Here is a 56,819-nt window from a genome sequence, read left to right as displayed (position 1 = left end):
CTTGAAGCCGCCGGCGGCCAGTAGAAGGCCAAGCAGGGCAATGATGATGCCCAGCCCGCCCAGGACGAAGGTTGAGGCGCCAGAAGTGCGCGGAGTGTGTGTCATGCCAGGGATCTCAGCAGGTGGAATGCGCCGAGTTTAAACGCTTAGCTTGCTAATTAACAAGTTGGTACAAAATATTCTGAGGCTGATTGTCGCAGGCCTGGAACTTATAAAACGCTGCCAAATACCGGCAAATGGCTCGCAAATACAAGTTAACTTGCGGCTAAAAACGTTATTGAATCCAGGTGTAGACTTTCGTAGAACCCGTTGATAGCTAGGCGCCAAGCGGCAGCAGTAAACCAATCACCACGAACAGCCCACCGCAACAGCGGTTGAACCCGGCGCCGCCCTGGTTCAGCCACGGCCGGATGCGAAACGCCAAGCGGGCCAACAGGTACTCCACCGCAAGCTCGACACTGGCAAAGGTGGCTGCCATCACCGCGAACTGCACGGGCAGGTCGCGCTGCGGGTCGATGAACTGCGGCAAGAAGGCGCCGTAGAACAGCAGTACCTTGGGGTTGGCCAGGGCCGACAGCAGGCCTTGGAGAAACAGGCTGCCATTGCCCTGTACAGCCCCATGCCCGGCTGCTGCGAGGTGAAGCCCCGGGCTGCGCCACAGTTGAATGCCCAGCCACACCAGGTAGGCACCGCCCGCCCATTTCAGCCCGCTCAACGCTGACGGGTATGCCTGCAACAGCGCACCGATGCCGAACATGGCCAAGGCGATCAGCGCAACGAACCCCACCACGCCGCCGAGAATGGTGAACAGGGTGCGACGTGCGCCATAGAGTGCGCCGTGGGTGAGGGCCAGCAGGCTGTTTGGCCCAGGGGTAACGGCCAGCCCAGCACTGGCCAGCAGGTAGATAAGCCAAGTTTCGATTGCCATGCTGCGAGCACCAGTTGCCGGAGAGAGCGTCAGTTTAGGAGGCCTTGTTGACGGGTGCAGGGTAGTATCTGGTCATTCCATGGTCATATCTGGACAGCCTGTATGCACCCCGACATTCGCTTGCTGATCGTACCGATGCCCGATTTTGCCCTGCTGCCTTTCGGTGCTCTGCTCGACAAGCTGCGTTTCAGCGCTGACGACGAGGATTACAGCCGCCAGCGTTATTGCGCCTGGACAGTAGCCGGGCTGACGGCAGAGCCGGTCATCTCCAGCTGCGGTGCGGTGGTGCAGGTGGAGGCTGCAGTCGATCAGCTGGAATTGTCTGGTTTTGACTACTTGGTGCTGCTGGGTGGTCGAGGCGCCATGGCAACGGCGGCCAAGGCGCCAGCCTACGCAGGGCTGCTGAAAAAAGCCGCCAGGGCAGGGGTGAAGTTGGTGGGCGTGGACAACGCAGCTTTTTTGCTGGCAGCGTGCGGCCTTCTGCAAGGGCACAGGGCGGTGATTCACTGGCGCCATCAAGCTGAATTTCGCGCTGCTTTCCCTCACCTGCAGATGCTCCCGGAGCAGCTGTTCTGCATCGATGGCGACCGCATTACCTGCGCGGGGGGGACCGCGGTTGTCGACCTGGTTGTAGCCTTGCTGGCAAAAGCGTGTGGGCGAGCCCGAGCGCTGAAAGGGCTGGCAGACATGCTGATGGATGAACCCCGAGACAGCCACCACGCATTGCGAACGCTGGAGCCTGGGCCCGGCGCAGGTCAGCTGGTGGCACGCGCGCAGGCGCTGATGCGCCACCACCTGGGCACGCCATTGCCTGTGGAGCACCTGGCGGCTGAACTGGGGATCAGCAGGCGGCAACTGGACCGGCAGTTCCAGGCCAGCCAGGGCATGAGTGCCAAGGCCTGGTGGCACGAGATGCGTCTGCAACAGGCGCGCTGGCGCCTGCTTAACTCCAGCCACAGCCTGGCACAGATCGCCTACGAGGTCGGTTTGGGGGATGCCAGCCACTTGGGCAAATGCGTGCGCAAGCGTTTTGCGTGTACGGCGCAGCAGTTGCGCGCAGGGGGCGGGTAGGCCTGACGCCTGTCAGGCCGGCCTGGCCCGATTACTGGGGGGTGCCGAACAGGCCGGTCCAATAAATGCCAGCATCGCTTTTCGGGTCGGTGGCATAGGCGGCGCCCAGGTCACGGAAGTCCGGGTTCATCAGGGTTGCGCAATGCCCAGGGCTGTCGAGCCAGCCTTGAACCACCTTTTGCGCAGTGTCGCGCCCAGCGGTGATGTTCTCACCAATCTGCTGGTACAGATACCCTGCCAGTTCGGCGCGATCACCCGGTGTACGGCCATCCTTGTCGATATGGTCGAAGAAGTTCTGGTTGGCCATGGCCCGCGTATGGTTGGCAGCCACTCCAGCCAGTACGGCGTTCCAGGTAAGTGGCGGCGCGGCGGCGAACGGCTGGCCACCGCACTGGCGCGGTTGCTGGCGTGCTGCATTGATTGCCTGCAGTACCTTCTGCCCTTCGGCCTGCCAGTCGCCAAGGCGACCGCTTAGCAGAGGGCGTGCCAGCACGATCCGCCAGTCTCGCCCTTCCTGGCTGACGCCGATGTCCACGAACTGCGGGTCGAGCACCACCTGGCAAAAGCTTTCTTCGATGGCATGCATGGCCGCACGGGCATCACGCGGGCCAGACAGGCTGATGGCCTGCACGTTGACCATGGGGTAGGCCGCACGGGTCATGGCCTGCTGCAGGTCGCGGGTGCCCTCCGGTGACAACGCCAGGCGTGTATCGCTGTTGAGCGGGGGAAGCTCCAGCGAAGCCTCCGTGCCACAGGACTGTGCCGTGCTGCGGTAGACATTGATCGAGTCGATCAGCTGCGCCTCTTCGCCGGTTACTGCCAGCGCTCCAGTCGAGACAAGCAGGCCCAGCGAAAAGGCAGCAACGGATGGCAGGACGCGCATGTGGATCTCCCTGTAACTGGCAGCGTCGTGGTTCGCGCTGCTCATCCTACACAAGCCCGGTGGTTTACGCCCGAGCCTGTGCAACCCATTGAACGGGTTGGCATGCACCGATGTGCCGTGAGTTTTACCCTAAGCGGCAATGGACCGCAGCCAGAGGCAAAAGTGCGATTGGGTGATCTGAAGGCGGCCGAGCTTGTGCAGCGATTCAGCGTGGCAGCACGTTCCCATAAGCGTCGGCCCAGCGGTTTAGTCGAGCGTCAGCATCAACACCACAGGCAGGGTCGCTGCAGCCGCCACTGTCTGCAGCGCGATGATGGTTGCCATCAGCGGTGCGTTGCCGCCCATCTGCCTGGCCATGACGTAGGAGGACGATGCGGTGGGTAGCGCCTGGAACAGCACCGCGACCACCGCCGCCTGGCCACTGAGGCCAAGCAGCCGGCACAACGCCCACGCCAACGTCGGCATGACCAGAAACTTGAAGCCAGACGCGGCCATCACAGGCCGCACCTGCTGGCCCATGCGCGCGCCGCCCAGCGCCGCGCCCACGCACAACAGCCCGAGTGGCAGCGCGGCCTGGCCCAGCGCCTTGACCGTAGGCTCGATGCCAGCGGGCAGGCCCAGGCCGGTGACCCGCAGTAGCAGCCCGCCAGCGCAGCCGATGATCAGCGGGTTGGCGAAGATCGCCCGTAACACCGTAAGGGGCGAGCTGTGGCGCGCGCTGAAGCGTGCGAACACCAGCACGCAAAGCAGGTTGACCAGGGGCACGATGGCCGCGTTGGCTACCGCCGCCAAGGCAATGCCGGCCGTGCCGTAAATGCCGGCGGCCAGGGTCGCCCCAATGTAGTTGTTGAAGCGCACCCCGCCCTGAAAGACAGACGTGAAGTCAGCGCCGTCGTGCTGGCTGATGCCTTGGTACAGCATCAACAGCCCTGCGCCGGCTACGGTCGAAAGCATCAACACCGCCACCATGCCCAACACCGGCACGCCATCAAGGTTGGCGGTGGCCAGCCCATGTAGAAACAGCGAGGGCAGCAGTACGTAGTAGCTCAGGCGTTCGGCACCCGGCCAGAAACCGTCGGCCAGGAACCCCCTGATGCGCAGAAAGGTGCCCAAGGCGATCAACAGGATGATCGGCAACAGCGTGGTCAGCAGCAAGTGCAGCATGTTCGGTGATCCGTGGCCGGGTACGGCGCATAGCGTACCGGTTGCGCGCAGGCTTTAGAAACGCCGAAAACGCTTTGGTCGCTGCGTCAGCGCCGCCCGCGGCCGTAAGCCTGGCTGATGCGGTCGATCACCATGGCAAGCGCCACAATGGCCAGCCCCGCTTCCATGCCCTGGCCAACGTTCAGCGTCTGGATGCCCGCCAGCACGTCCTCGCCCAGCCCCCGTGCCCCGATCATTGAGGCCACCACCACCATCGACAGGGCCATCATCACCGACTGGTTGAGGCCGGCCATGATGCTCGGCAGTGCCAGCGGCAGTGCGATGCGCCGCAACCGCTGCCAGCGGCTGGCGCCCAGCCCATGTGCGGCTTGCAGCAGCGAAGGGTCGATCTGGGCCAGGCCTAGTTGGGTCAGGCGCACCAGCGGTGGCAGGGCGTAGATCAGGGTGGCGAACACCGCAGGCACTTTGCCCAGGCCGAACAGCATCAGCACGGGGATCAGGTAGACGAACGCCGGCAGTGTCTGCATCACGTCCAGCACCGGCATGATCAGCCGCCGGGCCAGTGGGCGTGCGGCCAGCAGAATACCGAGCGGTACACCGATCAGCACGCACAGGCCGGTGCTCACCAGCACCAGGGCAAGGGTTTGCAGCAGCTTGTCCCACAGCCCGAGCATGCCTATCAGCGCCAGCAACGCCACAAGCACCAGGCTTCGCACACCGCTGCGGGTGGCGTGCCATGCCACCAAGCCCACCAGTGACAGCAGCAGCCACCAGGGCAGCAGGCGCAACAGGTTTTCCAACCCGACCAGCACCTGCAGCAGTTGGTCGGACACCGCGCGCAGGTGGTCGCCATAGTTCAGTACCAGCCAGTCCACCAGCCTGTTGATGCCGTCGGCAAATGAGAACTGCAACGCTTGTGGAAAGCCCTCACTCACAGGCTGGCCTCGACCTTGGCCGCGATGTCTGCAGGCAGCCACGCTTTCCACACTGCCGGGTTGTCGCGCATGAACGCCAGTGCAGCTTCCCGTGGTGGTGTGCGTTTCTCGCTCATGCTTGCCAGGGTGCGGTTAAGCAGGTCAATGGGCAAATCGACCTGCTCGAACACCTTCACCAGGTCGGGGTAGTTGTCACGGAACGCCTTGGACACCCCGATCGACAGCTTGGCCGGCAATGAACTGCTGCCCTTGGGCGCCGGGTTGGCGGCATCGGTGAGCGTTGCCCAGGCCTGGGCGTCGAAGGGCGGTTCCTGTAGCCGAATGAGCTTGTACCGGCCCATCAACGGGGTAGGGTTCCAGTAATAGAACAGCACCGGCTGGCCACGGCGGATCGCCGAGCCGATTTCGGCATCCATCGCTGCGCCCGAGCCGCTGCGGAAATTGCTGTACAGGTCGTTCAGGCCGTAGGCCTTGAGCTTCTGGCTGTTGACGGTTTCAGACGTCCAGCCGCTGGGGCTGTTGAGGAAGCGCCCCTTGCCTGGCGCCTCGGGGTCGCGGAACACCTGAGGGTACTGTTTCAGGTCCTCGACACTGCGCAACTGTGGCGCCAGGGGTTTGATATTGCGTGCGGTGTCACCTTCGACCACATAGGCCGGTACCCACCAGCCTTCCTCGGCATGCTTCACGGTGTCGCCCAGTGCGAACACCTGCCCGGCCTGCTCAGCCTTGACCCAGGCCGGGCTACGGCCAGCCCATTCTTCGGCGATCACTTGCAGGTCGTTGCGCGCCAGGGCCACTTCCATGCTGACGGTACTGCCGGGCAGGGTGTCGGTGGCATGGCCGTAACCACGCTCGGCGATCACGCGAAGCAATTCGGTGGTGAATGCGCCGCTTTCCCAGCCAATGGCGCCGAAGTGGATCGGTGCTTGCGGTGGCGCTGCCGCTGCACTGTCTGCACTGGCCAGCCCTAGCGCCAGCAGCGCCCCCAATAGCAGCGTTGGGCCTTTCTTCATGAACACCTCGTCGTCTACGGCACCTTGGGAATGGGGCAAGTGTAGACGACGAGATGAACAGCCCTGGCAGGCTTAGACGCGGAACTGGTCCATCAGCGCCTGCTGCTGGTTGGCCAGACTGTTGAGCGATTGGCTCACGCGCGCTGATTCGTTGGCCTGGCCAGACAGCGATTCGGTGACGTCGCGAATGGTCGCCACGTTGCTGTTGATTTCCTCGGCCACCGCGCTTTGCTCTTCAGCGGCCGAGGCAATCTGCAGGTTCATGTCGGTAATCACCGTGACCGCCTGGCCAATGCGCTGCAGCGCGGTAACCGCCTGACCCACCTGCTGCACACCGCTTTGGGCCTGGCGATGACTATTGTCCATGGCGCCTACCACCTCACGGGTGCCGTCCTGCAGCGCTTCGATCACCTGGCGGGTTTCCTCCACCGACTGCTGGGTGCGCTGGGCGAGGTTGCGCACTTCGTCGGCGACTACGGCAAAGCCACGCCCGGCCTCGCCGGCGCGGGCGGCTTCAATGGCGGCGTTGAGCGCCAGCAGGTTGGTCTGTTCGGCAATGGAGCGGATCACTTCCAGCACCGAGCCAATCTTCTCGCTGTTCTGCGCCAGGCCTTGCACCTCGGCCATGGCGCCGCTCATGTCCGATGCCAGGGCATCGATGCTGTGGGTGGTGCGCTCGATCACCGCCAGGCCCTCGCGGGTGGCCTGGTCGGCCTCGCGTGCAGCCTGGGCGGCCTGCGCAGCGCTGCGCGCCACATCCTGGGCGGTTGCGCTCATCTCGTGGGAGGCGGTGGCCACCTGATCGACCTGGCGATACTGCTGCTCCATCCCGGCGCTGGTTTCAGTGGCGATGGCCGACGACTGGTCGGCGGTGGAACGGGCAGCATGCACCGACTCCTTCACCTCGGCGATGGTCGGCTGCAACTTGTCCAGGAACCGGTTGAACCAGCCGGCCAGCTCCCCCAGTTCATCCTGCTTCTGGTAGGTCAGGCGGCGGGTCAGGTCACCTTCGCCGCTGGCGATGTCCTTGAGCATCGCGGCCACGCCCAGAATCGGCCGGGTCACCCCGCGTGCCATCAGCCACACCAGCAGCAACCCCAGAATCGCGGCGGCAAGGCCCAGGCCGAGTTCCAGCAGGGTGCCGCTGGTATTCAGCGCATCCAGCTCCTGCTTCAGGGTTTCGGCGGGGCCGGTCAGGGCGTTCTCCGGCACATCCAGCAGCACGCCCCAGGGCTTGGCGTCGGGGATGGGGCGGAAGGCCGCCAGCACCTTGAGGCGCTGGCGGTCGTTAAGAATGACCATCTTGCCATCGGCCAGCTTGCGTACCAGTTCGGCGCCCTTGGCGGTATCAACCTGGTCGAAGCGCTGGGCCAGTTTGCTGGCGTCGGCGCTGTAGCCGGCCAGCAAGCCCACAGGGCTGAGGATGCCCACCGTGGTACGGCCTTCGTAGAGGCTGGCACTGGCTTCCTGGCTCAGCGCCTGCAAACTGTTCAGGTTGATGTCGGCCGAGAGCGTGGCGATGATCTTGCCGTCTACCGTGAGCGGGAACACGATGCTGGTCATCAGCACCTGCTGGCCGTCGATATCGTAGAAGTAGGGCTCTACCACGCAGACCTTGCCGGTGGTGCGCGGGCACACCCACCAGGTATTGGCGGGCTGGCCGCTGGGGCCGATGTCGGTGTCGGCCATGTCGTGCTCCGGGAGCGCCATGGACGTCAGCTGACCGGCGCGCGGCTGCGACCAGTACAGGGCAAAGCGCCCGGTTTCGTTGCTGCCCAGCTCCGGCTTGCCGGCAAACAGGCTGTCCTTGTTGTCCAGCGCATTGGGCTCGAACACCAGTGACAGCCCGAGCAGTTCAGGGTTTGCCTGCAGCGCGGCGCGTACCTGGCGGGTCATGTCTTCACGCAGGTCGAACGCATCAAGGAAGCGTTTTTCCGCCTGCTCGCGCAGGAACAGCACCTGGCGGGCAAACCCGGCACCGTATTGGTAGGCGTCCATAAACTGGCGGCGGATGTTCAGTGCCTGCACTTCACCCTGGGATTCGATGCGCGATTGGGCCGACTCGGTCAGCATCTGCATGCTGCTGGCCTTCACTAGGTCGGAGCTGTGGTCCATGCGGTACAGCGACAGGCCGACGAGCAGGGTGACGATGCCTGCCAGGCACAGGCCGGCAAGCAGGGTGATCTTCCATTGGATGGAAAGTTGTCGCAAAGGCATGGGGCGTGTCCCTTTTCTAAGAGTAAGGGTTATGGCTTCGAAGGGGCGCTTCGCAGCCCCACAGGGCTATCGGCGTCAATAGCGCTTTCTTTATTCAAACGTTCAATTTAACCGAATGGCCGCGGGTAAAACGCCGCAACATGGCGTTTTTGACATCTGCGGCTCACTGCTTCAGAGTGCGCGCTTTTTTTCCGTCGTTATGAGGTAAGCCAACATGAATGCAGTGATCGCCGCGGTCGGCATCATGCTGATACTCAGCCTGTCCCGCGTGCACGTGGTCATCGCCCTGATCATCGGTGCCCTGGTGGGCGGGCTGGTCGGTGGCCTGGGCATCGACGGTACCCTCAAGGCCTTCAACGGTGGCCTGGGAGGAGGGGCTACGGTGGCGCTGTCGTATGCCTTGCTGGGCGCCTTTGCCGTGGCCATTGCCAAATCCGGGCTGGCCCACGCGCTGGCCGACCGGGCACTGGCCATGATCGACCGGCAGGGGCATGCCAATGGCGGCAAGGTAAAGTGGCTGATGATCGGCCTGATGCTGGTGGTTGCCGTGTGTTCGCAGAACATCCTGCCCATTCATATTGCCTTCATCCCCCTGCTGGTGCCGCCGCTGCTGTATGTGCTTACCCGCCTGCGCATCGACCGTCGGCTGATTGCCTGCGTCATCACCTTTGGCCTTATTACCCCTTACATCTTCCTGCCCGTGGGGTTTGGCAACATCTTCCTCAACCAGATTCTGCTGGCCAACGTGGCCCGCGCCGGCGTGGACATCACTGGCCTCGATGTCACCCATGCCATGGCCATCCCAGCGGCAGGCATGCTGGTAGGCCTGTTGACGGCAGTGTTCATCAGCTATCGAAAGAAGCGTGACTACGACCTGGCGCGCATCGAGCAGGTGGAGCAGGTGAGCGTGCAGTACAACCCCATGACGCTGCTGGTCGCCGGGGTGGCGATCGTCGCCGCCTTCATCGTGCAACTGGTGCTGGACTCGATGATCATCGGGGCCATGGCAGGCTTCCTGATTTTCTCGCTGTCAGGCATCGTCAAATGGCGGGATACCGATGACCTGTTCACCGAAGGCATGAAGATGATGGCCATGATTGGTTTCATCATGATTACGGCGTCGGGCTTTGCCGAGGTGATGAAGGCCACCGGGGAAGTGAAGAGCCTGGTGGAAGCGGCGGCGCAGTGGATCGATCACAGCAAGGGTATCGGTGCCCTGCTGATGCTGTTGGTTGGCCTGTTGGTCACCATGGGCATTGGCTCGTCGTTTTCCACCGTGCCGATCCTGGCAGCGATCTTCGTGCCGCTGTGTGTTCAGTTGGGGTTCGACCCACTGGCCACGGTGTGCATCGTGGGCACCGCCGGGGCCTTGGGAGATGCTGGCTCGCCGGCCTCCGACTCAACCCTGGGCCCGACCTCGGGGCTGAATGTGGACGGGCAGCACCATCATATCTGGGACACGGTGGTACCGACCTTCATCCACTACAACTTGCCGCTGCTGGCATTCGGCTGGCTGGCGGCAATGACGTTGTAGGGGAGGGCGTCAGCCCTTGCGCGGGGGTGGCGAAATGCGGTTGAGCACGGTGCTGCCATCCTTGCTGCGGGTCAGGTAAACCGGCAGCACTTTGGGCAGGTTATTGACCAGTTGCCCGACTTCGCGGGTGTTGTACACGCCGCTGATGCGGATGTGCCCCGTACCGGCATCGGCAAGGCGCAACGGTTTGTCCAGGTAGCGGTTGATCATGGGCAGCGCCTGCTCCAGGCTGATGCTGTCCAGTACCAGCTTGCCGCTGCGCCAGGCCAGCGTGTTGGCAAAGTCATCAGGCTGCTCCAGTTGCGGCTCGAAGTCGCCCTGGCGGTAATTGGCCTGCATGCCTGGGCCCAGGCGGTAGCCGCCGCTGCCGTCGCTGGATACCAGCACCGAACCTTCCACCAGGGTCACCTTCACCTGATCCTGATACTTCCATACATTGAATTGAGTGCCGGTGACGCGAGTCTGCCCGTTCCCCGCACGTACGATGAACGGGTGGCTGCTGTCGTGTTGCACGCTGAAGAACGCTTCACCACGCTTGAGGGTGACCTGACGCTGGTCCTTGAAGTTGAGGTAGGTCAGTTCGGTGTTGAGGTTGAGCTGCACCGTGCTGCCGTCGCTCAACTGCACGGTCTGCATGTGATCGCCAGCCTCGAGGTGCTGGTAATGGTTGGGCAGCCAGCCTTGCTCCCAGCCCATCCATCCGGCCAGCGGCAGCGCCGCCAGCGCGATGGCCGCTGCGCAGGCCTGGGTTCGCCAGCGGCGTACCCGTGCTGGCCGGCCTGATCGGTTGGGTGATGCCGCTACATCGTACCTGCGGGGCAGCAGGTCAGCGGTTTCCCAGATCTCCAGCATTGCCTTGTATTCCACAGCGTGCCGTGGGTCTGCCGCCAGCCAGTGGGCGAATGCCTCCCGCTCGGCGGCCTGGCAATCATCGGCATGCAGGCGCATGCACCAGTGCGCCGCAGCATCGGTGATGGCGTCATCAGGGCGTTTATTGGGGAGGTCTTGGTTCATTGCAGCTCCGGGTTTTGCGCATTCTAACCTTGCGCTGGGCTAGACGAGAACCGGAGTAATGGCGAATCAAAATCATTTATTTCGATTTTTCGCCGAATCTGACGATATTTACCGCGTTTGAGAACCCTTCGCGTGGAAAAAGCCCATCGCATGCAGGGGTATAAGACGCTATCCGCGCGTACCCGCAAAAATGAAATTTACGTAGCTCGCTAATCAAGGCTTTGACATTAACTGCCTAGGCAGTAATATTTTCACATAATTGCCTGAGCGAGCACCCATGGCTCATTTTTCACCAGAGAATTTCCAGACCTGTGCCATCGGCATGCTGCTTGGCCGATCGGCCATTCTCAAGGACCGCATCCTCGACTGGCACCTCGAGTCAGAAGGCGTGACGGCTGCACAGTTCAAGGTGCTGATCATCGTGACCCAGTATCAGGTCGATACCCCGGCTGAGTTGTGCCGTTACCTGGGGCTGGACAGCGGGTCGATGACCCGCATGCTCGACCGGCTTGAGCAGAAGGAGCTGCTGATGCGCACGCGCTGCCCGGACGATCGTCGCCAGGTGCGCATCGCCCTGACCGAAGACGGCCAGCGCCTGGCCGACCGCCTGCCGGAGATTGGCGCCGCGGCCATGAACGAGCTGTGCGGCGTGCTGGCGCCCAACGAGCTGAAAACGCTCGAAAGCCTGCTGGCCAAGATTCTGCTGAACGCTGGCGACCCATTGACGGTCCGTCGCTTTGGCGACCGTTGAACCCTGCCACCTCTTCTTCAAGGTACCGTCATGGAAACCTCCACAGACACCCAGAACCCTCCCGAAGCGCCCCAGTCGTCGCGCAAGCGCAAGGTCTGGCTGTTGGGCCTGTTGCTGTTGGTCATACTGGCTGGCCTGGGGACCTGGGCGTGGTACAGCCTGGTTGGCCGCTGGTACGAGAGCACCGATGACGCCTACGTCAACGGCAACGTGGTGGAGATCACGCCACTGGTCACAGGCACTGTCACCAGCATCGGGGCCGATGACGGTGACCTGGTGCACGCCGGCCAGGTGTTGCTGCAGTTCGACCCGTCCGACAGCGAGGTCGCGTTGCAGTCTGCTCAGGCCAACCTGGCGCGCACCGTTCGCCAGGTGCGCGGCCTGTACAGCAACGTCGATTCGCTCAAGGCCCAACTGGACACCCGCCAGGCCGAGCTGCGCAAGGCCCAGCAGGATTTCAACCGGCGCAAGGTACTGGCTGACAGCGGCGCCATCGCCGCTGAAGAGCTGTCCCATGCCCGCGACGACCTGAGCGTGGCCCAGGCCGCGGTCAACAGTGCCCGCCAGCAGCTCAGCACCAGCACGGCGTTGGTTGACGACACCGAGGTGGCTTCGCACCCCGAGGTCATGGCCGCCGCCGCCGACCTGCGCAAGGCCTACCTGGACCATGCCCGTACCACGCTGGTGGCGCCGGTCACCGGCTATGTGGCCAAGCGCACCGTGCAGTTGGGGCAGCGGCTGCAGCCGGGCACCGCCACCATGGCGGTGATACCGCTGGACCAGGTGTGGATCGATGCCAACTTCAAGGAAACCCAGCTGCGCCAGATGCGCATTGGCCAGCCGGTGGAAATCAGCGCCGACCTGTATGGTGGCGCGGTCACCTACACAGGCACTGTGGACAGCCTGGGCGCTGGCACCGGCAGCGCCTTTGCGCTGCTGCCCGCACAAAACGCCACGGGCAACTGGATCAAGATCGTTCAGCGCGTGCCGGTGCGCATTCACATCAACCCCGAACAGCTCAGGGATCACCCGCTGCGCATCGGCCTGTCCACGGTGGCCGAGGTCGACCTGCATGACCAGAGCGGCCCCGCCCTGGCCCAGCAACCGCCGCAGCAGGCCAGCTACACCACGCAAGTCTACGATCGCCAGTTGGGAGAGGCAGACAAGCTGATCGCCCAACTGATCCGTGACAACAGCGCACCTGGCAAGACGGCCCAGCGATGAGCAATAACGCCGCGGCCCAGTTCACCCCGCCCAGCCTGTTGCTGACCACGATCGGGCTGTCGCTGGCAACGTTCATGCAGGTGCTTGACACCACCATCGCCAACGTTGCCTTGCCGACCATTTCCGGCAACCTGGGGGTCAGTTACGAGCAGGGCACCTGGGTCATCACCTCGTTTGCGGTGAGCAATGCGATTGCCCTGCCACTCACCGGCTGGCTGAGCCGCCGGTTCGGCGAGGTGAAGCTGTTCCTGTGGGCGACGCTGCTGTTCGTGCTGGCGTCGTTTCTGTGCGGCATTGCCCAGTCGATGCCTGAACTGGTGGGCTTCCGGGTGCTGCAGGGGGTAGTGGCGGGGCCGTTGTATCCGATGACCCAGACGTTGCTGATTGCAGTGTACCCACCGGCCAAACGGGGGATGGCACTGGCCCTGCTGGCGATGGTCACGGTGGTGGCGCCCATCGCCGGGCCCATACTGGGTGGCTGGATCACCGACAGTTACAGCTGGCCGTGGATCTTTTTCATCAACATACCCATTGGCCTGTTCGCGGCGGCAGTGGTGCGCCAGCAAATGCGCACCCGGCCGGTGGTGACCAGCCGGCAACCGATGGACTATATCGGCCTGCTGACGTTGATCGTAGGTGTCGGGGCGTTGCAGGTGGTGCTGGACAAGGGTAATGACCTGGACTGGTTCGAGTCATCGTTCATCATCATCGGCAGCCTGATTTCGGTGGTGTTCCTGGCGATTTTTGTCATCTGGGAGCTCACTGACCGGCATCCGGTGGTCAACCTGCGCCTGTTTGTGCACCGCAACTTCCGCGTGGGCACTATCGTGCTGGTGGGGGGGTATGCGGGGTTCTTCGGTATCAACCTGATCTTGCCGCAATGGTTGCAGACGCAGATGGGCTACACCGCGACCTGGGCGGGCCTGGCGGTGGCGCCTATTGGCCTGTTGCCGGTGATCATGTCGCCGTTCGTGGGCAAGTATGCGCACCGTTTTGATTTGCGGGTACTGGCGGGGCTGGCGTTTCTAGCCATCGGCGCCAGCTGTTACATGAGGGCGGGGTTCACCAGCGAGGTGGACTTCCAGCACGTGGCGCTGGTGCAGCTGTTCATGGGGATTGGGGTGGCGTTGTTCTTCATGCCGACGTTGAGCATTTTGTTGTCTGACCTGCCGCCGCACCAGATCGCCGATGGGTCGGGCTTGGCGACGTTCCTGCGCACACTGGGGGGGAGCTTCGCGGCGTCGTTGACGACCTGGATATGGATCCGTCGGGCGGACCAGCACCATGCTTATCTGAGCGAGCACATCAGCCAGTTCGACCCGGCCACGCGGCATGCGCTCGAGCGGTTGGGAGGGGCGGATTTGCACAGCTATGCCCAGTTGGAGCAAATGCTCAATGGCCAGGCTTACATGATGTCGACGGTGGATTACTTTACGTTGATGACGTGGGTGTTTGCGGGCCTGATCTTGTTGGTATGGTTCGCCAAACCGCCGTTTACGGCGAAAGCGGGGCCGGGGGCTGGTGGGCATTGATGGTATGCCTCTGGTTGCTCACTTCAATCACCCACATCAAACAAGCTTGAAGCTTGAAGCTTGAAGTACTTTCGTGGACCTCAGTGGCGGCCGCTGATTGGCCTCCGGTCTGCCAGTAGCAGCCTGACCTGTTCGCTAAGCGCCGTCAGGGCGAAAGGTTTGCACAATATGGCGGCGCGCTGCGAAGGCGGAAGGTTGACCTGCTCGCTGGTGTAGCCCGTGATGTACAGCACGGCTGCATCACCGGGCATCGCCATCGCCAGCTGCTTACCGTCTACGCCGCCGGGCAAGCCGATGTCGGTAATCAGCAAGGCTGGCTGCAGCCCACCCTGCAGGGCGGCCAGCGCATCCCGCCCGCTGGAGTAGGTATAGACCGTATGCCCCTGGTGATCGAGCAATTCCTCGATCACCAGGCGCAACGTGTGCTCGTCCTCCACCAACATGATCAGGTGGTTAGGCGCGGGGCAGTGGGATTGCGCAGGTTCCGGCGTAACCGCCATTGCCAGGGTCGCCTCGTTGTCCTTGGGCAGGTAGATGTCGATGCAGGTGCCTGACCCTACCACACTCTTGATGTTCATCTGGCCGCCGGACTGGCGGATGAAGCCATACACCATCGACAGCCCAAGCCCAGAACCCTGGCCCAGCGGCTTGGTGGTGAAAAACGGCTCCATAGCGCGTTCGAGCACTTCATTGGGCATCCCGATACCACTGTCGCTGACCCGTATCTGCACGTAATCGCCGGCGGGTAGGTGCAGGCGTTGGGCTTGCAGTGCATCGACCGCCGTATTGGTGCTGCGGATGGATAACCGGCCACCCAGCGGCATGGCATCGCGGGCGTTGATGCACAGGTTGAGCAATGCGTTTTCCAACTGCGGCGGGTCGATGGAAATCAACCACTGGCCTGGGCAGGTGCTGTCCTCGAAATCGATGTTGGCGTGCAGCGAGCTTTTGATCAGGTCGTGCATGCCAACGACCAGTTGGTGCACGTCCACAGGTTGCGGCATGAGGGTTTGCTGGCGTGCAAAGGTCAGCAGCCGTTGCACAAGGGCCGCGGCGCGTTGGGTGTCCTGCCTGGCCAGGCCGATGAGCCGCGAGGCGTCGGGGTAACGGCCTTCATCCTGACGCTGGGCGGCAATTTCCAGCGCGCCGGTAATACTGCCCAGCAAGTTGTTGAAATCATGGGAAATACCCCCGGTCAACTGGCCGACTGCCTCAAGCTTTTGTGAATGGCGCAGGGTTTCTTCGACCTGGCGCAGGCGCGCCTGCTCGGCAACGCGCTCGGTGATGTCATAGGCAAACAAAAAACCGCCCTGGATGGCGTTGTCGGCGTCACGCAGCGGGTTGTAGCGCACCTCGTAATGGCGCTGGGCATCGGGCTGCCCTATGGCCACCGTGTCGACGAACGATTCGCCGGCGAGAATCCTCGGCCACAACAGTTTCAACCGGCTGATGATGTCAGGCTGATGGGCAAGAAAGCGCGGGATATGTTCACCGACCTTGGGCACCACGCCGCGCCAGCGCATGAAGGTCTCCTGCGCCGTGCGGTTGATGGCCAACAGCCGGAAGGTCCGGTCCGCAGCAAACACGTTGGCGACACTGTGGTCCACCAACTCACCCAGCAATTTGCTGTTGGCCTGCGCCCTGCCGACTTTCTGGGCCAGCTCCTTGTTGAGCGCCTGTAATTGGTCAACCGCCATCTGCTCGCCTGGTGTGCCGGTGAAAATCACCAGCACGCGCTTGCTGCAGGCAGGCTCCAGGCGGTGCACCGACAGGTTGAGCCAGCGGTCCGACACGGCAAGCCGCTCCACGAAGCGCACAGACTGGCCGGACCGGGCCACTTCTGCAAAATGAGGTAGCCAACTGTCCACCTCGTCGGGGATGGTTTCGCGGGCCGTCAGGCCAAGGTGCTTGGGGTGATTGGTGTGGCGCACGCACGCTTCGTTGGCCAGCACGTGCCGGTAGTCGTAGTACTGGCCGCGTTCATCCTCCAGCAGTTCGAGCACACAGAGGCCTTCGTCCATGTTGCCGGCAAGGGCGTCGAAGCTGGCAGCCTTGAGCCTGAGTTGCTCATTTTCGGCCTCCAGTGTGTGCAACCTTGCTTGCAGCTGCTCCATACAGCCCATGGCGTTATCTGCTGGCATGCTAAGTGTCCGGCCGGTTAAGTCAGACAACTATAGCTGGCCGCCACCCCACCATGGGCTGCCTGTATCAAAACGAGGCGATGATGCGGCCCAGGGTGGCCATGGCCTGCTCGGCATCGTCACCCCAGGCGCTGCCGTAGTTCAGGCGTATGCAGTTGCCGAAGCGCCGTGTGGGCGAGAATATCGGCCCTGGCGCAATGCTGATGCCTTGGGCCAGGGCCATGTGGAACAGCTTCAGTGCGTCTATCTGCTCAGGCAGTTCCAGCCACAGGAAATACCCGCCTGCCGGCTGGCTGACCCGCGTCTGGGCTGGGAAGTAGCGCCCAATGGCTGCCAGCATGCTGGCTTGCTGGCCCTCCAGTGCGTAGCGCAGCTTGCGCAGGTGACGGTCGTAGCCGCCATGCTGCAGGTAATCGGCAATCGCCGCCTGGGCGGGCATCGAGGCGCACAGCGAGGTCATCAGTTTCAGCCGCTCGATCTTCTGCGCGAAGCGGCCGGCTGCCACCCAGCCGATGCGGTAGCCCGGGGCCAGGCTTTTGGCGAACGACCCGCAGTGCATGACCAGGCCCTGGGTGTCGAAGGCCTTGGCCGGCTTAGGTGCCTGCTGTGCGTAGTAGAGTTCTGCGTAGACATCGTCCTCGATCAGCGGTACCTGGTGGCGGGTAATCAGTTCCACCAACGCCTGCTTCTTGGCCTCCGGCATGCTGGCACCTACCGGGTTCTGAAAGGTGGTCATGCACCACACCGCCTTGACCGGGTGTTTTTCCAAGGTCTGGGCCAAGATCCCGAGGTCCATGCCCTCACGCGGGTGCACCGGGATTTCCACCGCTTTGAGCTTTAGCCGCTCCAGCACCTGCAAGCAGGCGTAGAAGGCGGGGGCTTCGATGGCGACCAGGTCACCCGGCTGGGTGACTGCCTGCAGGCACAAATTCAGGGCTTCCAGGGCGCCATTGGTGATCAGCAGCTCTTCCATGGGCAGCATCAGGCCGCCGACCATGTAGCGCAGGGCGATCTGCCGGCGCAATTGTGGGTTGCCCGGTGACAGGTCGGTGACCACCATGCGCGGGTCCATGCTGCGGCTGGCGCTGGCCAGTGAGCGTGACAGACGTTGCAGTGGGAACAGTTCGGGGCTTGGGAACGCCGACCCGAACGGCACGGTGTGCGGGTCCTTGATCGAATCGAGGATCGAGAACACCAGCCCACTGACGTCCACGTCGGTGGACTCGCTGGCCGGTTGCAATGCCTGCGGCTCGCTGAACTGTCGCGGGGCGTGGGCGTTGACGAAGTAACCGGAGCGCGGTCGGGCACGGATCAGCCCGCGGCGCTCCAGCAGGTAATACGCCTGGAACACCGTGGAAGGGCTTACCCCGTGGGTCTGGCTGGCATAGCGTACCGAAGGGACGCGCTGGCCGGGGCCCAACACCCCGGAGCGGATCAGTTCGGCAATGTCGTCGGCGAAGCGTTCGTAACGTTTCATTCTGGCCTTCTGTCGAAGCCTGGCAGGCAAGGTGATATCAGTTTAAGGGATCAACGGTTCATAGGGGCGACGAAGCGGCTGTGGGCCACACTGTTGATGGCGGGGTCGTCCTGGTCGCTGATTTCGAACGCCAGCGGCTGCGAGCTACTGACGGGGCGGTCGGCGAGCATTGCTACCGACACCGGCAGCTCGCTCATGTCCCCCGCAGCGACCGTGAACAGGGTCTTGCCCTGCAGGCTGAAACCATCGGCGTCCAGCAACTGCAAGCGGTAGTGCCCGGTGCGTTCGGTCTTGTTGATGATCTTCAACAGGTAGATGTTCTCGATCTGGCCCAGGGCGTTTTCGCGGAACAGGCCACGGTCCTTGATCACATCCAGCGATACCATCGGCCGCAGATACAAGGCCATCCCCAGCGCACCGAACATGACCAGCAGTGCCAGCGCATAACCGGCCAGGCGTGGGCGCAGCCAATGGGTGGTGCCGCCTTGCAGGCTGTGCTCGGACTTGTAGCCGATCAGCCCGCGTTCATAGCCCATCTTGTCCATGACGCCGTCGCAGGCATCAATGCACGCGGCGCAGCCGATGCAGGCCATTTGCAGGCCGTCACGGATATCGATGCCGGTGGGGCACACCTGCACGCACAGGGTGCAATCGATGCAATCACCCAGGCCCTGGGCGTGGGCGTTGCTGCCTTTCTTGCGGGGGCCGCGGCTTTCCCCACGGCGCGGGTCGTAGGCCACCGCCAGCGTGTCCTTGTCGAACATCACGCTCTGGAACCGCGCGTACGGGCACATGTGCAGGCACACCGCCTCGCGCAGAAGGCCGGCATTGATGTAGGTGGCGGCAGTGAAGAACAGCACCCAGAACAGCGCCACGCCGCCCAGTTGCAGGGTCAGCAGCTCTGCCGCCAGTGGGCGTATCGGGGTGAAGTAGCCGACGAAGGTCAGGCCGGTGACCAGGCCGATCGCAAGCCACAGGCTGTGCTTGGCCAACCGGCGTACCAGCTTGTTGGCGCTCCACGGCGCTGCAGCCAGTTTGATGCGCTGGTTACGGTCGCCCTCGGTGACCTTTTCGCACCACATGAACAGCCAGGTCCATGTGCTTTGCGGGCAGCTGTAGCCGCACCACACGCGCCCTGCGTAAACGGTAATGGCAAACAGCCCGAACGCGCAGATGATCAACAACGCGGACAGCAAAATGAAGTCCTGGGGCCAGAACGTGGCACCAAAGATGTGGAACTTGCTGTTGCTCAGGTCCCACAGCACAGCCTGGCGCCCGTTCCACTGGAGCCAGGCTGTACCGAAGAACAGCAGAAACAGCGCCCCGGCAAAGCCGATGCGCAGGTTTCGGAAAACGCCCCTGAAGCTGCGGGTATGGATACCGGCCTCAACGGGCCTTGGTTGTAGCTTGGCTGGAACTACCGCGATCTCTGCATAAGGGATTCTATCGTTCATGGCTCCGTGCTCATCAGGCCTCGATCAGGCATGAGCACTATGGCCCTGAGGCTGTTATCGGCACAGGCTCAGATTTTTAGATAAAAACCATATCAGATACCCGGCCAAAAGCTGCAGGCCTCAGATTATCGAGCCTGGAGCGGTGGTCTTCAGATGCCTGCGGCTATCGACCGCACCTGCAACGGTGAGGGCGTCGGCCTCCGCTTCGGTGATCGGCACCCGGTGATCTGCCAGCGTCGCGACGGACATGCGCAGGCGCTCGTCGGTGATGATTTCAATGTCAGGGCCTTGGGCCTCCAGCCGCACGCCGTCCGAGATGAGCAGGCAGCGCTGAGTTTCGGGGTTGGTTTCAACAGGCATGGGATGTCCTCCTTGGTAGGTGATCGGTGGACCTCCAGCGCAGGCGGGTTACTGCAACTACCCGCCGGCCGGCACTTTGTGCCCCGCTTCACGGTCCACACTGCACTGGCTGGCTCGCGCAGAGGCGGCCGCCGTTCAACAACACACTATCAGTGAGGGAACACGCGACGTGGAGATTATCTGGCAGGCAATCATGATCGAATTTGCCGATGTCACCGACGCGCGTGAGGTGACGCGCATTTTGGTGCGCCTGTTGATGGCCGCGCTGTTGGGCGCCGTGCTGGGGTTCGAGCGTGAGCACAGGGGCAAGTCGGCGGGGGTGCGTACGCACATGCTGGTTTCTCTGGGCGCTGCGTTGTTCGTCCTGGCACCGAGCATGGCGGGCGCTGACGAGCAGGCCATGAGCCGGGTCATCCAGGGGATAGTCGCGGGCATTGGTTTTCTGGGCGCGGGTACCATCCTGAAGGGCAACGGCCGTGACACCAGCCACGTCAAGGGCCTGACCACGGCTGCGGGGCTGTGGATGACAGCGGCCATTGGCACGGCTGCCGGCATGGGGCGGGAGGCCACAGCGCTGATCAGCACGGTGCTGGCATTACTGGTACTGGGGTCGATGCCGGTGCTGGTAGAAAAAGCCGAGGGGCAGGATGAGGAGAAACGCGAGGAGGAGGAGGGCAGGAAGCACTGAGGGGAGCCGAAGCTCCCCTCAAAGCGTTGTTGCCTGCTCTTTGTTTCTTATTATTGGGACCGGCCTGTTGTTGTTTTTGTCAGCCTGCCCTGGTGGAGCGGGTGGCCCCCATCCGGGGCCAAGAGCAAACGTATTTTTTTGAGCGCTGACCTGCTTTCGTCATTGCTGATACGAACCTGGCTGCGGCTACCTGAAGGTAGTTTTATTATTCTGTGCCAGACCGCGGGGCGTGCCCCGAAAAGCCTATCGACTCCAAAAAGATCTGCTTGCTACGCCTCTGCCGTGTTGTTCTTGTTATGTCAGAGCCGTTACCTGTTGTTCTTATTGATCGCTGCTTTGTTGTTCTTGTTGTACGGAAGATATAGCAGGGTGCGTGCCAACTTTTAAAAAGCCTTATAAATCAGTTATTTGAAAAATTTAGGTCTGAGCTTGCAGCACTAAATGCTGTCCAGATGTTTCCCTGATACCCGCTTTTTCACTTCACCTGCACAGGCCGGTAACACTCGACGCACACCTGCGTGACACCTTGATGAATCACTGCGCACGGCGGGCGCTTGCCACCCGCGAGCCATTCTGCCGGCCAAGGATGGCACTGATGCGCTCACCCGCTGCAACCAGGCGGCCCAGATCGATGCCGGTGTCGATACCCAAACCCTGCAGCAGGTAGACCACATCTTCTGTGGCCACATTGCCGGTCGCGCCCTTGGCATAGGGGCAGCCACCCAAGCCCGCTACCGAGCTGTCGAATACGCTGATACCTTCCAGCAGGCTGGCATAGACATTGGCCAGGGCCTGGCCATAGGTGTCGTGGAAATGCCCGGCCAGCTGCTCGCGGGGCACTTGCGCCGACACCACCTCGAACAGCCGCCGGGTATCGCCTGCGGTGCCGGTGCCAATGGTGTCGCCCAGCGAAACCTCGTAACAGCCCATGTCGTACAACGCTTTGGCAACGGGCGCTACCTGCTCGGCCAGGACCTTCCCCTCATAGGGGCAGCCAAGCACACATGAAACATAACCACGCACCCTGATGCCCTGGGCCCGGGCAGCCTCCATGATCGGCTCGAAGCGTTTCAGGCTGTCACTGATGGAGCAGTTGATGTTGCGCTGCGAAAACGCTTCGGAGGCGGCAGCGAACACCGCCACTTCCCTGACACCCGCAGCAACCGCATCTTCGAACCCGCGCAGGTTAGGTGCCAGGGCCGCATAGGTAACACCCGCACGTTGGCCGATCGCGGCAAACACCTCGGCCGAGCCTGCCATCTGGGGTACCCATTTTGGCGACACGAAGCTGCCCACTTCGATGTAGCTCAGGCCCGCAGCGGTGAGGTCGTCCACCAGCCTGACCTTGTCTGCAACGCTAATGGGCTGCGCTTCGTTCTGCAGCCCGTCACGGGGGCCTACTTCAACCAGTCGGGCATATTGGGGCAATGGCATGTCGAGGTTCCTGTGGGTCAATGGCTGGCGTTGTTATCGAGCGTGGTGGCCAGCGCTTGTTCGCAGCGCTCCTGGGCGGTGTCCAGCTCAAGCTGCATTTGATGGATATCGAGCATCTGCTGCTCCAGCTGCGCGCGGCGTTCGGCGATTTTGGCCAGCATGCTGGTGAGCTGCTTGAGGTTACCGCCCGAGGGGTCGTACAGCTCGATCAGTTCACGGCATTCGGCGAGGGAAAACCCGATGCGCTTGCCGCGCAGGATGAGCTTGAGGCTGACCTTGTCACGTGCCGAATAGATGCGTTCAAGGCCCCGTCGCTCCGGGCGCAGCAGGCCCTGTTCCTCATAAAAGCGGATGGCGCGGGTGGTGATATCCAGCTCGCGGGACAGGTCGGAGATGCTGTAGGTCTGGATGCTCATGCGGTGACTCTGGATGGGGTACGGGGTAATCCTGAAGGCAGGTTGACGTTTACGTCAAGTGCAAGCGAAGGGTCTGTCCTTGGCAGGGTTGTGATAGCGGCGGTTTTGTTCGAACTGCGTGAGGACTGTATCCTCTGCGCTTTTGCCACAGGGGGCTTGGCTGGCTTGAGGCCCCGCGCAGGAGGCGACTACATGAAACCTGGAACCCCGTTGATCGGCACGCTGTGTCTGCTCCTGGCGTCTGCATCAACGTACGCCGATCAGGTGCTGCCTGCACCACCGGAACTCAGCTCCGGCTACCGCGGCGGCCTGCAACCGGTCACCGCGAGCAAGCACATGGCGGCGGCTGCCAACCCGCTTGCCAGCGAGGCAGGGCGGGCAATACTGCGTGCAGGTGGCAGCGCCATCGATGCTGCAATTGCCATGCAAATGGTGCTGACACTGGTCGAGCCTCAATCCAGTGGCATTGGCGGTGGCGCGTTCATCCTGTACTGGGATGGCCACCAGGTGCAGGCATTCGACGGGCGCGAAACAGCGCCGGCAGCGGTGAGCGAGACGCTGTTCCTCGGCCCTGATGGCACGCCCATGCCGTTCCGCCAGGCGCAGATCGGTGGCCGTGCCGTCGGCGTGCCGGGTGTGCTGCGGGCCTTGGAACTGGCCCATGCCCAGCATGGCAAGCTGCCTTGGCGCGCGCTGTTCGCGCCAGCCATCACCTTGGCCCGCGACGGTTTCCCGGTATCGGAACGGCTGCACACGCTGTTGGCCGGCGACCCCTATATTGCCCGCTCACCGGCCATGGCCCGCTACTTCCTCGATGAGCATGGGCGGCCGCTGGCGGTCGGGACCCTGCTACGCAACCCTGAGCTGGCGCACACCTTGGAGCAGATCGCCGAGCAAGGGGCCGGTGCGTTCTACCAGGGCGACATTGCCCAAGCCATCGTCACAACCGTGCAGGCACACACCAATGCGGGCTACCTGACACTGCAGGACCTGCAGCACTACCAGGCCAAGCAGCGCGAGCCGGTGTGTGGCCCCTACAAGGCGTGGCGTATCTGCGGCATGCCACCGCCGTCTTCAGGTGGGGTAGCGGTGCTGCAGACGTTGGGCATCCTCGACGCGCTGCAAAAAACATCGTCAGCCAATGACCTGGCCCGCCTGCCACCGCAGCCTGTGCCGTCCGCTGCCCGGTTGGAGGCAGCGCCCCGTGCGGTGCACTTGATCGCCGAAGCTGAGCGCCTGGCCTACGCCGACCGCGCGCAATACCTCGCCGATAGCGATTATGTACCAGTACCGGTGAAGGCCATGACCGACCCTGCCTACCTCAGCCACCGTGCGGCGCTGGTGGGGGAGTACAGCATGAAGCGGGCCCGCCCGGGGCAGCCTCAGGGCGCCACCCTGGCCCTGACGCCTGACCGTTCACCGCTGCGCATCTCCACTTCACACGTCAGCGCTGTCGATGACCGTGGTCAGGCCTTGGCCATGACGACATCGATTGAGGCGGCGTTCGGTTCACACCTGATGGTCAAAGGGTTCTTGCTGAACAATCACCTGACCGACTTTTCATTCATCGCCCAGGAGCAGGGCAGGCCAGTGGCCAACCGTGTGCAACCCGGCAAGCGGCCATTGTCAGCCATGGCGCCGACGCTGGTGTTCGCGCGCGGCAGCGGCGAATGGGTGGCAAGCCTTGGCTCACCTGGCGGTTCGCAGATCATCGGCTATGTGAGCAAGGCCCTGATCGGCCTGCTGGACTGGAAGCTGAACCCGCAACAGGCTGCCGGCCTGCCCAACTTCGGCAGCCGTAATGCGGGCACCGAAGTGGAGGCCGGCCTGACCAGCCCGGCGCTGATACGGCAACTGGCGGCCTGGGGGCACGACGTGACGCCCATGGCGATGACCAGCGGGTTGCAGATCATCCAGCGCAGCGCAGCAGGCTGGGTGGGCGGTGCGGACCCGCGGCGCGAGGGGGTGGCGGTCGGTGACTGAGTGCTTTGCAGGCTTTGGGCGAGCGTGCTAGAACGCAGCCTCTGCATTTGGGAAATGAATATCACCATGACCGCCGGCGCCAAATCGAATACAGCCTTGTTCGACCTCGACCTGCTGCGGGCCATCGTGGTGGTGGCCGACTGCGGCAGTTTCACCACGGCGGCCACACGGCTGCACTCCACCCAGTCGACCATCAGCCAGAAGGTGCGGCGCCTGGAGGATATGGTCGGGCACCGCTTGCTGGTGCGTGGCAACCGCGACGTGCTGCCCACTGACGCCGGGCAGACGCTGCTGGGCTATGCCCGGCACATGTTGGCCCTGAATGACCAGATGCTCGAAGCCCTGGCCGGCGCCCTGGTCGGCACCACGGTGCGCTTGGGCGTGCCCGAGGACTTTGTCGGCGGGCGCACCACCAACGCCTTGTCGGCCTTCAGCCGCCAGCACCCGCAGGTGAAGCTGGAGGTGACCAGCGGCTTGTGCCGCGACCTGAGCCAGGCCTACGACAACGGCGAACTGGACCTGATGCTGCTCAAGCAGCGGCGGGGCACCCGTGAAGGCATCGCCTCCTGGCCAGAACGCCTGCAGTGGATAGACAGCGCACGGCAACCTGCTTTCGAGCTGGACCCGGTGCCACTGGTGACGTTCCCGCCACGCGGCCTGTACCGCGAGGACATGATCAATGCCATCGAGAGCACTGGCAGGCGCTGGCGCATCAGCTTCACCAGCTCAAGCCTCAGTGGTATCCAGGCAGCGGTGGCCGATGGCATGGGCATCAGCCTGCTGCCACCCCGGGCGGCCACGGCTGACCACCAGATTCTCGGCGCCGGGCAAGGGCTGCCAGAGATAGACAGCTATGAAATCGTCATCGTCCACCGGCCGGCAGCGGACGCCATGGTCAAGGCATTGGCCAGTGTGCTGCAGCGGTTGCTGGCAGGCGGCAGCCTCTAACAAGTGTTTCAGGCTGTGGCAGGATGGAATGACTGGCATGGGGCGTAGTCCCATGCTTTACGTGGGTACGACGCCCGCCCTTTTCAGCCAAGGAGAACCCCTATGAAAGCAGCTGTATTCGCCGCATTGCTGGCCACTACCGGCCTTGCCCAGGCCGCGCAGACGGTGGAGCTGAAGCTCGCTGGCCCCGACGGCCCAGGCAAGTCGATCGGCACCATCAGCATCGAGCAGAACAAGTATGGCACCTTGCTCACGCCTGATCTGAAAGACCTTCCGCCTGGCGTGCATGGCTTCCACCTGCATCAAAATGCATCCTGCGCGCCGTCTGAAGACGCCGGCAAGACCGTACCGGCGGGGGCTGCCGGTGGGCACTGGGACCCAGACAAGACCAACGCACACAAAGGCCCGTACGATGACAGCGGCCACCGCGGTGACTTGCCTGCCCTTTATGTAGGTGCAGATGGCAAGGCGACCTACCCGGTACTGGCGCCGCGCCTGAAGGCAGAGGACTTCAAAGGCCATGCCTTGATGGTGCATGCCGGCGGCGACAACCACAGTGACCACCCTGAGAAGCTGGGTGGCGGTGGTGCGCGGATGGCGTGCGGGGTCGTTCAGTAACCCCGCCGCCAAACGGGCGCTTCTCGCGCAGTCGGGGCCGGCAAGCGGCCCCGATGCCTCAGCGCTTGGGGTTCAGCGTCAGGTGGGCGTGGCGGTTCACGTCCTTGTACAGCAGGTAGCTGAAGTTACCTGGGCCACCGGCATAGCAGGCTTGCGGGCAGAAGGCGCGCAGCCACATGAAGTCGCCAGCTTCCACCTCGACCCAGTCCTGGTTCAGGCGGTAAACCGCCTTGCCCTCCAGCACGTACAGGCCATGTTCCATCACATGGGTTTCGGCGAACGGGATCACGCCGCCTGGCTGGAAGGTAACGATGTTCACGTGCATGTCATGGCGCATGTCGGCCATGTCCACAAAGCGCGTGGTGATCCAGCGGCCTTCGGTGCCGGGCATTTCGATGACGGTGGCGTTGTCACGGTGGGTCACGAACGATTCAGGTACGTCCAGGCCTTCCACCTTCTGGTAGTGCTTGCGCAGCCAGTGGAATGTGACATTGGCCTTGCTGTTGTTGCGCAGGCTCCACTCAGCACCCGGGGCCAGGAATGCATACCCGCCCGGCACCAGGGTGTGGTGCTTGCCTTCCACGGTGATGTCCAGTTCACCTTCGACGATGAACACCACGGCTTCTGCGTTGGCGTCCAGTTCAGGCCGCTCGCTGCCGCCTTCCGGTGCGACTTCGACGATGTACTGGGAGAAAGTTTCGGCAAAACCGGTCAAAGGCCTGGCGATGACCCACATGCGCATCTTGTCCCAGAACGGCAGGTGGCTGGTGACGATGTCACGCATCACGCCTTTGGGGATTACAGCATAGGCTTCGGTGAACATGGCACGGTCAGTCAGCAGCTCGGTTTGAGCCGGGTGCCCACCGTGGGGGGCAAAGTAGGTGTGTTTCGACATGGATGATCTCGACTTGTTGTTCTATCCCCATGCCGTGAACCGCACCGGCCGGTGCGGCGCAGGGGACGTGGCGACAGAATAGGGGCGAGCCGGGCGCATCCACAAATTAAATGTTGGAATACCCGGTATTTGCTGGCTGAATACTGACATGCTGCCCCGCGTGCTGGCTGGGCAGCCGGTCACCGTTGCCAAACAGCTTGTTGCGCAACGTACCGTCGGCATACTGCAGCGGGTAGCGGCCGCGCCGCTGCAACTCCGGCACCAGCAGCTCTACAACGTGGGTGAGGTCGTCTGGCTGCACGGCATAGGTCAGGTTGAAACCATCGATACCGGTCTGGTCCATCCAGTGCTCCAGCTGGTCGGCCACCTCTGCCGGCGTGCCGAGCAGTACCGGGCCGCGCCCACCCAGGCCAATGAACCGTGCCGCTTCCGCAACCGTCCAGCGGCGCTCGGGGTCGGCCGCCGTGAAGGCCGCCAGCGCCGCACGGCCGGCGTCGTTTTCCACATATTCTATGGGCGCGTCAGGGTCCAGGCCTGCGAAATCGATGCCCGTCCACCCGGACAGCAGCGCCAGCGCAGCATCCAGGTCCACGTACCGGCGGTATTCATCGAAACGGGCTTGGGCCTCGTCGTGGGTGGGCGCAACGATCAGCAGCGCCTGGGCGTAGATCAGCACCTGATCACGGCCACGACCCACCGCCGCACCGGCCTGGCGCACGCCTTCGGCGTAGCGGCGCAGCACCGTCGGCGTCGGCCCGCTGATGAACACGCATTCGGCATGCCGCGCTGCAAATTGCTGACCGCGCGCCGACGCGCCGGCCTGGAACAGAACCGGTGTACGCTGTGGCGATGGCTGGCACAGGTGCATGCCCGGCACCTGGAAGTGCTCCCCAGCATGTTCGATGGAGTGCACGCGCGAGGGGTCGATATATCGGCCGCTTTCACGGTCCAGCACCACGGCATCATCCTCCCAACTTTTTTCCCACAGCTTGTACAGCACCTCAAGGTACTCTTCAGCCAGGTCATAGCGTTCATCGTGCCCCAGTTGCCTGGGCAGCCCCAGGTTGCGGGCGGCGCTGTCCAGGTAGCCGGTCACGATGTTCCACCCCACGCGCCCATTGCTCAGGTGATCGAGCGTGGACATGCGCCGTGCGAACGGGTAGGGGTGTTCATAAGTGAGGGAAAAGGTCACGCCAAAGCCCAGGTGCTCGGTAACGCCGGCCATGGCAGGCACCAGCAGTAACGGGTCATTCACCGGCACTTGCACGCCACCGCGCAACGCCGCATCCGCGCTGCCTTGGTAGACATCGTAGATACCCAGCACGTCGGCAATGAACAGCGCATCGAACAAGCCCTTTTCCAGCAGCCGGGCCAGGTCGGTCCAGTAGCCCAGTTGGTTGAAGGCAACGCTGGTATTGCGTGGGTGGCGCCATAGGCCGGGGGATTGATGGCTGGCGGCATTCATGCTGAACGCATTGAAGCGGATAGGGCGGGGCATGGCAGGCAGACTCCGGTTCAAGGCAGTACGGAAGTGGGGTAGACCGCATCGGCCACCTGCAACTTGCGCGGGATCAGGCCAAGCCCCTGGAAGGTATCCGCCAGCTTCTGCTGTTCGGCAACGATCTGTGGGGTGATGGGCACGGCATTGTAGTTGCGCCGTTCGCTGGCCACCTCCAGCACGCTTGCGCTGATACCCAGTTGTGGCGCCAGCAAGGCCGCGACGTCGGCCGGCTTGGTATTGGCCCACTGGCTGACCTTGGCCAGCTCCGCGAAGAACGTTTTGAGCAAGGCGCGGTTCTGGTCGGCAAATGGGGCAGTGGAGAGGTAGAAGGTGCGGTTGTTGGACAGGCCGGTGCCATCACGCAGGTTTTTCAGGCCGGGCTGGCTTTCGGCGGCAGCCAGGAACGGGTCCCACAGTGTCGCCGCCTGTACGCTACCTGATTGCAGCGCCGCCACAGCATCGGCGGCGTTGTTGACATAGGCGGGTGTGATGTCCTGGTAGTTCAGGCCGGCCTGCTCCAAGGCGACAGCCAGCAGGTATTGGGCGTTCCAGCCGCGGCCGGTGGCAACGCGCTTGCCCTTGAGGTCCTGCACGGCGGTCAGCTGGTCCTGTTCGCGCACCACCAGGCCGATGCCACGTGGGTAAGGCTGCTCGGCAGCCAGGTAGACCACCGGCTTGCCGGCAGCCTGGGCGAATACCGAGGGGGCATCCGCTGCATGGCCGAGGTCGATGGCGCCTGTGCTAAGGGCTTCGAGCAACTGTGGGCCGGCGGCGAACTCATGCCAGCTCACTGTCACGCCTTGGGGTGCCAGGGCTTTTTCCAGTGCGCCACTGCCTTTGAGGATGTTGATGCTGTTGAACTTCTGATAACCGATACGCAGGGTTTTGGCCTCATCGGCCACCGCTGACGAGGTGGGGAGCAGGGCGCCGGCAAGGCCTGCCAGCAGACCGCCCACCAATAGGCGGCGCAGGGGTGAAAAAACGCGATTGGGCATGGCAGGTCTCCTGGGGCGAGGGGTAATGAATGCCGTCAAACCTAAGCAGCCAATCACAAACTTTCAATTTATATATTTCTTATGGCTATATCATTTTGTTATTTATATATCCTTTTGTTTTGTAATGATCGTCCTGCGCTCGACATTTTTTTCACATCTGGTTGGTAGCATCACGCGCAGAATAATGGAGCCCCTGTATGCCGCTGACCCTGCGCAAGCGCAGCACCCGCCTGGCTTTTGCCGCCACCTCTGGCCTGGTGATCGCCACCCTCGGCTTTTTTGCCTGGCAAAGTTTCTACCCCGTACAAGCCGCACCTGGCTGGGATGTAGACGTGCTGCACACGGATGTTGCCAAGGCGGCATCGTTGTTGCCGCAGGCCGACGGCAGCCTGCTGGTCAGCCGTGAACTGGATGACGGCCGCGGCAGCATCTTGCGGATCACCGCCGACGGCGAGCGCAAAGTGCTCATCGATAAATTGTCCAAACCGGACGGTATGGTCGCCGCGAGAGGTGGCTGGGTGTTCAGCCAGGAAGGAGGGCTTGCGCCGGTCAGCCTGGCCCGTAACGGCCAGGTAACGCCGTTGTTCGACGGCATCGCCGTACAGGGCCTGTGGAATGAGGGTGACCACCTGTACGCCGTTGAGGACCGCAAGGGCGATGGCCGCCTGATGCGCTATGACTGGCGTAACGGGCACGTCGATGTGCTGCGCTCGGGTTTGACCGAAGCCGAGGGGCTTACTCGGTGCGACGGTCGCCTGTTGTACACCCAAAAGGCCGATGGCCGGGTGAGGGCATTGTCAAAGGACGGCAAAGACCCGGTCGTGGTCGAGGGCCTTAGCAACCCCACCTTCCTGTACTGCGACCAGCGCGGCCTATGGATCAGCGAAGACAACACCCATCGGGCCCGGCTGCTGCGCATCCGCCCCGATGGCACGCAGCAGACCGTGCTGTCGTTCCTCAAGGCGCCGCAGTCGATCGTGGCCGACGGCAAAGGGGGTTACCTGCTCGCCGAAGGTGGGCGCAACCGCGTACTGCACCTGGCACCGCCCGCCGAGCCCACCCAGGCCGCCACCCAGTGATGGCAGGCGGCAGCCCTGCGACCAACGCCACGCTTCCCTGCACCGCCCGGCTCACGGATAATCCGCGCACATTCCAATAAAGAGCCTGTGAGTGGTATGAGTGATTCCGTAGTCAGCCCCGGCCCGCACGAACAAGAACGGGGGCGCCGCACGCGCAAGAACAACCCCGAAAAAACCCGTGAGGACATCCTGCAGGCCGCCATCATCGAGTTTGTCCAGCAGGGCCTGGCTGGGGCACGGGTGGATGCCATTGCCGAGCGCACCGCAACCTCCAAGCGCATGATCTACTACTACTTCGGCAGCAAGGAGCAGCTGTATTGCGAGTGCCTGGTCAAGCTGTATGGCGACATTCGCAAGACCGAGCAAAGCCTGGACCTGGAATCGTTGCCGGCCGAGCAGGCCATCCGCCGGCTGGTGGAGTTCACCTTCGATCACCATGACCGCAATGTCGACTTCGTGCGGATCATCTGCACCGAAAACATCCATTACGGTGAATACGTCAAGCAGTCACCGGTCATTCGCGAAATGAGTAGCCTGGTGCTGCAGGCGCTGGGCAATACCTTGCAGCGGGGCGTGCAGGAAGGCGTGTTCCGCGCAGGCATTCAGGTGATCGACCTGCACATGCTGATGAGCGCGTTCTGCTTCTACCGGGTGTCCAACCGGCATACCTTCGGTGAAATCTTCCAGATCGACCTGCTGGACGACGACATCAAGCAGCGCCACAAGGCGATGATCTGCGACGCAGTGTTGGGGTACATCCGCGCCTGAGCCGGCCCACCTGTGCAATGGGGGGCTCAGTCCCCCAGCCGCTGTTCACGTGAGGGCGGGTAGCCAAAATACGCTGCGTAGCATTTGCTGAAGTGGGACACCGACACAAAGCCACAGGCCACGGCCACCTCCATCACCGAGAGGTCGGAATACTGCAATAGCCGGCGGCTCTTGGTGATGCGCAGCTCCATGTAGTACCGCCGGGGTGACGTCCCCAGCTGCGCCTGGAACAGCCGGTCGATCTGCCGCCGCGAGCGGCCGCTGTAGGCCGCCAGCTGGTCGAGGCTGAGGGTTTCCTCCAGGTTGTTTTCCATCAGCTCGACAATAGTGCGCAGGTGGAGGCTCATCGATTTTTTTGCGCCTGGGCCAACCTGCCTGTAGCGTGCGCCGGAGAACGACAGGATCTCCTCTACACCCTCGGCGAGGCCGTCACCGTACAGCCTGCGCACCAGGCCCAGCATCAGTTCCATGGCCCCATTGGGGCTGGCGGCGCTGAGGCGGTCGCGGTCGAGCGTGAAGCTGGCCGGGGTGATACGCGTCTGCGGGCTGCGTTCCGACAGGCTGGCGCGTTGTTCGGGGTGGATACTGCAACCATAATCGTCCAGCACCCCGGCGCGGCCGAGAAACCAGGCGCCGTTCCACAGGCCGCCAAGGGCCATGCCCTGGCTGGCGCAGTCGTCCAGCAGGCGGTCCAGCTCCGGGTATTTCAGGGGTGTGCGCAGGCCGCCGCAGATCACCAGCAGGTCGAGGTGTTTGAGTGCCTGGGGCGACAGTTCGGTGGCCACCAGTTCCAGCCCCAGGTCACTGAGCACCCGGTCACCGTCGAGGGACAGCGGGGTGAACTGGAAGCTGTCAGCGCGCAGCAAGTTGGCCGTGACCAGCACGTCCATGGCCACGGTGAAGCTGGCCATGGAGAAGTGTTCGAGCAGGACGAAATCAACTCGGTAGGGTGTCAGCGCGCTGGCGCTGGCAGACTTCAGCCTCAGCATGTTGCTGGTACTGGTCTTCTTGCTGAACTGACGTGCTGTGGCCACTCTGGACTCCGCTTGCTGGCTGGCCCGCTGAGTGTGGCCGGTGCCCCGGCGAAAGACAATCGCCTGGGTGGGCGTGTCTATGTGCAGGTCGCGTACAGGCACGCTGTCTGGCGGCACGCATTGTGGTTATGCTGGCGTCCCCGCCACTGAGGACGCCCTCATGAAATACGCCGTTGCCCTTCTGTTTTGTCTGTTACCGCTGTGGGCGCAGGCTGCCGAGCCGGGCAGCAAGCTGGCACCCTGGACCTTGCTGGACCAATATGACCGCCCGTACACCCTGGATGCTGACACCCGCATCCTGCTGGTGGCGCGTGACATGGACGGCGCCAAGCTGGTCAAGGCCGCCATGGCTGAGCTGCCCAAGGGGTATCTGGAGGCCCGGCACGCAGTCTTCGTGGCGGATATCCAGCGCATGCCAGCCCTGATCAGCAAGCTGTTCGCCGTCCCCGCAATGCGCGATTACACTTACCGTGTACTGCTTGACCGAGAGGGGCAGGTAGCCAGCCGATACCAGGGTGAGGCAGGGCAGGTGCAGTGGTTGCAACTGGACCGCGGCACATGGGTCAGCCAACGCAGCTTCGCCGACGCGCAAGCATTGCGCTCGGCACTTGAGCAGGCCCCGGCCCCACAATGAACGGAACCCTGAGCCCTCGGCGTGCACCAATACAGTAAGTGCCATTGGGAGGATGCTCATGGAAATCGGAACAATGTGGTTCTTCGTCGCAATCTTCGTGGTCCTGCTGGAGACGTGGGCCATCTGGCACATCATCGGCAGCGACCGACGCGCAGAGCGCAAGATGCTCTGGGTGATCGTTGTAGTGTGGTTGCCTGTGCTGGGCCTTCTGGCCTGGGCGGTACGCGGGCCACGCGCCGTCAAGGGGCGTTCGGTGCTTGAGGAGAAGTAGTCAGCATCTGGTAGCGCGCTCCTGTTCAAACACTGAACGCTGTGATTGACGCCCGTGCCAAGGCAAAGTGCCCTAGCACGGGCGCTTTCGTTTGGGCACGATCAGGCTTGACCTTAAGCGAGCTTGAGGTCTGATACTCCCGGCTCACATCAAATGACCGAGGGCGCACCGTGACTCACCCAGCTACCGTTGTTCTGAGCAATCCCCAAGGCCTCTACGACCCAACTGGCAATGGCTACTCCCATGTTGCGCAAGTGCCTGCGGGCAGCCGCTTGCTGTTCATTGCAGGCCAAGGGGGCGAAAGCGCGGAGGGGGTATTGTCAGCCAATTTCCAGGACCAGGCGCGGCAGGCGCTGGCCAATCTGGAACTGGCACTCGCATCCGGTGGCGCCGGCTTGGGGCAGGTGTGCAAGCTGACCTTGCTGATCGTCGACCACTGCCAGGAGCGCCTGGCTGAGTGGGTGGCAGAAGCGGACCGGGCGTGGGGTACGGCCATGAAGCCAACCTGCACGTTGATCCCCGTGCCGCGGCTTGCCCTGGATGGCATGCTGATTGAGATCGATGCGGTGGCAGTAGCGCCAGCCTCCTCCCAAGGTAGGTAGCGGCACCGTCATACTCTGCGGTATACCCCTCTGCAGAAGCCAGCTGCCGCTGGCATGACCGCAAACCGTTCTCAGAGGTGGCCACACCATGGGTTCAGGCACTACCACGCGCCCGGGCGGCCAGATCGTAGCCTGGCTCGGGCCAGCACTGTTCAGCCTGGTGGCATTTGCCGCCAATTCCGTGCTTTGCCGCCTCGCGTTGAAGGGCGGGGCAGCCGACCCCGTGAGCTTCACCGTCATCCGCCTGGTCGGCGGTGCCTTGTTTCTGTTGCTGCTGACCCGTCCGCGCAAGCCCGCCCTGAGCCTGGGTGGCAGCTGGCGTGGGGCGCTCGCGCTGTTCCTATACGCCTTTCTGTTCTCTGCTGCCTATGTGCAGCTCAGTGCCGGCGCTGGCGCGCTGCTGCTGTTTGGCGCCGTGCAAATCACCATGTTCGGCTTTGCCTGGTACAGGGGTGAGCGAATAACGCTGCGGGTGCTGACCGGTATGGCATTGGCCTTCGCGGGGCTGCTGGTATTGTTGTTGCCTGGTGCGGCGGCGCCGGGGTTGTCCAGTGCCTTGTTGATGGCGCTTGCAGGGGGGGCCTGGGGCATCTACACCTTGCTGGGCAAAGGCTCACCACGGCCATTGGCTGACACCGCAGGCAACTTCGTGCGCAGCTTGGCATGCCTGGTGCTGCTGGCCCCGATGCTGTGGATGGGCAGTGGCCTGCAATTGTCGCTGGCGGGTTTTGGCTACGGGCTCGCTTCTGGCGCCATTGCGTCGGGGGCGGGCTATACGGTGTGGTACAGCGTGGTACGGCGGATCAGTGCCCAGCAGGCCGCCACCTTGCAACTCAGCGTGCCGGTTATCGCGGCATTGGGCGGGGTATTTCTGGTCGGCGAGCCGTTGTCCCTGCGCTTGGCGCTGGCTTGCGCGGTCGTGCTCGGCGGCATCGCCCTGGCCCTGCGCCCGCGCCGCTAGAAGAAACTGCGCTGCGCCTTGAGCGTGACCACGCTTTCGCAGTAGGTATTGATGCCGGCATAGGCATCACAACCGCCGCCGTTGAGGTTGGAATTGCTGTAGATCAGGTTGAGATCGATGCCAAGCCAGGGGCGGGAGAGCTCCAGGGACCAGTCGGAAAACGCGCTCACCTGGCTACCGTCACCAATGGTGAAGGGTGTTCCCAACTGATGGTGGGCCAGCTTTACGGTCAAGTCGGCGTTCAGCAGCGGGATCTGGCCGAAATCAGCGAACAGGGTGCCGGTACGGTTGCTGGGGTTGTCGCGCAGCGCCCCGCCGAAACGGCTGCCCAGAACCGAAATGCCGCCATACAAGGCGTGGCTGTCGGCGCCGGCGATGTTGGGTTGGCTGTAATGGATGAGGCCCACTTCGTAGCCCAAGGTGCTGTCGAAGTGGTGTTTGTAGCCGATGTAGCTGTCCAGGCGCAGGGTGGAGCCGGGCGCTACGCCCATGCTGGGGGCATACTGGCCGAGGTACCAGCCATTGGCATGGCTGAGGTCCAGCCCGCCATGAAAGGCGCCGGTGGCGCTGGGGGAGATCAGCCCTTGGGCCATGCTGCGCGAAGGGGTGGTACCGAGCGTGAAGTTGAAGTCGCCCAGTTCACGTTTCATCTGCTGGGCCATTAGCGCCGGGCTGAACAGCAATGCAGCGCCTAGCAACAGAAGGGGCCTGGTCATGGTCTTCGTCCTGGGAGGCTTGCGTTTGAGCGGCCAAGGATACCTGCACGGGGCGTGCATGAAAACCGTTGTGAACCGGTAAGGCTGCGCAGCCCTTGCAGGCTGCGCAGCCGCGGATCAGGCGACTTTGACGATCCAGCCTGCAGGGGCTTCCACGTCACCGCTCTGGATGCCGGTCAGCTCGTTGTAGAGCTTCTGGGTAACCGGGCCGACCTTCTCCAGGTCGTGGAACACATGCAGCTTGCCGTTGTACTCGATGCCGCCGATGGGCGTGATCACCGCAGCGGTACCGCAGGCGCCGGCTTCGACGAAACGGTCCAGGTTGCTGATCTCCACATCGCCTTCTACCACTGTCAGGCCCAGGCGCGATTGCGCCAGTTCCATCAGCGAAAGGCGGGTAATGCCAGGCAGTACCGAGGCCGATTTCGGGGTGACGAATTCGTTGTTGTCGGTAATGCCGAAGAAGTTGGCTGAACCCACTTCCTCGATTTTGCTGTGGGTCAGCGGGTCGAGGTAGATGGCATCGGCGAAGTTTGCCTTTTTGGCTTCCGCGCCAGGTTGCAGGCTGGCCGCGTAGTTGCCGCCGACCTTGGCTGCGCCGGTGCCTTGGGGGGCCGCACGGTCGAAGCTGGAAATCTGGAAGTTGTGCGGCTTCATGCCACCTTTGAAGTACGAGCCCACCGGGATGGCGAACACCGAGAAGATGAATTCCGGTGCAGTGCGCACACCAATGTTGTCACCGGTGCCAATCACGAACGGGCGCAGGTAAAGTGCACCTTTGCCGTGGGGCGGCACGAACTTTTCATTGGCCTTGACCACCTGCTTACAGGCCTCGATGAACACCTCGGTGGGTACATGGGGCATCAGCAGGCGCGCGCAGCTGCGCTGCATGCGGGCGGCGTTCTGATCCGGGCGGAACAGGTTGATGGAGCCGTCCTTGCAGCGGTAGGCCTTGAGGCCTTCGAAGCACTGCTGGCCGTAGTGCAGGGCGGTGGAGCCTTCACTGATGTGCAGCACGTTGTCGTCGGTCAGGGTGCCTTTGTCCCACTCGCCATTGCGCCAGACAGACAGGTAGCGTTTGTCGGTCTTGATGTAGTCGAAGCCGAGCTTGTCCCAGTTAATGCTTTCGTTGCTCATGACACCCTCGTTGTCTTGCTAGTGCCCGATCGCTCGGGCTGCTGTTATATGCGCACCTCGCCACCATAATACATCCGCAGCGGATCGGGAACGGCCAGTCGGAAAATGCCGCGTTGTCGGCCGCCTCTACAGTTTCAGGTACTCATCCAGGGCCAGTTGCTCAAGCAAGATGGCATCGTGCGAAGCGATGATCAGGGCCCCGCGATACTGCCCGAGCATCGCCTGCACGGCCTCGAGCGACGGCAGGTCCAGGTGGTTGCCGGGCTCGTCCAGCAACAACAGGTCCAAGGGTTGCTGGCGATAAAGGATCGCCGCCAGTGCGGCCTTCATGCGTTCACCTCCGCTGAGCAGGCTGCTGGGCAGGCCCACGCGGGTGGCGTCCAGGCCCAGTTGCGCCAGCCGGCTGCGCAGCTCGCCCTGGTCGAGTGCCGGGTTGGCCCGTTGCAGGTGTAGCAGCGCGCTGTCGGTGCCGTTCAGCAGGGTGCAATGCTGGTCGAGCAGGGCGGCTTCGCCAGTGAGCACCAGGCTGCCCTCTGGTGAGGGCAGTTGCCCGTCGATCATGCGCAGCAGTGTGGACTTGCCGCTGCCGTTGGCCCCCACCAGGCCGAACCGCTGGCCAACCTGCATGCGCACTGTGACAGGCTGCTGGGTACCGTGGGGCAAGCGCAGGTCTTGCAGCGCCAGCACCTGCCGGCCGGCATGCCGCTGTGGGGCAGGGGCGTGTACGTGGATGGCGCTGCACTGTTCGATATCACCCGCTGCTGTGCGGATTTCAGCCTGCATCGCCTGCTCGGCACTCAGGTGCTGGCGGCGCTGTTTGCCAAGTGTGGCCTGGCTCACCTGCTGGCGGCGGTCGACAATGATCTTGGCCTGGTTGGCAACCTTGGCGGTGCGCCCCGCCCGGGCCTGGGCCTTCTCAAGGTTTTCGCGCTGCTGCTGGCGGTCACGGGCCTGGCGAAGTTGTTGCCGTTTAAGGTGCGCCAGATGCTGCTCGGCGTGGGTTGCCTCGGCACTTTTCTGCGCGAGGTAGTGGTTGTAATCCCCGCCGTACGCCCGCAGGCCCAGGCTGGACAGCTCAAGGATACGCGCCATGTGCCCCAGCAATGTGCGGTCGTGGCTGATGACCAGCATGCCGCGGTCCCAGGCCTTGATCATGCACAGCAGCTCGGCGCGCGCAGGGCCGTCGAGGTGGTTGCTGGGCTCGTCGAGTATCAGGTAGTCCGCGTCACTCAGCCAGGCCCCGATCAGCGCCACGCGCATGGCCTGGCCACCACTCAGGCAGCGCGCAGGCGTGCGCCAGTCGAGCTGGCCCAGGCCATGGCGTTGCAGCAGTGCCTGCAACTGCTCGCGGACGCCCCAGCGCTCGCCCACGGTGTCGAAGTCTGCGGCATCTACGCTGCCTTGTTCGATGCGTTGAAGGGCTGCGATCACCGGGCCGACCTGGGCCAGGTCGGCAACAGTGGCACTGTGCTCGATTACCTGCTGGCCCAGCAGATGCACGTGGCCCTGGCGCTGGCAGGTACCGCTGCTGGGCGCGCGCTGGCCGGCCATGACCTGGGCAAGCAGGCTCTTGCCCACGCCATTGCGCCCGACCAGGCCGGTGCGGCTGCGGTCGAAAGTGGCGTTGAGGTTGTCGAACAACAGCCTGCCATCGGGCAAGGCCAGGGTGACGCTGTCGAGCGTCAGGATGGATGGGTCGGTCATGAGCAACTCCACGAATGCCGCGACATCTCCGGAGCGAACCGGAGGCTGAAGGCTGGCCGTCGGACAGACGGCGGCATCAATGGCGCATTGGACGAACACCTCGTGGCAGGGGAAAGGCCACCCTAGCGGAGAATCGGCAGAGGGTAAAGTGCATCGACACGCCAGCAACGGCTGGCAGTGGTTGACCACCTGCCAGCCACTGCGTAGCCTTGCCGGTTCGAGGTTCTTCGGCCAGACCGAAGCTAAGACGGGAACGCGGTTCAAGCCGCGGCTGCCCCCGCAACTGTAAGCACCTTACGGATCGACACAGCCACTGCGCCACTGCGCGGGAAGGCGTCATCCCCCCAGCCTGTTCGCATTGCAGAGCGCTGGAACGGTGCAAGCCAGGAGACCTGCCTCGACACGTTTTCGACTTTAAACCGGGCGGGGTGATCCGGTGGCGAACACGCCCGGCCAGCATGGCCGCGGGCTGTCGTCCTGCATGCCCGCGCCACTCTGCCAAGGGCAACGCGACATGAAAACACTGGCCAAGCTACCTGTCACCATCGTCACCGGCTTCCTCGGGTCGGGCAAGACCACGTTGCTGCGGCACATGCTCGACAACGCCCAAGGCCGCCGCATTGCGGTCATCGTCAATGAGTTCGGCGAGCTGGGCATCGACGGCGACATTCTCAAGCAGTGCAGCATCGGTTGCACCGAAGAAGAGGCCACCGGCCGGGTTTACGAACTGGCCAACGGTTGCCTGTGCTGTACCGTTCAGGAAGAGTTCTTCCCGGTGATGCGCGAACTGGTGGCGCGGCGCGGCGACCTGGACCACATCCTGATCGAAACCAGCGGCCTGGCCTTGCCCAAACCGTTGGTCCAGGCCTTCCAATGGCCAGAAATCCGCAACGCCTGCACCGTCGATGCCGTCATTACCGTGGTCGACAGCCCGGCAGTGGCTGCCGGCACCTTCGCCGCCTACCCGGAGCAGGTTGACGCCCAGCGCAAGCTCGACCCTAACCTGGACCACGAATCGCCACTGCACGAGCTGTTCGCCGACCAGTTGGCCAGCGCCGACCTGGTGGTCCTGAACAAGGCCGACCTGATCGATGCCGAGGGCCTGGCCAAGGTCCGCGCCGAAGTCGCCGAAGAGCTGCCAGCGGCAGTGAAGGTCGTCGAGGCCAACAGCGGCAAGCTGCCGCTGGAGGTACTGCTGGGCATGGGCGCGGAGTCCGAATTGCACATCGACGGCCGCCGCACGCACCATGACAGCCACCACGACGGCGATGACCATGACGACCATGACCACGATGCCTTCGACTCCATTTCCATCGACTTGCCTGAAGCCGATGAAGCCTTGCTGCTGGGGGCCCTGACTCAACTGGTGGTGGAGTTCGGCATCCTGCGTGTCAAAGGCTTCGCCGCCGTACCTGGCAAGCCGATGCGCCTGCTGGTGCAGGGGGTGGGTACCCGTTTCGACAAGCACTTTGACCGTGCGTGGCGCGCTGATGAGCCGCGGGTCACGCGCATGGTGCTGATTGGCCAGGAACTGGATGCAGCCCAGCTGGAAGCCCGCTTGCGCCAGGCCCTGGGCGCCTGACCCATGCACTTGCTGCGGACCCAGCCCGGCGGCTTCGTGCCGGACGACAGCATTGCCGACCTTGGCCAGACACCTGCCGAGCTGGTGATTCTCTGCAGCGGCGATTCGCACCTGGCGTTGCTCGCCGACAGTGCCGAGCAACTGCCTGACGATTTCCCCACGCTGCGCCTGGCCAACCCCATGCAGGTGCAGAACCATGCGTCGGTTGACCTGTATGTCGACCAGGTGCTGCAGCACGCCAAGGTGATCCTGGTGTCGCTGCACGGCGGTGTCGGCTACTGGCGATATGGTGTGGAGCAACTGGTTGGCCTGGCCGCCCGCGGCGTGCAGTTGATCCTGGTGCCCGGCGATGATCGCCCCGACCCCGAGCTGACCGGCCTTGGCACGGTGCAGGGCGAGCAGGCCGAGCGCCTCTGGCACTACTTGCGCCAGGGCGGCAAGGCCAATGCCCTCAACCTGTTCCACTGCCTGGCCAGCCAATGGCTGGGCCGCGAGTATGCCTGGGATGAGCCACAGCCCCTGGCACGCACCACGGTGTATCACCCGGCCAAGGGCAGCGCCGCGCTGGAGGACTGGTACCCGCACTGGCACCCTGAGCACCCGGTCGCGCCGTTGCTGTTCTACCGCTCTCACTTGCAGGCGGCGAATACCGCGTTCATTGACGTGTTCTGCCAACGCCTGCAAGCCGCCGGCCTTAACCCGCTACCCATCGCCGTTGCCAGCCTGAAAGAGCCCGCCTGCCTCGAGCAGGTGGAGGCATGGCTGGATGAAGTGGGCGCTGAGGTGGTGCTCAATACCACCGGGTTCGCGTTGTCCAGCCCGGAGCGGCCAAACCTTCGGCCACTGCGGCGCGACGTAGCGGTGCTGCAGGCGATTTGCGCGCAGGATAACCAGCCAGGCTGGGAAGCCAGCGAGCAGGGGCTGGGGGCACGCGACCTGGCCATGCATATTGCCTTGCCTGAACTGGACGGGCGCATCATTACCCGCCCGGTCAGTTTCAAGGACATGGCCTGGCACAGCGAGCGCAGCCAGTCAGATGTGGTGTGCTACCGCGCCCACGCTGAGCGCATGGACTTTGTCGCCGAACTGGCCAGGCGCTGGGTGGCTTTGGCGCGTTTGCCCAACGGCCAGAAGCGTGTGGCGCTGATACTGGCCAACTACCCGACCCGCGATGGCCGCATCGGCAACGGCGTAGGCCTGGACACGCCCGCTGCCGCGCTTACTATCCTCCAGGCGCTGCGCGCCGAGGGCTACCCCCTGGCGGATCTGCCCGGCAGCGGCACACAACTCATTCATGCGCTGCTTGGCGGCGTCACCAACGACCTGGACCAGCTCGACATGCGGCCCTGCGCGCAGAGCCTCGGCATGGCCGACTACCTGGCCGCGTTCGAGCGCCTGCCCGAGGCCAACCGGCAGGCTGTGCTGGAGCGTTGGGGCCCACCCGAGCAGGACCCGATGTACCGCAGCGGCCGGTTGATGGTGGCCGGCCTGCGCTTTGGCCTGACCTTCGTCGGCATCCAGCCGGCGCGGGGCTACCAAGTGGACCCCAGTGCGGTGTACCACGACCCAGACCTGGTGCCCCCTCATGGTTACCTGGCTTTCTACTTCTGGCTGCGTCACGTCTACGCCGCCGATGCGGTGATCCACGTTGGCAAACACGGCAACCTCGAGTGGTTGCCTGGCAAAGGGGTCGGGCTGTCGGCAACCTGTTGGCCAGATGCCTTGCTCGGCCCGCTGCCGAATGTCTACCCGTTCATTGTCAATGACCCGGGCGAGGGCGCCCAGGCCAAGCGCCGCACCCACGCGGTGATCATCGACCACCTGATGCCGCCCCTGACCCGGGCCGAAACCTACGGCCCGCTGCGCCACCTGGAACAACTGGCGGACGAGTTCTACGAAGCGCAGTTGCTGGACCCTCGCCGGGCGCGGGAGTTGCAGCGCGACATCCTCGAACTGGTCAAGGCCAACCATATCGACCGGGAACTGCAACTGGAGGGGGAACTGGACGATGCGAGCGTTTGGTTGCCTCGCCTGGACACCTACCTGTGCGACCTCAAGGAGTCGCAGATCCGCGACGGCCTGCATGTCTTCGGCCAATCGCCTCAGGGCCGGCTGCGCCTGGACACACTGCTGGCGCTGCTGCGGGTGGAGCGCGCAGATGGCCGGGGTGGCAACGCCAGCCTGTTACGGGCCCTGGCCAAGGTGCTGGTACCGGGGTTCGACCCGCTCGACTGCGACTTGGGTGAGCCCTGGCAGGGCGCGCGCCCAGCCCAGTTGCAGGGCATGTGCGAGGCGCCGTGGCGCACCTGCGGCGACACCCGCGAGCGCCTGGAATTACTGGCGTTGCACATGATCGAGCAAGCGCTGGAAGGCGTAGTCCCCTACCCGGATGTGGACCTGTGGCAGCCCGTGCATCAGGTGATCGAGGCCCTGCGCGAATCAGTCGCGCCGTGCCTGGACGCCTGTGGCGCAGCAGAAGTGCACGGCCTGCTGGCGGCACTGGCCGGCCGCTTCGTGCCGGCCGGGCCCAGTGGCGCGCCCAGCCGTGGCAGGCTCGACGTGCTACCAACGGGCCGTAACTTCTATACCGTGGACGTGCGCAACCTGCCCACCACGACGGCCTGGCGCCTGGGCTTCGCGTCCGCCAACCTGATCCTTGAGCGGCACCTGCAGGAGCATGGCGACCACCTGCGCCAGTTGGGCCTGTCGGTGTGGGGCACGGCGACCATGCGCACGGGCGGTGACGACATCGCCCAGGCCATGGCACTGATGGGCGTGCGGCCCGTGTGGGCCACGGGCAGCCAGCGCGTGGACGATTTCGAAATCCTGCCCCTGAGCCTGCTGGACAGGCCGCGGGTTGACGTCACTCTGCGCGTGTCAGGGTTTTTCAGGGATGCGTTCGGCAACCTTATCCGCCTGTTCGACGCCGCGGTGCAAGCGGTGGCCGGGCTGGACGAACCCGACGACCTCAACCCGCTGGCAGCCCGCGTGCGCAGCGAACGGGCAACCTTGCAGGCGCAGGGCGTGGGCGCCGAGCAGGCGGCACGCCAGGCGGGCTGGCGTATATTCGGGGCCAAGCCCGGTGCTTATGGCGCCGGGGTGCAGAACGCCATTGACGGGCAGCTGTGGCACACCCGCGAAGACCTGGCCGAGGTGTACCTGAACCACGGCGGGTATGCCTATGGCGCCAGCGACGAAGGCACGCCAGCCCGGGCGCAGTTTGCCCAGCGGCTGGCACGTGTGCAGGCGGTGCTGCAAAACCAGGACAACCACGAGCACGACCTGCTCGATTCCAACGATTACTACCAGTTCCAGGGTGGCATGCTGGCGGCCTCCGAAACCCTGGTTGGGGCGCCGGTGGCGAGCTACCACGGTGACCACAGCCAGGTTGACCGGCCGCGTATTCGCACGCTCAAGGAAGAACTCAACCGGGTCATCCGCGCACGCGCGTTGAACCCGAAGTGGATCGACGGCGTAAAGCGCCACGGCTACAAGGGTGCGTTCGAAATGGCAGCTACCGTGGACAACCTGTTCGCGTTCGACGCCACCACGCACCTGATCGACGACCACCATTATCAATCGCTGGCTGACGCCTATGTGCTGGACCCGGCAACCCGCGATTTCATGCGCGAGCACAACCCCGAAGCCCTGCGCGACCTCACCGAACGTTTGCTCGAGGCCCAGCAGCGTGGGCTGTGGCAGGCGCCGGGCGATTACCGCGAGGCTTTGGAAGAACAACTGCTCGATGGCGAGGAACAGGCTTGAAATGAGTGAACCCGTGCAATTTCCCCTGGCGGCCGTGGTGGGGGCCGACGACCTGAAGCTGGCCCTGTGCCTAACTGCCATCGACCCGAAGATCGGCGGCGTATTGATCGAAGGCCCGCGTGGCATGGCCAAGAGCACCCTGGCCCGTGGCCTGGCCGACCTGCTCGGTGAAGGGCCATTCGTGACGTTGCCGTTGGGTGCCAGTGAAGAGCGCCTGGTTGGCACGCTGGACCTCGATGCGGCACTGAGGCAGGGCAAGGCGCAGTTCTCGCCGGGCGTGCTGGCACAGGCCGACGGTGGCGTGCTGTACGTCGATGAAGTGAACCTGCTGCCCGACACCCTGGTGGACCTGCTGCTCGATGTGGCAGCCAGTGGCACTAACCGTGTCGAACGGGACGGTATCTCTCACCGCCACAGTGCCCGTTTCGTGCTGATCGGCACCATGAACCCGGAAGAAGGCGAGTTGCGGCCGCAGTTGCTCGACCGCTTTGGCCTGAACGTGGCCCTTGAAGGGTTGCCGGAGCCCCAGGCACGCCAGCAGATCATCCGTCGGCGCCTGGCATTCGACAGTGATCCGCAGGCTTTTTGCAGCCACTGGGCGCAGGCTCAGATGCAGTTGCGCGAGCGCTGCCAGGCGGCGCGCCAGGCCCTGGCTGCTATCCCGCTTGACGACCACGCCCTGGCGCTGATTACCGAACGCTGCTACGCCGCCGGGGTCGACGGCTTGCGTGCCGACCTGGTGTGGCTGCGCGCTGCCCGAGCGCACAGCGCCTGGCGGGGTGGCCAGGCCATAGAGCAGGTAGACATCGAGGCGGTCGCGGAATTTGCCCTGCGCCATCGCCGCCGCCACGCCCCCCAGGCCAACCCCCCCGCAACGCCACCGCAGCCTGAGGTGGCAGGCGCCAGCCAGCCTGGGGAAAAGGGCGGCCAGGGGGATTGGGGCGCCTTGCCGCCCCAGCCTGTGGCGGCTGGGCCAAGGCGCGAGGTGCCGAACTGGGCAAAAAAGCCCTGAGCATCCGTCAATCACCTGCCCGGGTGGCGGATGCCGGTGCCGGTAAAGGGCAGCAGGCTGGCGCCAGCCGCGGCCGCGCCGTTGAGCAGGCCAGCGGCCGCGTTGCCTGGGTGCCGACGTTGCTCAAAGGCCGCCCGCGCAAACGTCATGATGTGTGCTGGCAGGTACGTCGGGGCAAGCCGGCTCAGCTGTGGCTGGTGATTGTGGACGCCTCTGCCTCAACCCGCCGAAACCAGGCACTGGGCCAGGCGAAAGGGGTACTGGCAACGCTTTTCGACCAGGCCTACCGCCAGCGTGCACGCCTTGCGCTGCTGACTGCCAGCGGCCACGCACCTCAATGGCAACGTCACGGGCTGAAGGCCTCAGCAGCATTGCAACCCTGGCTACAGGCGCTGGGAGCTGGTGGCGGCACACCGTTGCTACCCGCGTTGGAGCAGGCCAGACGATGGCTGATCGCCCGGCAGAAGGCCCACCCCAGCGAACAGGTGCGCTGCCTGGTGTTCACCGACGGGCGTCTGCAGCAGTGGGAAGCCGTGCAGCCGTTGCCCTGCAGCACCGTGTTGGTGGACATGGAAATAACAGCCGTACGGTTGGGGCGCGCGCAGCAATTGGCCTTGCAGTTGAATGCCGAGTATCAGCATATACAGGCCATGAACGTCATTAAGTAAGTGCGAGGGTGCGGCATCAAGTCGCAATAAAAAACGTGCAACTTTTAGAGGGGCAAGTGCGTGGTGGGCCCACGCACCTGTTTAGGCAGCCGGTATTACCGAGGCATTGACCAAGGTTGCAGGCGGTAGCCTTTTTCGCTGAGTTCGGCGCGCACTTCCTCGATCAGGCTGGCCCACTGGGCTTTATCGGAATAGATGCGCGAGGATACTTGTTTGCTGCCGATACGGGCATTGGTGCGGTCAACCACGGCCAGGCTAAGTTCGCCTGTACCATTGGGGGCATCCCAGGCCACGCACTGGAAGGGTTCGAAGGCGTGGTCGGCAATCAGCAGTGCTTCGTTGACACGGAGCGGGGCATTCATGAGTCGGTCTCTCTGTGGTCGCAAACATCCAGGTGAAGTCCGCGTTGCTTCCAGGTCGCCTCAAGGATCGCGATATGCAGCGCGGGGTTATCAGTACTGATGCTCTGGTCGGGGGTTCAAGTCACACGTTTACAATAAAAAAGTTCACAGGCGTTTAATCAATTGATCACCTGCGCCCATGTGAGGGCGCTTTAAACAGAAAATTCCCGCCATGCGATCTAAAAAGCGCGGCCAGTAGACGGACGGTCATGGAAACCGTCAATTGAGTTGCTAGTGTTAATCGGGCGCCACAACTTGCTGTTTTATCTCAAAAAACCAAAACCTGGCGCCAAGGATCGGTCATGCAGCAACCCACCGCGCAACGCCGCTTGCTCATCGTCGACCCTTGCGAGGCATGCCATCAGCTGCTGCCTGGGCTGCGCGAAGCGGGTTGGGATGTCGACAGCTGTGTACTCGCCCACGCCCAGGATTATCCGTGCGATGTGGGCTTGCTGCGCCTGGAGGCCTCGCACCTCAAGCAGCCAGATGCCGTAAAGGACATGATAAAGCGCAGCAATACCGAATGGATTGCGGTGCTGAGTGCCGAGCAACTGCGCATGCCGGCATTCGGGGATTTTGTCTGCGAATGGTTTTTCGACTTCCACACCTTGCCCTTTGACGTCTCGCGGGTGCAGGTCATGCTGGGGCGGGCATTCGGCATGGCGCGGTTGCGGGGCAAGGGCACCAACAAGGTTGACGACCCCAACGACGAACTCCTGGGGGAGAGCCGGCCCATCCGCGAGCTGCGCAAGCTGCTGGGCAAGCTGGCGCCCACCGAATCACCCGTGTTGATCCGCGGCCAAAGCGGCACGGGCAAGGAACTGGTGGCGCGTACACTGCACCGTCAGTCGCAACGCAGCGAACAACCGTTCATTGCGATCAACTGCGGGGCTATCCCCGAACACCTGATCCAGTCTGAGCTGTTTGGCCACGAGAAGGGCGCGTTCACCGGCGCCCACCAGCGCAAGGCGGGGCGTATCGAGGCGGCCCACGGTGGCACGCTGTTTCTGGACGAGATCGGCGACCTGCCGCTGGAGCTTCAGGCCAACCTGCTGCGATTTTTGCAGGAAAAACACATCGAGCGCGTTGGCGGCAGCCAACCGATCCCGGTGGATGTGCGGGTGCTGGCGGCCACACACGTGGACCTGGAAAAGGCCATTGAGCTGGGTCGCTTTCGTGAAGACCTGTACTACCGGCTGAACGTGCTGCAGGTGGTGACGGCCCCCCTGCGTGACCGGCATGGCGACCTGCCGATGCTGGCCAACCACTTTGCCCATTTCTACAGCCTGGAAACCGGCCGCCGGCCACGCTCGTTCAGCGAACACGCACTGGCTGCCATGGGGCAGCATGACTGGCCAGGCAACGTGCGCGAACTCGCCAACCGGGTGCGTCGCGGCCTGGTGTTGGCTGAAGGGCGGCAGATCGAAGCACAGGACCTGGGGTTACAGGCCCAGGGGCAGCAGCAACCGCTGGGCACGCTGGAGGAATACAAGCACAGGGCCGAGCGGCAGGCCCTGTGCGATGTGCTCGACCGCCACAGTGACAACCTGAGCGTGGCGGCGAAGGTACTGGGTGTTTCACGGCCTACCTTCTACCGCCTGTTGCACAAGCACCAGATACGCTGAGGTGCCGCCTAGGCCCTTAGTGGGGGGCACGCACGATGGTTTTGAGCAGGTCCTCAGGGCTGATGTGCCCGGCCACTTGCGACACGGCGCTGCCAGGGGTCGGCAGGTCGATGATGTGGTTTTTCATCTTGCCGATGACATGCATCTCGCAGGGTTTGCAGTCGAACTTGAGCGTCAGCACTTCGTCGCCCTGAATCAGTTGCATGGGCGCCACCTTGGTGCGTACACCGGTGACACCTTTGGCCTGCTTGGGGCACAGGTTGAACGAGAAGCGCAGGCAGTGCTTGGTGATCATCACCGGTACCTCGCCGTGCTCCTCGTGGGCCTCGTACGCGGCGTCGATCAGTTGCACGCCGTGACGGTGATAGAAGTCCCGGGCCTTCTGGTTGTACACGTTGGCCAGGAACGACAGGTGCGACTCGGGGTAGACCGGTGGCGGCGTGGTCTCGGGCTTGCGGTAGCCGTGGGGGTGAGCCTGGATGCGCAGCGTGGTCAATGCCTCGATGGCCTCGCGGCGCAGCGCCTTGAGCTGCGAATTGGGGATGAAGTACGCCTGCGGGGCGTCCAGCTCGATGCTGTCGGCGTGGTACAGGGTGGTCCCCAACTGACCCAGCAGGTCGTGCAACTGATCCAGTGCCTGCTGGGGCTTGTTGGCCGGGCCAAACGGGCCGTCCAGTGTCACGTGCGCACTGACGCCTTCTTCGCTGGTCACCACCAGCGTCAGGCACTGTTCGCGCAACACCGCCTGCCAACGCACGCCAATGCGGCGTTCTGCAGAGGTGCGTTGCAGGGCCTGCTGCCAGTTGTGGTCAAGGTTGCGCGACAGTGGGTGGTTGGGCCTGAGCTTGTGCAGGCCTTCGGGCATTTCGTTGGGTTCAACGCGGTAACGGTAGCGGGTGTGGCCGTCTTCCTCGAACTGGCCACGGGGTTCGGCGATATTGGCCCGGAACCCGACCACCTCGCGCTTGACCAGCACATTGAGGCCGTCGCCATTGGTCAACGGTACGTCGGTGACCACCTGCAGGTCGCGCTTGCCGACCTTTTCCACCACGCCAACTGGCAGGCCGGTGAAGGTGGGCGAATCGAAGGCACCGATGTCGACCTTGCGGTCGGTGACGAAGTAGTCGGTGCTGCCGCGGTGGAAGGTCTTGTCCGGATCAGGGATGAAGAAGTGCTCGGTGCGGCCGCTGGAGGCGCGGGCCAGGCCTGGGCGATCTTCCAGAATGGCGTCGAGTTCCTTGCGGTAGTGGGCGGTGATGTTCTTCACATAGCCCATGTCCTTGTAGCGGCCTTCGATCTTGAACGAGCGCACGCCCGCATCCACCAGGTCGCGCAGGTTGGCGGTCTGGTTGTTGTCCTTCATCGACAACAGGTGTTTCTCGAACGCTACTACCCGGCCCTGATCATCCTTGAGCGTGTAGGGCAGGCGGCAGGCCTGGGAGCAGTCGCCACGGTTGGCACTGCGACCGGTCTGGGCATGGGAAATGTTGCACTGGCCGGAGAACGCCACACACAGGGCGCCGTGGATGAAGAATTCGATGGCGGCATCGGTCTCGGCGGCGATGGCGCGAATTTGCTGCAGGTTCAGCTCGCGGGCCAGCACCAGTTGCGAGAAGCCTGCCTGGTCGAGGAAGCGCGCGCGCTCCAGGGTGCGGATGTCGGTCTGGGTGCTGGCGTGCAGCTCGATGGGCGGGATGTCCAGCTCCATCACCCCCAGGTCCTGCACGATCAGGGCGTCGACGCCGGCGTCGTACAGCTGGTGGATCAGCGCACGTGCAGGTTCCAGTTCGTTGTCGTGAAGGATGGTGTTGATGGTGGTGAACACGCGTGCGTGATAACGGTGCGCGAACTCGACCAGTTGGGCGATGTCGGCGACCTCGTTACAGGCATTGTGGCGTGCGCCGAAGCTTGGGCCGCCGATATAGATGGCATCCGCGCCATGCAGGATCGCTTCACGGGCAATGGCCACGTCGCGGGCAGGGCTGAGCAGTTCCAGGTGATTCTTGGGAAGGGACATGTCGTTATATTTTCGGGCTGTCACGGTTAGGCGCGCATTGTAGCGGCGAAACCGCCGGGCAGCACCCTTGGCCTGCCCGGAGGTGCATTGGCCGTGCGCAGATCAGCGCTTGGCGGCCATTGCCGTCACTTCCACCCGCATGCCTTCGAAAGCCAGGGCGGCAACGCCCACGGCGGCGCGCACAGGCCAGGGTTTGCTGAAGAAACGCTGGTACACCTCGTTGAAGGCGGCGCGGTCGGCCATGTCGGTGAGGTAGATGGTCAGGTGCAGCACGCGGTCCATGCCGCTGCCGGCGTTCTCCAGTGCCACTTTCAAGGCCTGCAGCGTGCATTCGCTTTGCTCGACGATGCTGCCCAGTGCCAGGCTGCCGTCGGGGTGGGTAGGGATCTGGGTGGTCACCAGCACGCCGTTGTACTCGGCGACGTCAGACGAGATGGCGTCTGCATCCGGGTCCGGGGTGTAGGTGATATCTGCGTTTGCCATGGTCAGGTTTGCCTTGCGACGGTGGAAAACAGCAAGCGTACGCCACCCGGCCGTGCGGGTCGAGGTGGCCCCCGTGTTTGAATTACGGGGCGTTCACCGGCAAAATCGCGCCCCACTGCAAAGGGGTTGACCGTGAACGAACACACATTGTCCATGCGCCTGGAACGGGTTGCCGCCTACGTGCCACATGGCGCGCGCCTGGCCGACATCGGATCAGACCACGGCTACCTGCCCGTGGCGTTGATGCGCCGCGGGCTCATCGCCTGTGCGGTGGCCGGTGAAGTAGCGCCCACGCCGTATGCTTCGGCCCAGCGTAATGTGCGCAAGCACGGCTTGCAGGCGCACATCGCCGTGCGGCTGGCCGACGGCCTGGCAGCCATCGAAGCGGATGACAGGGTGTCGGTGATCAGCCTGTGCGGCATGGGCGGTGAGACCATGTGCGAGATTCTGCAGGCCGGTAAGGCGCGGCTTGCGGGTGTGACACGCCTGGTGCTGCAGCCCAACGGTGCAGAGCCTGAACTGCGCCAGTGGCTGATGGGCAATGGTTACCGCATCGTGGCCGAAGAGGTGCTGCGCGAGAACCGCTTTGATTACGAAATCATCGTCGCCGAGCCCGGGGCGGCGGCTTACAGCCCTGAACAGCTGTATTTCGGCCCGCTGCTGATGCAGGAGAAGGGCCCGGCATTTCGGGTGAAATGGCAGCGCATGCTGAAACAGAAACAGCAGACCTTGGCTAATTTTCAGCGGGCCCGTGACACTGTGCCTTTGGCCAAGGTCGAAGCGTTCAACCAGCAGGCCACCTGGATCATTCAGGTGCTGGCCTGAATCCCCCCTTCTGAGGAGCGTCCCCCATGGACATGCTGCAGGCCATGCGTACCTTCACCCGGGTGGTGGAGTGCGGCAGTTTCGCGGCGGCGGCCACCGCGCTGGACATCTCCGCTGCCCAGGTTTCGCGGATCGTCGCCGAGCTTGAGAACCAGTTGCAGACACGGCTGTTGCACCGCACCACCCGGCGCTTGCGCATGAGTGAGGCAGGTGAGCGGTTTCTGGAGCGCGCCCGGCAGATCCTGCAGTTGACCGAAGAAGCCATGGGCGAAGCGCGCGGTGCGCACCTGATGCCGCGCGGGCGTTTGCGCCTGCATTGCCCCCATGGGTTGGGCTTGCTGCTGATGCCCCTGGTGGCCGGCTACAACGCGCTGTGCCCGGAGGTGGTGGTTGAACTGACCTTGTCCCAGCGCAACCCGGACCCGCTCGCCGAAGGCCACGACGTGGTCATCACGGTGGACCAGGCCTTGCCCGACTCGCAGTTGATCGCCGTACCGCTGGGCACCATCTTCAGCATCGCCTGCGCGGCGCCGGGTTACCTGCAGGCCCACGGCGTGCCTAACCGGCCTGAGGACCTGCATGGGCATCGCTGCCTGCGCATGGCGTACCCGCTGTACGAAGGCGACTGGGTGTTTACCCAAGGCGAGGAACAGTGCGTCATCGCGCCGCAAGACAGCTTCCAGACCAACGTCGCGGACGCCATGCTGGTCGCTGCCGAGTTAGGCATGGGTATTGGCCTGCTGCCGTTCTACACCGCCAGCCAGGCCATCGAGCAGGGGCGCCTGTGCCGGGTACTGGCGCCCTACAGGTTGCGCGAAAATGCGTTGTACGCCATCTACCCATCGCGCCATTACCTGGATGCCAAGGTACGTACCTGGATCGATTACCTGAAAGAGCAACTGCCCGCGCTGTTCGAGGGGCACGCCCGCGTGGTGGATGATGCAAGGTACTGGCAATAACCGGGCGGTAAGCGTGCTTTAAAGAGGGTAATGCTTTAACTCCCGCGCGATCAGCATGCGCTGAATCTCGCTTGACCCTTCATAGATTTGCGTAATGCGCGCATCGCGGTAATGGCGCTCCACCGGGTAATCCTCAAGGTACCCATAGCCACCATGCACCTGGATAGCCTTCGAGCACACCCGCTCGGCCATTTCCGAGGCGAACAGCTTGGCCTGCGAGGCTTCAGACAAGCAGGGCTTGCCTGCGCTGCGCAGGCGGGCGGCGTGCAGGATAAGCAACCGTGCGGCGTTGATCTGCACCTGCATGTCGGCCAGCAGGTTGGCAATGCTCTGGTGTTCGTTGATCGGCTTGCCAAACTGCACGCGCTCACGGGAGTAGGCTAGGGCCGCCTCGAACGCCGCGCGAGCGATACCCAGTGCCTGGGCGGCGATGCCGATGCGCCCACCCTCCAGGTTCGACAGCGCTATCGCCAACCCCTTGCCACGCTCGCCCAACAGGTTGGCTGCAGGAATGCGGCATTGCTCCAAGGTGACCGCGCAGGTATCTGATGCACGGATGCCCATCTTGTGCTCACTGCGGTCTACCTTGAACCCTGGGTTGTCCGTTGGTACCAGAAATGCCGACAGGCCCTTCTTGCCAAGGTCCGGGTCAGTGACCGCGAACACGATGGCCAGGCCCGCGCGGCGCGCATTGCTGACAAACTGCTTGGCGCCGTTGATCACCCACTGGCCGTCTACCAGCTCTGCCCGCGTGCGCAGGTTATGCGCTTCAGACCCAGCTTGTGGCTCGGTCAGGCAGAAGCAGCCGATGACTTCGCCACTGGCCAGGCGCGGCAACCAGTGCTGTTGCTGCTCGTCGGTACCGTAGGCCAGCAGCGGCCCGCAACCCACCGAGTTGTGGATGCTCATCATCGCGCCCGTGGCGCCGCACCCTGCAGATATTTCCTCCACCGCCAGCGCGTAGGCCACGTAGTCGGTGTAACTGCCGCCAAAGGTTTCAGGTACCACCATGCCCAATAGGCCCAGCTCACCCATGTTGCGCACCACACCGTCATCGATCCAGCCGGCCTTTTCCCACGCTTGGGCATGGGGGGCGAGCTCGCCCCGGGCGAAATCCCGGGCCATGTCGCGGATCATGACTTGTTCTTCGCTCAGTTCCACATCTTGCATGTGCGTGCTCCCAGCCTCACAGGCCTTCGAAGAATTGGTCGACACGCTGGCGCTGCAGCCCCTGCAGGGTCGGCGGGTTCCAGCGGGGCTGCTTGTCCTTGTCGATGATCAGGGCGCGGACCCCTTCGATGATGTCACCATGCTGGAACCACTGGCGGTCCAGGTGCAGTTCCATGGCGAAGCAGTCTTCCAGCGAGCAGTGGCGGGCGCGGCGCAGCATCTCCAAGGTTACCGCCATGGCCAGTGGGGAGCGGCTATCCAGCGCATCCGCCGTGGCCAGCGCCCACGCATGGCTGTCGCCGATGCTGACCGTGCGCAGCTGCTCGACAATGGCCTGCAGGTCCGGCAGGGCGAAGAAATGGTCGATCACTGGCCGCAGCTGCGCCAGAGGCGCACCGTCCACTGCCTGAGTGCCAAGGCTCGCCAGCAGGCTCTGCAGGTCTTTGAGCGGGTGGTCGCCAAAGCGCAGCGTGTCCAGACCCTGCTGCAGTGCGGTTAGCGCGTCGCTGTGGACGTACCAGTTCGCCAGGCCGCAATAGAGGGCGTCTGCGGCCTGGATCTGGTTGCCGCTTACGCCCAGGTAGGTGCCCAGTTCGCCCGGGATGCGCGAAAGGAAGTAGCTGCCGCCCACATCGGGGAAGTAGCCAATGCCCACCTCCGGCATACCCAGGCGGCTGCGCTCCGTGACCACACGCAGGTCGCAGCCTTGGGCCAGGCCCATACCACCGCCCAGGGTGAAACCGTCCATCAATACCAGGGTCGGTTTGCGGTAACGGTGGATGACCAGGTCCAACGCATATTCTTCGACGAAAAACGCTTCGTGCAGGGTGTCACCTGCCTTGAAGCTGTCGTACAGCGAACGGATGTCCCCGCCCGCACAAAACCCTTTAGGGCCCTCGCCATTGAGCATCACCGCGACCACTTCGGGGTCGTCTGCCCACAGGTCCAGTTGCCGGCGCAGGCGGCGCACCATGTCCAGGGTCAGGGCATTGAGGCCAGAGGGTCGATTCAGTGTGAGATGGCCGACTCGGTTGCGTACCTCGGCCAGCACAGGTTCGGAAGCCGAAGCGTGAGTGTCTGCAAGCATTGCGTTCTCCCTGCTTTGTTATTGATTTCCATGTGAAAACTGGAGTTCGCTGGAGGATCACAGAATCCTGTCATGCGAATTTGCCCTGCACAATCGACAATTGTGCAGGGCTAACGTGCATTTTTGCGGCTCGCCTGGCAGTTCTGCCAGTAGCCCGGTAGTGAAGACTCGGGCAAACATCATCGCACCGGGGTTTCTACCCCAACTTCATACAGGGGCTGATGCGATGCGCAAAAAACCAATACTCGCCAAGACACTGTTCGGCATGAGCCTCACGGCGCTGGTCACTGCCACATCGGCTTCTGCCGCACCACAGGCCGGGGCGCAAGCCGAAGACACGGGGGCGCCGGCGTCGCCCCTGATCGGCTTCCTGAACCAGCGTGGGCGTGAGTCAGTCGATCAACTCAAGACGTGGTACAACGCGGTTGCCGATGACTGTGGTGGGCCCAGCAAGCCTGCCTACCTGTGCAGCTGCATCCATGTGCGGACCACGACCACCAGCACTCAGTTTTTGCCGTGGGAACCCACCCAAAGCCAGTTGACGAAGGGCAGCGTGGCGTTCTCGTGGCTGCGCCAGGACAACAACTTCGGCAAACCCTTTGGCAACCAGAACGGCCTGATCCTGCCACCCGTGCAGGCTGTGCCGCCCGGCAAGAACAACAAGCTGGAGGTGCTGTGCAGCTTCCCGATCAACGCCAACACCAATCAGCGCCCCAGCTTGCAAGGGTGTGGCCCTATTACCGGTTACGAAACCACCACGGCCAGCTGCCAGACCCTGGGCGTGTCGACGGCGCAGCAATGGCTTGAACGTTACCCCAACGCCGGTAACTACCGGGTGTGCGGGTGGGACATGCGCGAGCCCTCGCAGCCACCCGCCAGGGCTTTCCAGGCTGCCATACATGCACGCGCCGGGCTGGCGGATGCGCTGTGGCATGTCAATAACGAGGTCTTGCTCCCGGTATGGAGCGCAGGCAGTGGGGGTGAGCTTCCGATACAGGCGTTCTTTTTTGTCAGCGGCGAACCCCAAGCACTGGTCAAGGCGCAGTTCGACCAGATCCGTTACTACCAGGCGTACCACCAGTTGGTGCCGGTCGTCAGCCTGGCGTTCCCCTCGGCCAAGGGTGGCGTGATGACCTTCGGCTATGACGCTGATGGGCAGGCGGTCGGGCGCCCAACGCCGCTTCCCGACTTGGATTTCGAGCACCTTGCCGTAGGCGATGTCGCTAAAGTGACGGTAGACGGGGTGGTGTTCGAAATGGGCCCTCGCAGGCAGGGCGTCAGTGATGCGGCCCATGACAGCGGCGGCCTGATTGCGGGTAAACACCTGCAGGCGGACGGCACCATCACCTTTTCGTTGCCCGGTGCGGGCCGTCGCCTGGTCAGTTTCTCCTGGGGCAGCAACAGCTATACGGGGTTGGGCCTGAGCATCTCAGGCGAACAGATTGAGCTTTCAGAGGATGACGCAGGCCCCATGCGTTACGGTCGGCAGGAACTGATCATCGAAGGCCCAGAGGTGTTCACGCTGACCGTGGACTCTACAGAGGACGATTCGCTGCTGGTGCTGGACAACCTGAAAGTCGAGAAACTGCCGGATCACCCGCTGGCCCCATCCGCCAGATGACGGTTTGCCATTTATCGCGCACACTGCATGAAAAATTCCCAAGCCCGTTCCCCGCTGCTCGGCGGGGCACAGCCGGAGTAGCACATGGCGCGACAATCCATAACAAACGCCCAAGACGCACTTCACGAAACCCGCCAGGCCCGTTTGAAACTGGCCAGCGAAGGCGAGCTGCCGCTGGGCATGCTGCGCGACGAGATCGACGCCTCGTGGCGCCGAAGCCTTGGCCATGGGCTCAATTGCCTGCAAGGCGAGCAGGTGGGCCTGGGCCTGCAGCAGGGGCAGGACCTGCGCGCGTTGCTCGAACGCAACCGCCTGCTGCTGGACGCCGTCACCCCTGAACTGGACTACCTGGTTGCCCGCCAGGGTAAAGGTGGCATCGTCATCCTCGGCGATGCCCAGGCCAACGTGCTGGCCATCGAAGGGCAGACCCATGTGCTGAGCCGTGAAGGCCTGCGCGACCTGCACCCGGGCAGTTGCTGGAGCGAGTCCTTGCGCGGTACCAACGCCATTGGTACTGCCGTAGTGGAGGGCCGCCCGACGCTGATCAACTGCGGCGAACACTACCTGGACCGCCTCAGCCCCTTCTCCTGCACCTCTGTACCCCTGCGTGACCCCGGTGGCGAGGTGATCGGTGTGCTGGACATCACCCGTGAAGGGGTCATGGCGCAACCGCAGGACAACCTGACCGCACTGATGCTGGCTGCTGGCACCATCGAGAGCCGGCTGTTCGGCCTGTGTCACCCGGGCCATCTGGTACTTGGGTTTCACGCCCGTGCGCAGTACCTCAACAGCGCCTGGCATGGCTTGCTGGCGCTGAACCTGGAGGGCGAAGTGGTCGGGGTAAACGACAACGCCTGCCAGTTGATGCGCATGTCGCGCCAGGAAGTGATCGGCAGACGCAGCAGCGACCTGCTGGGGGAGCGCTCCCCAGCCTTTATTGCACGCCTTTGGCAAGGCGGCGTGAGCAGTGTGCAAACGGCCAAAGGCGAGTTTTTCGTGCGTGCCTTGCAACTGCCCCGTCATGGGCGGGTAACGGGTCACCCGTTGCCAGGCAAACCGGCCCAGCCCACCCAGGCCCCCGGGCTTGAGGCCTTGGCCGGCGCTGATTCGCGCCTGGCCCGCAACCTGCGCATGGCCCGGCAAGGCCTCGGCAATGGTTTGCCGGTGCTGCTGCTGGGTGAGACTGGCACCGGCAAGGAGGTCGCCGCCCGCGCCCTGCATCACGCCAGTTCACGTGCCGACAAGGCATTCGTGGCGGTCAACTGCGCGGCCATCCCTGAGGGGCTTATCGAGTCGGAACTGTTCGGCTACCGCGAGGGGGCGTTCACCGGCTCGCGGCGCGGTGGCATGGTCGGGCGGCTGATGCAGGCGCATGGCGGTACCTTGTTTCTGGACGAGATCGGCGACATGCCCCTTGCCTTGCAGGCACGCCTGTTGCGGGTGCTGCAAGAGCGGCGGGTGGCACCGCTGGGTGCCGGTGACGAACAGGACATCGACGTTGCGTTGATCTGCGCGACCCACC

Annotated in this window: 50 protein-coding genes, 1 pseudogene and 1 riboswitch (2 of these 52 cut by a window edge); of the genes and pseudogenes, 24 read left to right on the top strand and 27 right to left on the bottom strand. The window is 63.6% G+C overall.

The genetic code is table 11. From position 1 onward, the window contains the following. A protein-coding gene (locus tag IAE38_RS04780) for a glucose/quinate/shikimate family membrane-bound PQQ-dependent dehydrogenase (protein WP_201216264.1) crosses the window boundary here: on the bottom strand, positions 1 to 105 show its start. 2,313 nt of this gene lie to the left of the window's left edge; only the first 105 of its 2,418 coding nucleotides appear in the window; it begins with the start codon at positions 103 to 105; its stop codon lies beyond the left edge, outside the window. Positions 106 to 316: 211 nt separating this feature from the next. Further along, the gene (locus tag IAE38_RS04775) at positions 317 to 928 is read right to left on the bottom strand and encodes a LysE family translocator (RefSeq protein ID WP_201161608.1); all 612 of its coding nucleotides are present in this window, start codon (positions 926 to 928) and stop codon (positions 317 to 319) included. Positions 929 to 1,030: 102 nt separating this feature from the next. Between IAE38_RS04775 and IAE38_RS04770 the strand changes: the two genes are divergently transcribed. Further along, on the top strand, positions 1,031 to 1,999 hold the full coding sequence (locus IAE38_RS04770; RefSeq protein WP_201216262.1) for a GlxA family transcriptional regulator: 969 nt from the start codon (positions 1,031 to 1,033) through the stop codon (positions 1,997 to 1,999). A gap of 31 nt (positions 2,000 to 2,030) precedes the next feature. Here IAE38_RS04770 and IAE38_RS04765 read toward each other — a convergent pair whose 3' ends face one another. The 6 genes and pseudogenes from IAE38_RS04765 to IAE38_RS24235 all read right to left on the bottom strand — a co-directional run. Beyond that, entirely contained in the window at positions 2,031 to 2,882 is an 852-nt protein-coding gene (locus IAE38_RS04765; RefSeq protein ID WP_201161610.1) for a CAP domain-containing protein, read from the bottom strand. Between the two features lie 246 nt (positions 2,883 to 3,128). Further along, complete coding sequence (locus tag IAE38_RS04760) at positions 3,129 to 4,046, bottom strand: AEC family transporter (RefSeq protein WP_201216260.1); 918 nt, start codon at positions 4,044 to 4,046, stop codon at positions 3,129 to 3,131. 86 nt (positions 4,047 to 4,132) lie between these two features. Further along, positions 4,133 to 4,981: an ABC transporter permease gene (locus IAE38_RS04755; protein ID WP_201216258.1), complete on the bottom strand. Its 849-nt coding sequence runs from the start codon at positions 4,979 to 4,981 to the stop codon at positions 4,133 to 4,135. Beyond that, positions 4,978 to 5,994 (bottom strand): ABC transporter substrate-binding protein, encoded by a 1,017-nt coding sequence (locus IAE38_RS04750; RefSeq protein ID WP_201161613.1) that lies wholly within the window; start codon positions 5,992 to 5,994, stop codon positions 4,978 to 4,980. Before IAE38_RS04750 ends, IAE38_RS04755 begins: the two co-directional genes overlap by 4 nt. A gap of 72 nt (positions 5,995 to 6,066) precedes the next feature. Next, entirely contained in the window at positions 6,067 to 6,822 is a 756-nt protein-coding gene (locus IAE38_RS24240) for a methyl-accepting chemotaxis protein (protein ID WP_371262495.1), read from the bottom strand. Between the two features lie 102 nt (positions 6,823 to 6,924). Next, positions 6,925 to 7,890, bottom strand: a pseudogene (locus IAE38_RS24235) (PDC sensor domain-containing protein); the annotation flags it as partial. Between the two features lie 535 nt (positions 7,891 to 8,425). Between IAE38_RS24235 and IAE38_RS04740 the strand changes: the two are divergent. Continuing rightward, complete coding sequence (locus IAE38_RS04740) at positions 8,426 to 9,745, top strand: Na+/H+ antiporter family protein (protein WP_201216256.1); 1,320 nt, start codon at positions 8,426 to 8,428, stop codon at positions 9,743 to 9,745. 9 nt (positions 9,746 to 9,754) lie between these two features. On the opposite strand, the gene IAE38_RS04735 is transcribed toward IAE38_RS04740, so the two are convergent. Continuing rightward, positions 9,755 to 10,759: a FecR family protein gene (locus IAE38_RS04735; RefSeq protein ID WP_201216253.1), complete on the bottom strand. Its 1,005-nt coding sequence runs from the start codon at positions 10,757 to 10,759 to the stop codon at positions 9,755 to 9,757. 277 nt (positions 10,760 to 11,036) lie between these two features. On the opposite strand from IAE38_RS04735, the gene IAE38_RS04730 reads away from it, so the two are divergent. Genes IAE38_RS04730 through IAE38_RS04720 form a run of 3 tightly spaced genes read left to right on the top strand, consistent with a single transcriptional unit; the run spans position 11,037 to position 14,266 of the window. Next, a complete protein-coding gene (locus IAE38_RS04730; RefSeq protein ID WP_028633847.1) occupies positions 11,037 to 11,510 on the top strand; it encodes a MarR family winged helix-turn-helix transcriptional regulator in 474 nt (157 codons plus the stop codon). Between the two features lie 30 nt (positions 11,511 to 11,540). Next, complete coding sequence (locus IAE38_RS04725) at positions 11,541 to 12,734, top strand: HlyD family secretion protein (protein ID WP_201161617.1); 1,194 nt, start codon at positions 11,541 to 11,543, stop codon at positions 12,732 to 12,734. Beyond that, entirely contained in the window at positions 12,731 to 14,266 is a 1,536-nt protein-coding gene (locus tag IAE38_RS04720) for a DHA2 family efflux MFS transporter permease subunit (RefSeq protein WP_201216251.1), read from the top strand. Before IAE38_RS04725 ends, IAE38_RS04720 begins: the two co-directional genes overlap by 4 nt. 80 nt (positions 14,267 to 14,346) lie before the next feature. Here the strand turns inward: IAE38_RS04720 and IAE38_RS04715 are convergent, their stop codons facing one another. From IAE38_RS04715 to IAE38_RS04700, 4 genes are all read right to left on the bottom strand, one after another. Continuing rightward, entirely contained in the window at positions 14,347 to 15,963 is a 1,617-nt protein-coding gene (locus tag IAE38_RS04715; RefSeq protein WP_442968261.1) for an ATP-binding protein, read from the bottom strand. Between the two features lie 511 nt (positions 15,964 to 16,474). After that, positions 16,475 to 17,884: a GntR family transcriptional regulator MpaR gene (gene mapR, locus IAE38_RS04710; RefSeq protein ID WP_201216247.1), complete on the bottom strand. Its 1,410-nt coding sequence runs from the start codon at positions 17,882 to 17,884 to the stop codon at positions 16,475 to 16,477. Positions 17,885 to 17,934: 50 nt separating this feature from the next. Then, positions 17,935 to 19,338: a cytochrome c oxidase accessory protein CcoG gene (gene ccoG, locus IAE38_RS04705; RefSeq protein WP_201216245.1), complete on the bottom strand. Its 1,404-nt coding sequence runs from the start codon at positions 19,336 to 19,338 to the stop codon at positions 17,935 to 17,937. A gap of 120 nt (positions 19,339 to 19,458) precedes the next feature. Continuing rightward, positions 19,459 to 19,698, bottom strand: coding sequence for a DUF3203 family protein (locus tag IAE38_RS04700; RefSeq protein WP_201216243.1), 240 nt, complete (start codon positions 19,696 to 19,698; stop codon positions 19,459 to 19,461). Positions 19,699 to 19,867: 169 nt separating this feature from the next. Between IAE38_RS04700 and IAE38_RS04695 the strand changes: the two genes are divergently transcribed. Further along, entirely contained in the window at positions 19,868 to 20,386 is a 519-nt protein-coding gene (locus IAE38_RS04695; RefSeq protein ID WP_028633854.1) for an MgtC/SapB family protein, read from the top strand. A gap of 534 nt (positions 20,387 to 20,920) precedes the next feature. On the opposite strand, the gene IAE38_RS04690 is transcribed toward IAE38_RS04695, so the two are convergent. Together IAE38_RS04690 and IAE38_RS04685 are read right to left on the bottom strand one after the other, a co-directional pair. Beyond that, positions 20,921 to 21,820, bottom strand: coding sequence for a hydroxymethylglutaryl-CoA lyase (locus tag IAE38_RS04690; protein ID WP_201216241.1), 900 nt, complete (start codon positions 21,818 to 21,820; stop codon positions 20,921 to 20,923). A gap of 17 nt (positions 21,821 to 21,837) precedes the next feature. Then, on the bottom strand, positions 21,838 to 22,236 hold the full coding sequence (locus IAE38_RS04685) for a MerR family transcriptional regulator (protein ID WP_201216239.1): 399 nt from the start codon (positions 22,234 to 22,236) through the stop codon (positions 21,838 to 21,840). A 192-nt stretch (positions 22,237 to 22,428) separates the two neighbouring features. On the opposite strand from IAE38_RS04685, the gene ggt reads away from it, so the two are divergent. The 3 genes from ggt (at position 22,429) to sodC (ending at position 25,785) form a co-directional block, all read left to right on the top strand. Continuing rightward, on the top strand, positions 22,429 to 24,219 hold the full coding sequence (gene ggt / locus IAE38_RS04680; RefSeq protein ID WP_201216237.1) for a gamma-glutamyltransferase: 1,791 nt from the start codon (positions 22,429 to 22,431) through the stop codon (positions 24,217 to 24,219). 66 nt (positions 24,220 to 24,285) lie between these two features. Next, entirely contained in the window at positions 24,286 to 25,167 is an 882-nt protein-coding gene (locus tag IAE38_RS04675) for a LysR substrate-binding domain-containing protein (protein ID WP_201216285.1), read from the top strand. 102 nt (positions 25,168 to 25,269) lie between these two features. Further along, positions 25,270 to 25,785: a superoxide dismutase family protein gene (sodC, locus tag IAE38_RS04670; RefSeq protein WP_060481090.1), complete on the top strand. Its 516-nt coding sequence runs from the start codon at positions 25,270 to 25,272 to the stop codon at positions 25,783 to 25,785. 58 nt (positions 25,786 to 25,843) lie between these two features. Here the strand turns inward: sodC and IAE38_RS04665 are convergent, their stop codons facing one another. From IAE38_RS04665 to IAE38_RS04655, 3 genes are all read right to left on the bottom strand, one after another. After that, a complete protein-coding gene (locus IAE38_RS04665; RefSeq protein ID WP_201216235.1) occupies positions 25,844 to 26,680 on the bottom strand; it encodes a bifunctional allantoicase/(S)-ureidoglycine aminohydrolase in 837 nt (278 codons plus the stop codon). 106 nt (positions 26,681 to 26,786) lie between these two features. Further along, positions 26,787 to 28,178, bottom strand: a complete 1,392-nt coding sequence (locus IAE38_RS04660) for an LLM class flavin-dependent oxidoreductase (protein ID WP_201216233.1) — start codon at positions 28,176 to 28,178, stop codon at positions 26,787 to 26,789. Between the two features lie 17 nt (positions 28,179 to 28,195). Beyond that, a complete protein-coding gene (locus tag IAE38_RS04655; protein ID WP_201216231.1) occupies positions 28,196 to 29,176 on the bottom strand; it encodes an aliphatic sulfonate ABC transporter substrate-binding protein in 981 nt (326 codons plus the stop codon). Positions 29,177 to 29,373: 197 nt separating this feature from the next. On the opposite strand from IAE38_RS04655, the gene IAE38_RS04650 reads away from it, so the two are divergent. Further along, positions 29,374 to 30,255, top strand: a complete 882-nt coding sequence (locus IAE38_RS04650) for a hypothetical protein (RefSeq protein ID WP_201216228.1) — start codon at positions 29,374 to 29,376, stop codon at positions 30,253 to 30,255. A 96-nt stretch (positions 30,256 to 30,351) separates the two neighbouring features. Then, entirely contained in the window at positions 30,352 to 31,023 is a 672-nt protein-coding gene (locus IAE38_RS04645; RefSeq protein WP_060481085.1) for a TetR/AcrR family transcriptional regulator, read from the top strand. Between the two features lie 26 nt (positions 31,024 to 31,049). Here IAE38_RS04645 and IAE38_RS04640 read toward each other — a convergent pair whose 3' ends face one another. Continuing rightward, complete coding sequence (locus tag IAE38_RS04640) at positions 31,050 to 32,057, bottom strand: GlxA family transcriptional regulator (RefSeq protein ID WP_201161630.1); 1,008 nt, start codon at positions 32,055 to 32,057, stop codon at positions 31,050 to 31,052. Positions 32,058 to 32,217: 160 nt separating this feature from the next. Between IAE38_RS04640 and IAE38_RS04635 the strand changes: the two genes are divergently transcribed. From IAE38_RS04635 to IAE38_RS04620, 4 genes are all read left to right on the top strand, one after another. After that, positions 32,218 to 32,691, top strand: a complete 474-nt coding sequence (locus tag IAE38_RS04635; protein WP_201216226.1) for an FAD/FMN-containing dehydrogenase — start codon at positions 32,218 to 32,220, stop codon at positions 32,689 to 32,691. A 58-nt stretch (positions 32,692 to 32,749) separates the two neighbouring features. Next, on the top strand, positions 32,750 to 32,962 hold the full coding sequence (locus IAE38_RS04630) for a PLD nuclease N-terminal domain-containing protein (RefSeq protein ID WP_028633867.1): 213 nt from the start codon (positions 32,750 to 32,752) through the stop codon (positions 32,960 to 32,962). A gap of 170 nt (positions 32,963 to 33,132) precedes the next feature. Further along, positions 33,133 to 33,564: a RidA family protein gene (locus IAE38_RS04625; protein ID WP_201216224.1), complete on the top strand. Its 432-nt coding sequence runs from the start codon at positions 33,133 to 33,135 to the stop codon at positions 33,562 to 33,564. Positions 33,565 to 33,652: 88 nt separating this feature from the next. Then, positions 33,653 to 34,525: a DMT family transporter gene (locus tag IAE38_RS04620; protein ID WP_201216222.1), complete on the top strand. Its 873-nt coding sequence runs from the start codon at positions 33,653 to 33,655 to the stop codon at positions 34,523 to 34,525. Here IAE38_RS04620 and IAE38_RS04615 read toward each other — a convergent pair. The 3 genes from IAE38_RS04615 to IAE38_RS04605 all read right to left on the bottom strand — a co-directional run bounded on the left by IAE38_RS04615 (position 34,522) and on the right by IAE38_RS04605 (position 38,082). Beyond that, on the bottom strand, positions 34,522 to 35,241 hold the full coding sequence (locus tag IAE38_RS04615; protein ID WP_028633870.1) for a TorF family putative porin: 720 nt from the start codon (positions 35,239 to 35,241) through the stop codon (positions 34,522 to 34,524). The genes IAE38_RS04620 and IAE38_RS04615 overlap by 4 nt on opposite strands. 117 nt (positions 35,242 to 35,358) lie before the next feature. Continuing rightward, positions 35,359 to 36,378: a branched-chain amino acid aminotransferase gene (locus tag IAE38_RS04610; protein ID WP_201161634.1), complete on the bottom strand. Its 1,020-nt coding sequence runs from the start codon at positions 36,376 to 36,378 to the stop codon at positions 35,359 to 35,361. 126 nt (positions 36,379 to 36,504) lie between these two features. Continuing rightward, a complete protein-coding gene (locus tag IAE38_RS04605; RefSeq protein WP_201216219.1) occupies positions 36,505 to 38,082 on the bottom strand; it encodes an ATP-binding cassette domain-containing protein in 1,578 nt (525 codons plus the stop codon). Between the two features lie 203 nt (positions 38,083 to 38,285). After that, a riboswitch (cobalamin riboswitch) is annotated at positions 38,286 to 38,496 on the top strand. Positions 38,497 to 38,596: 100 nt separating this feature from the next. On the opposite strand from IAE38_RS04605, the gene cobW reads away from it, so the two are divergent. The 4 genes from cobW to IAE38_RS04585 all read left to right on the top strand — a co-directional run bounded on the left by cobW (position 38,597) and on the right by IAE38_RS04585 (position 45,109). After that, positions 38,597 to 39,664: a cobalamin biosynthesis protein CobW gene (gene cobW / locus IAE38_RS04600; RefSeq protein ID WP_201216217.1), complete on the top strand. Its 1,068-nt coding sequence runs from the start codon at positions 38,597 to 38,599 to the stop codon at positions 39,662 to 39,664. Positions 39,665 to 39,667: 3 nt separating this feature from the next. Further along, complete coding sequence (cobN, locus tag IAE38_RS04595) at positions 39,668 to 43,429, top strand: cobaltochelatase subunit CobN (protein WP_201216216.1); 3,762 nt, start codon at positions 39,668 to 39,670, stop codon at positions 43,427 to 43,429. Position 43,430: 1 nt separating this feature from the next. Beyond that, positions 43,431 to 44,441, top strand: coding sequence for an ATP-binding protein (locus tag IAE38_RS04590; RefSeq protein ID WP_201216214.1), 1,011 nt, complete (start codon positions 43,431 to 43,433; stop codon positions 44,439 to 44,441). Positions 44,442 to 44,551: 110 nt separating this feature from the next. Continuing rightward, the gene (locus tag IAE38_RS04585) at positions 44,552 to 45,109 is read left to right on the top strand and encodes a vWA domain-containing protein (protein WP_328822888.1); all 558 of its coding nucleotides are present in this window, start codon (positions 44,552 to 44,554) and stop codon (positions 45,107 to 45,109) included. A 95-nt stretch (positions 45,110 to 45,204) separates the two neighbouring features. On the opposite strand, the gene IAE38_RS04580 is transcribed toward IAE38_RS04585, so the two are convergent. Further along, entirely contained in the window at positions 45,205 to 45,471 is a 267-nt protein-coding gene (locus IAE38_RS04580; RefSeq protein ID WP_060481078.1) for a hypothetical protein, read from the bottom strand. Between the two features lie 341 nt (positions 45,472 to 45,812). On the opposite strand from IAE38_RS04580, the gene IAE38_RS04575 reads away from it, so the two are divergent. Then, positions 45,813 to 47,135: a sigma-54 dependent transcriptional regulator gene (locus tag IAE38_RS04575; protein ID WP_201216211.1), complete on the top strand. Its 1,323-nt coding sequence runs from the start codon at positions 45,813 to 45,815 to the stop codon at positions 47,133 to 47,135. Between the two features lie 16 nt (positions 47,136 to 47,151). Here IAE38_RS04575 and IAE38_RS04570 read toward each other — a convergent pair whose 3' ends face one another. Together IAE38_RS04570 and IAE38_RS04565 are read right to left on the bottom strand one after the other, a co-directional pair. Further along, entirely contained in the window at positions 47,152 to 49,152 is a 2,001-nt protein-coding gene (locus tag IAE38_RS04570; RefSeq protein ID WP_201216209.1) for a peptidase U32 family protein, read from the bottom strand. A gap of 102 nt (positions 49,153 to 49,254) precedes the next feature. After that, a complete protein-coding gene (locus IAE38_RS04565; RefSeq protein ID WP_201161639.1) occupies positions 49,255 to 49,635 on the bottom strand; it encodes a RidA family protein in 381 nt (126 codons plus the stop codon). A gap of 132 nt (positions 49,636 to 49,767) precedes the next feature. Between IAE38_RS04565 and IAE38_RS04560 the strand changes: the two genes are divergently transcribed. Both IAE38_RS04560 and IAE38_RS04555 read left to right on the top strand, forming a co-directional pair. Then, complete coding sequence (locus IAE38_RS04560) at positions 49,768 to 50,460, top strand: tRNA (adenine(22)-N(1))-methyltransferase (RefSeq protein ID WP_201216207.1); 693 nt, start codon at positions 49,768 to 49,770, stop codon at positions 50,458 to 50,460. A gap of 26 nt (positions 50,461 to 50,486) precedes the next feature. Then, complete coding sequence (locus IAE38_RS04555; protein ID WP_201161641.1) at positions 50,487 to 51,419, top strand: LysR family transcriptional regulator; 933 nt, start codon at positions 50,487 to 50,489, stop codon at positions 51,417 to 51,419. Between the two features lie 18 nt (positions 51,420 to 51,437). On the opposite strand, the gene IAE38_RS04550 is transcribed toward IAE38_RS04555, so the two are convergent. Both IAE38_RS04550 and IAE38_RS04545 read right to left on the bottom strand, forming a co-directional pair. Further along, on the bottom strand, positions 51,438 to 52,589 hold the full coding sequence (locus IAE38_RS04550) for an acyl-CoA dehydrogenase family protein (RefSeq protein ID WP_201216205.1): 1,152 nt from the start codon (positions 52,587 to 52,589) through the stop codon (positions 51,438 to 51,440). 16 nt (positions 52,590 to 52,605) lie between these two features. Further along, positions 52,606 to 53,676, bottom strand: a complete 1,071-nt coding sequence (locus IAE38_RS04545; protein ID WP_201216203.1) for an enoyl-CoA hydratase/isomerase family protein — start codon at positions 53,674 to 53,676, stop codon at positions 52,606 to 52,608. Between the two features lie 226 nt (positions 53,677 to 53,902). Here IAE38_RS04545 and IAE38_RS04540 point away from each other — a divergent pair, with 226 nt between their 5' ends. Then, entirely contained in the window at positions 53,903 to 55,297 is a 1,395-nt protein-coding gene (locus tag IAE38_RS04540) for a hypothetical protein (protein WP_201216200.1), read from the top strand. A gap of 84 nt (positions 55,298 to 55,381) precedes the next feature. Further along, positions 55,382 to 56,819, top strand: the 5' portion of a protein-coding gene (locus tag IAE38_RS04535) for a sigma-54-dependent Fis family transcriptional regulator (RefSeq protein ID WP_201161644.1). It continues 473 nt past the right edge of the window; 1,438 of the gene's 1,911 nt are visible here — the first part of the coding sequence; the start codon lies at positions 55,382 to 55,384; its stop codon lies off the right edge, out of view.

Source organism: Pseudomonas sp. S32, from assembly GCF_016648095.1.
Taxonomy (GTDB): Bacteria; Pseudomonadota; Gammaproteobacteria; order Pseudomonadales; family Pseudomonadaceae; genus Aquipseudomonas; species Aquipseudomonas parafulva.
The sequence above is the reverse complement of the archived record's forward strand: the minus strand, read 5'-3'. Positions and strand labels throughout refer to the sequence as shown.

Bases quoted from the DNA above. Each gene is read 5' to 3' on its own strand.
- IAE38_RS04775 (WP_201161608.1), bottom strand. From the start codon at position 928: ATGGCAATCGAAACTTGGCTTATCTACCTGCTGGCCAGTGCTGGGCTG.
- IAE38_RS04770 (WP_201216262.1), top strand. From the start codon at position 1,031: ATGCACCCCGACATTCGCTTGCTGATCGTACCGATGCCCGATTTTGCC.
- IAE38_RS04765 (WP_201161610.1), bottom strand. From the start codon at position 2,882: ATGCGCGTCCTGCCATCCGTTGCTGCCTTTTCGCTGGGCCTGCTTGTC.
- IAE38_RS04760 (WP_201216260.1), bottom strand. From the start codon at position 4,046: ATGCTGCACTTGCTGCTGACCACGCTGTTGCCGATCATCCTGTTGATC.
- IAE38_RS04750 (WP_201161613.1), bottom strand. From the start codon at position 5,994: ATGAAGAAAGGCCCAACGCTGCTATTGGGGGCGCTGCTGGCGCTAGGG.
- IAE38_RS24240 (WP_371262495.1), bottom strand. From the start codon at position 6,822: ATGGAGCAGCAGTATCGCCAGGTCGATCAGGTGGCCACCGCCTCCCAC.
- IAE38_RS04740 (WP_201216256.1), top strand. From the start codon at position 8,426: ATGAATGCAGTGATCGCCGCGGTCGGCATCATGCTGATACTCAGCCTG.
- IAE38_RS04735 (WP_201216253.1), bottom strand. From the start codon at position 10,759: ATGAACCAAGACCTCCCCAATAAACGCCCTGATGACGCCATCACCGAT.
- IAE38_RS04730 (WP_028633847.1), top strand. From the start codon at position 11,037: ATGGCTCATTTTTCACCAGAGAATTTCCAGACCTGTGCCATCGGCATG.
- IAE38_RS04725 (WP_201161617.1), top strand. From the start codon at position 11,541: ATGGAAACCTCCACAGACACCCAGAACCCTCCCGAAGCGCCCCAGTCG.
- IAE38_RS04720 (WP_201216251.1), top strand. From the start codon at position 12,731: ATGAGCAATAACGCCGCGGCCCAGTTCACCCCGCCCAGCCTGTTGCTG.
- IAE38_RS04715 (WP_442968261.1), bottom strand. From the start codon at position 15,963: ATGGCGGTTGACCAATTACAGGCGCTCAACAAGGAGCTGGCCCAGAAA.
- mapR (WP_201216247.1), bottom strand. From the start codon at position 17,884: ATGAAACGTTACGAACGCTTCGCCGACGACATTGCCGAACTGATCCGC.
- ccoG (WP_201216245.1), bottom strand. From the start codon at position 19,338: ATGAACGATAGAATCCCTTATGCAGAGATCGCGGTAGTTCCAGCCAAG.
- IAE38_RS04700 (WP_201216243.1), bottom strand. From the start codon at position 19,698: ATGCCTGTTGAAACCAACCCCGAAACTCAGCGCTGCCTGCTCATCTCG.
- IAE38_RS04690 (WP_201216241.1), bottom strand. From the start codon at position 21,820: ATGCCATTGCCCCAATATGCCCGACTGGTTGAAGTAGGCCCCCGTGAC.
- IAE38_RS04685 (WP_201216239.1), bottom strand. From the start codon at position 22,236: ATGAGCATCCAGACCTACAGCATCTCCGACCTGTCCCGCGAGCTGGAT.
- ggt (WP_201216237.1), top strand. From the start codon at position 22,429: ATGAAACCTGGAACCCCGTTGATCGGCACGCTGTGTCTGCTCCTGGCG.
- IAE38_RS04675 (WP_201216285.1), top strand. From the start codon at position 24,286: ATGACCGCCGGCGCCAAATCGAATACAGCCTTGTTCGACCTCGACCTG.
- sodC (WP_060481090.1), top strand. From the start codon at position 25,270: ATGAAAGCAGCTGTATTCGCCGCATTGCTGGCCACTACCGGCCTTGCC.
- IAE38_RS04665 (WP_201216235.1), bottom strand. From the start codon at position 26,680: ATGTCGAAACACACCTACTTTGCCCCCCACGGTGGGCACCCGGCTCAA.
- IAE38_RS04660 (WP_201216233.1), bottom strand. From the start codon at position 28,178: ATGCCCCGCCCTATCCGCTTCAATGCGTTCAGCATGAATGCCGCCAGC.
- IAE38_RS04655 (WP_201216231.1), bottom strand. From the start codon at position 29,176: ATGCCCAATCGCGTTTTTTCACCCCTGCGCCGCCTATTGGTGGGCGGT.
- IAE38_RS04650 (WP_201216228.1), top strand. From the start codon at position 29,374: ATGCCGCTGACCCTGCGCAAGCGCAGCACCCGCCTGGCTTTTGCCGCC.
- IAE38_RS04645 (WP_060481085.1), top strand. From the start codon at position 30,352: ATGAGTGATTCCGTAGTCAGCCCCGGCCCGCACGAACAAGAACGGGGG.
- IAE38_RS04635 (WP_201216226.1), top strand. From the start codon at position 32,218: ATGAAATACGCCGTTGCCCTTCTGTTTTGTCTGTTACCGCTGTGGGCG.
- IAE38_RS04630 (WP_028633867.1), top strand. From the start codon at position 32,750: ATGGAAATCGGAACAATGTGGTTCTTCGTCGCAATCTTCGTGGTCCTG.
- IAE38_RS04620 (WP_201216222.1), top strand. From the start codon at position 33,653: ATGGGTTCAGGCACTACCACGCGCCCGGGCGGCCAGATCGTAGCCTGG.
- IAE38_RS04615 (WP_028633870.1), bottom strand. From the start codon at position 35,241: ATGACCAGGCCCCTTCTGTTGCTAGGCGCTGCATTGCTGTTCAGCCCG.
- IAE38_RS04610 (WP_201161634.1), bottom strand. From the start codon at position 36,378: ATGAGCAACGAAAGCATTAACTGGGACAAGCTCGGCTTCGACTACATC.
- IAE38_RS04605 (WP_201216219.1), bottom strand. From the start codon at position 38,082: ATGACCGACCCATCCATCCTGACGCTCGACAGCGTCACCCTGGCCTTG.
- cobW (WP_201216217.1), top strand. From the start codon at position 38,597: ATGAAAACACTGGCCAAGCTACCTGTCACCATCGTCACCGGCTTCCTC.
- cobN (WP_201216216.1), top strand. From the start codon at position 39,668: ATGCACTTGCTGCGGACCCAGCCCGGCGGCTTCGTGCCGGACGACAGC.
- IAE38_RS04590 (WP_201216214.1), top strand. From the start codon at position 43,431: ATGAGTGAACCCGTGCAATTTCCCCTGGCGGCCGTGGTGGGGGCCGAC.
- IAE38_RS04580 (WP_060481078.1), bottom strand. From the start codon at position 45,471: ATGAATGCCCCGCTCCGTGTCAACGAAGCACTGCTGATTGCCGACCAC.
- IAE38_RS04575 (WP_201216211.1), top strand. From the start codon at position 45,813: ATGCAGCAACCCACCGCGCAACGCCGCTTGCTCATCGTCGACCCTTGC.
- IAE38_RS04570 (WP_201216209.1), bottom strand. From the start codon at position 49,152: ATGTCCCTTCCCAAGAATCACCTGGAACTGCTCAGCCCTGCCCGCGAC.
- IAE38_RS04565 (WP_201161639.1), bottom strand. From the start codon at position 49,635: ATGGCAAACGCAGATATCACCTACACCCCGGACCCGGATGCAGACGCC.
- IAE38_RS04555 (WP_201161641.1), top strand. From the start codon at position 50,487: ATGGACATGCTGCAGGCCATGCGTACCTTCACCCGGGTGGTGGAGTGC.
- IAE38_RS04550 (WP_201216205.1), bottom strand. From the start codon at position 52,589: ATGCAAGATGTGGAACTGAGCGAAGAACAAGTCATGATCCGCGACATG.
- IAE38_RS04545 (WP_201216203.1), bottom strand. From the start codon at position 53,676: ATGCTTGCAGACACTCACGCTTCGGCTTCCGAACCTGTGCTGGCCGAG.
- IAE38_RS04540 (WP_201216200.1), top strand. From the start codon at position 53,903: ATGCGCAAAAAACCAATACTCGCCAAGACACTGTTCGGCATGAGCCTC.